The organism is Halomonas sp. HL-93, from assembly GCF_900086985.1.
GTDB lineage: Bacteria > Pseudomonadota > Gammaproteobacteria > Pseudomonadales > Halomonadaceae > Vreelandella.
The window spans coordinates 1,426,812-1,483,627 of record NZ_LT593974.1; the positions used below are offsets into that span (position 1 = coordinate 1,426,812).

Consider the following 56,816-nt stretch of genomic DNA (forward strand, 5'->3'; position numbering starts at 1 on the left):
ATAGTGAAGGCCGAACTTTCTCAACGAATACCGCGAATGAAGGCCGCTTTCACACCAATTGGCTGAATATGATGTACCCCCGCCTATATCTTGCTCGTAACTTGTTACGTGAAGATGGGGTGATCTTTATTTCCATTGATGACCATGAGGTGGAAAATCTGCGCCGGATGTGTGATGAGATTTTTGGAGAGGAGAATCGAATTGCGTGTTTAGTTTGGGAAAAAAGCAGAAAAAATGATGCTAAGCTATTTTCCGTTGGGCACGAATATATGCTTGTTTATGCTAAAAACAACAGTGTTCTTAAGGAAAAAAACATTATTTGGCGAGAAGAAAAGCCCGGTGCTAAAGAAATTTGGGATCAATATGTTTTGTTGCGAAAGCAATATGGCGAAAGTGATGCTGCGATAGAAACTGACTTGCAGTCATGGTTTTCCCAATTGCCGAGGTCGCATCCTTCTAGAAAGTGGAGTCGATATAAACGCATAGATAAGCACGGGCCTTGGCGTGACCGTGATATTTCATGGCCAGGAGGTGATGGCCCAAAATATGAAGTGATTCACCCTGTAACAAAACTGCCTTGTGCTATTCCTGAGAGAGGTTGGATATACTCTCATCCAGATGAAATGCAAAGGCAGATTAAAAAAGGGCTTGTTGAGTTTAGAAAAGATCACACTAAGCCTCCCTTCCGAAAAGCACACTTAAAGCCTATTGCTGAAGAGTTGGTTATTGCTGATTTTGATGAATACGAGTGTGAAGATGGTAACGATAACGAGCAGTTAGCAACACAAGTGAGAGGGAGTTACATCTACAAGCAAAGCCAAGTAGCAGTTAAGTATCTTCGAAACTTGATGGGGGTGAAATTATTTAACAATCCCAAAGATCACGTTGAGATTAAACGCCTTATTCAATATGCTTGTGGTTCAGAGGGCACTGTGTTGGACTTTTTTTCAGGTTCTGGCACAACCGGTGAGTCAGTGGCAGAACTTGCTTTGAAAGAAGATTTAAATATTAAATATATTTTAGTACAATTGCCAGAACCCAATTCCGAAAAAGAAAAGACGGGCAAAGAGGCCTTGAAGGCTGGGTACTCAACTATTGCAGATATATCCAAAAGTAGATTGTGCAAAATTTATTCTAAATTTGATATAGATTCCGTAAATAAAGGACATCAATCGAAGAGGGGATTTAAAGTTCTAAAGCTTGATAAAAGCAATTTCAAACTATGGCAAGCCCCTAGCAAAGATATTTCCGACGAAGAATTGCTCCACCAAATGGAGCTCATCGTTGATCATATAGACCCTAACGCTAGCCAGGAAGACCTGCTTTATGAGCTTTTGCTAAAGGCGGGCGTGATGCCGACGGAAAAGGTTGAGAAAATTGAACTTGCAAATCACACGCTGTTTTCAGTGGCTGATGACACTCTGTTAATTCATCTGGACGATGTTATCGACCAAGCGCTCATTGATGCCGTATTGGCGACAGCACCCAGCCAATTCATTTGTTTGGATAAAGCGTTCCATCGCAATGACCAGCTCAAAACGAACGCTGTTAAAACTTTTGCAGCGTTTAATCAAGGCAAAGAAAAAATCGATCAAATCGATTTTAAGACGGTATAAGGGGGCTGAGTATGAAACTGAGATTCAACCCCGATCTGGATTATCAGCGGGATGCCATCGAATCTACCTTGGCAGTTTTTGATAATCTCTCTGCGGCTGGTGAACCCTATCGCAAGCTGGGCATCGCCAACACGTTAACGCTTAACCAAGATATGCTGCTAGAAAACCTACATCGTGTGCAGGAACATAATTTTATCGAGAAATCGAATAGCCGTAAGCGCTCCACTAACCCCATCTATTCACGCGTCGCTTAGACCGGCAATGTCTCTTTCCACTGCCAGGGCAGCAGCGTGTGGAGCTCATCATCGTCGAGGGCGGGCAGTGTCGCAAAGACGTACTGCAAGTAGTCGTAAGGCGAGAGGCCATTGGCTTTGGCGGTTTCGATCAGGCTGTAGATCGCCGCGCTGGCGTGAGCACCGCTCGGGGTGTGGCTGAACAGCCAGTTTTTACGCCCCACCACGAACGGGCGGATAGCGTTCTCTGCCGGATTGTTGTCGAACGGGATCAGGCCATCGTCCAGGAACCGGGTCAGGCGAGGCCACTGGTTATCTAGATAGTGTAGGGCTTTCCCCAGCGCGCTTTTGGGCAACACCTGGGCCAGTGACTTGTCGAGCCAGGTGCGCAGTTGATCGATCAGTGGGCGGCTCTTCTGGTCACGCAGCGCGTGACGCGTCTCAGGCTCAAGGGCCTTCGCCTGTTTTTCCACGCCGTACAGCTTACGGATCTGGTTCAGCGCCCAGTCGGCTTTGCCAGTTTTGCCTTTGGGCTGCACCTTCTGGGCCTCGATGAACTTGCGCCGGGCATGCGCCCAGCAGCCCGCATGGGTGATCCCATTGCGACGCACGATCTCGGCGTAGCCTTCATAGCCATCGGTGATTAAGCGCCCCGCATAGTCGCCCAGCAGGTCAACGGGCACCCGTCCGGCGCGGCTGGCGGCGTAGTCGAACAGAACGACTTGTTGTCCCGGCGGACCACCGCGCTGCACCCACATATACGAGGTGGCACTGGCGGCACGATCCGCTTCTTGATTCACCTGGAGCGTCGTCTCATCCATGTGGATCAGCGGGGCGTTTAAGAGGTGATGGCGCAACGTGTCGATCAACGGGGTGATCCGTTCTCCCGCCTGCACCATCCAGCGTGCCAGGGTATTGCGGGGGATCTCGGCGCCATGGCGGGCAAAGATCTGGCTTTGCCGATAAAGCGGTAGCGCGTCCTGGTATTTAGCCGTCGCGATATAGGCGAGCAGCGTGGCGCTGGCATTACTCTTGGGCAACAGTTTGGCGGGTGCTGGGGCTGTGTTGACGCCCTCTTCGCACGTCGGGCAGGCATATTTGTGTCGCACATGGCGGATCACCTCGATCCGCGCGGGCACCACATGCAACTCCTCGCTGACCTCCTCACCGATCACCTTTAGCGCGGTGCCGTCATCGTGGCAGTGGCGAGCATCGTCGGGCAGTTCATGGACGATCTCGACACGCGGTAGCTCTGGCGGTAGCGCAATACGCCCGCCGCGTGTACGACGCTTAGCAGGCGTGGCAGTGTCGATCGTCGCGTCATCAGCGGTGGCGTCGCACTCCGGTGCAGCATCGTTGTCTTCCTCGTCAACCGACACTTCCGCTTCATTGATAAGCAGATCTTGCTGGTCGACACGGTACTTCTCGGTGGAAGGGCCGAACTGACGCTCCAGGGCAAGCCGGAACTGTTCAAATAGCGACTGTTTGGTGGCTTCCCACTGCGCTTCCTTTTTTTCCATCAACGCCAATAGCCGCGCATTTTCAGCGTCAGCAGCGGCCAGCTTGCGCTCAAGCTGGGTAACCGTCGTCGAGGAAGAGGCCGTGTTTTTCATACCGCGTAGTATACCAAAAGCGCCACCAAAATAGGAGGCGATTTTGTTAGCCAACTCGCTGAAAATACAGCGCTTTGTGAGGCTTCATGGCCTTCAGGTCGTAGCCATCCAGCAGCCAGTTAAGCTCTTGGCCGGTTAACGTCACGGTCTCGCCATTAAGGTGCGTTGGCCATTTAAACCGCTCACGCTCCAAGCGCTTGTACCACACCACAAAACCGTTACGTTCCCAGAACAGCAGTTTCACTTTATCCCGCTGGCGATTACCGAACACGAACAGCGCTTGATCGAACGGGTTCAAGGCCATGGCTTCCTGAACCAGCAGTGCCAAGCCATCGATTTGCTTACGCATATCCACGGGCTCTCGGCACAGGTAAACCTTTAGGTCAGTGCCTGGACGAATCATGCGACCACCTCCACCGCGACAAACCGGGCGGGACGACAACGCGGTGGCACGGGGAAGCCTTGCACGATTAACCGATTTTCCCACGCCATCAGGTCGGCTAACGTCACTGCCTGTGCGTTGGCATATTCACTTAACGGCATCTGCAACGCGGCAGCATAAGACAGATGCCCTAACCAAAACGCTTGAGTGGGATTGAGTTCGCGGCTCATGATGATCTCCAAAGCAAAAGAGACCATCAGTGTGATCAGACAACGTTAATGTGGGTAGATGGGGTTTATGGCGCGCTTACGAATAGCCTGCATGGAGCTGAAGATGATTATCCATTCCCGAATTTCTCAGTGGAAATGGAGACGGGTACGGGCAAAACGTATGTTTATCTGCGAAGCATTTTCGAGATGAACCAACAGCTGGGGCTGCGTAAGTTTATTATCGTGGTGCCATCGGTCGCTATACGTGAAGGGGTACTTTCCTCTCTAAAAATGATGAAAACGCATTTTCGTAGTTTGTATGACAATGTGCCTTTTGATCACTATGTATATAGCGCCAAAGACTTATCTAAAGTGCGGCAGTTTGCCACCGCTAATACGCTACAAATTATGGTGATTAACATCCAGGCTTTTCAGCGAGATGCTGGGGATGTGGAAAACTATGACAACTTGACACAGGGTCAGATCAAAAAGCTCTCGGTAATTCATCGGGAACAGGATCGTATGTCTGGAGCAAAGCCCATTGAGTTTATCCAAGATGTTAGACCAGTTCTTATTATTGATGAACCTCAATCGGTAGACAATACTGCTAAAGCGCGTCGTGCAGTCAATCACTTAAAGCCTCTTTTTGCACTACGCTACTCAGCGACCCACCGTAACCCCTACAACGTGATTTATCAGCTTGGCCCGGTTAAGGCTTATGAAATGAAGCTGGTAAAGCAAATTTCAGTGGCGTCAATCCAATCTCAAAGCAATGTTAATCAGATATACTTAAAGTTAAGTAAAATAGGTTATGTAGGCAAGGCCAAAACGCCTTCTGCCTCAGTAGTGATATTTGAAGACAAGCCTAATGGTACCAAAGATAAAACCGTCAAACTTAAGCAGGGTACGGATTTGTCTGACCATACTAATCGATCAGGCTATCAGGGATACGTAGTAGACGAAATCTATGCTGAGCCAGGCGCTGAGTACGTTCGTTTTGCCAATAACGTCATTCTAGAGCCAGAGCAGGAAAAGGACGGTATCCATGATGATGTCATTAAAGAGCAGATTCGTCAGACGGTAGAGGAGCACTTTAAGAAAGAGCGCAACCTGCAGAAGCAGGGTGTGAAAGTGAAGGTTCTTTCACTGTTTTTCATCGACAAGGTGGCAAACTATCGCTACTACGATGAACATGGCAATGTCCAGAAAGGTAAGATCGCCCGCTGGTTTGAAGAAGCCTACCAAGAGTTTGCCGCTAGTTCATTATTCAATGACCTGCCTAAGCGAGACGTAGAGCAAGTGCACAATGGCTATTTCGCAGAAGTCAAAAAGCGTGGCAAGGTGGTTGAGTTGAAGGATACCAGTGGTAACACCGCTAGCGATGCGGAAGTATACGAACTGATTATGAAAGATAAAGAGCGGTTATTGGATGATGCCGTGCCACTGCGGTTTATTTTTAGCCACTCCGCTCTTAAAGAGGGCTGGGATAACCCTAATGTATTCCAAATATGCTCTTTGCGGGAATTCGGCAGCGAAAAGGAGCGACGTCAAACGCTGGGCCGTGGCCTTCGCCTAGCCGTAAATGCCGGCGGTGACAGAGTTTATGATCCTCAGATAAATCGTCTTACGGTCATAGCCAGTGAATCTTTTGAAGAGTACGCTAAGAATCTCCAAACAGAGATGGAGAAAGATATTGGCGGTGGCTTCAAGTTTGGGCGGGTGCCTACAATTGCGTTTGCGGCTTTAACGATTAATGACTCTGAAACACTAGGTCAGGAAAAATCCCGACACCTGTGGCAGGCATTAAAAACAGAAGGCTATCTAGATGCCAAAGGAGACTTGACTGCTAAGTTTAAACCAGATGATCTTTATTTTGAACTGCAAGTGCCCAACGACTATAAATCGCTCGAAAACGAAATTATCGACCGTCTACGCAGCTTTATGTTCGCGGGGCGGGTGAAAGATGCACGAGGGCGTACGGCCGTAAAGTATAATAAGCGGGTAGAATTAAACCCTGATTTCAAGGCTCTGTGGGATAAAATCAGCCAAAAAACTCGCTATGCCATTCATTTTGATACCCAACAACTGATTAATCTAGCCAGTCACAAACTTAAAAATATGCCTGTGGTAAAGCCGGTTACGCTAACAATAGGACATACTCAGACTAAACTGACCAATGCTGGCTTCGGCAGTGATCGGCAAATATCAACCCCGAAAGAACGTTATATAAGCTCCCATGACGTGTTGCCGGATTTGATTGGTGTTTTGCAGGAGAGGACTTATCTAACACGGGATACGTTGCTAACTATTATTCGTAATTGCAAGCGGTTGGGGGAGTTTAAAACGAATCCTCAAGGTTTTATTACCGAGTCCGCTAAACAGATTAAGAAAGCGCTCGATGGGCTCCTGGTAGATGGAATACGCTATGAGAAGCTTGGCGGTGAACGCTACAAAATGGAGTTATTTGACGAGCCGGAGCTGGAAACATACTTGGATCGCTCTTACCAAGTGCTTCATGGTAATCAAGGCAGCCAAGTTCAAACACCGTATAACTATATTGAGTGTGACTCTCAAATCGAACGGAAGACTGCACATGCTTTAGACGGTGCCGAGAATGTCAAATTTTTCTGTAAATTGCCGCGTTGGTTCACAATTCCTACACCGGTTGGTGAATACAACCCCGATTGGGCTGTCGTATTAGAAGAGGATCGTAAAGTTTACTTGATTCGTGAAACGAAAACGACTCATGATAGTGATAAGCGCCGTTTAGAAGAAAATCTGAAAATTTTATGTGGGGAAGCCCACTTTAAAGCGTTAGATGATGTGGACTACCGGGTGGCTACGTCCGTAGATGAAGTTATTTCGATTTCATAATGCTGTTGGTAGGGTTCGCTTCCCCTGTAGTTAGGGGAAGCTTTTTACTTAAGTCTAGGCGTGGGTTCTGATCAAGAGTCATCTTGTTGCAACCTAGGCTTCATCATGATATGCGTTCTAGTTATCGGTAAGCCTTGTAATCGGTTAGGCTTATTGCCTTGCTATTATATGCCTCCGTCATGGTTAAAGAGTGAAGCTAACGGGTGCTTCAGGCTGCTTTTTTTGAATTGGGCCCCACGATTAACCATACTGAAAGTAAAACGATTAATGAACCAAGTAAAAATCCGCTAGAAATCGTTTCGTTGAGGACTAAAAAGCCCCATAACACAGCGAAAGGCGGCACCAAGAAGGTAACGGTAAGCGACCGTAACGGCCCGATGTCTTCGATCAATCTAAAATAAAGGATATAAGCAAGGGAAGTGCATAAAAAGCCGACGGCTAGCAGACTGATCCACACATCACCTTGCAGCCAATCAATGCTGGGGCCAGTTGAAAGGTTCCAAAGCAAAAAGGGGGTGAGAAAAATGGTTGCGCCTATTTGACTGCCAAACGCAACCAGCGTTGAATCCAGGCCGCCCTGCTGGGTAATCCATCTTCGGGTAAGAAACCCTGCAAAGCCGTAACCAATAGTGGCGATGATGCAAGCAGCAACGCCAATATAGATGTTACCAGCGATATTCGAATCACCCACCGTAGTAATGATCGTAATGCCGACAATCCCTAGCGCTATACCGACCAGTTTTCTTATAGATAAACTCTCGCTAAAAAAATAAAAGCCAATCATGGCCCCCATTAAAGGTGTCGTTGCATTTAAAATCGCTGAGTAGCCAGCCGGTAACAATGTGGCGGCTATGCTGTACATAAGAAAAGGGATGCCTGAATTGATAGCACCCAATATCAAAATCTTGCCTAATTTTCCTCTAAACTTCAGACTTTTACGTATGAAGAATATAATGACAGCTAAGCCAATAAATCCGAAAAAAACTCTAAAAAAGGCTGTGTTTATTGCTCCTATCGCCGGTCCCGCTATTCGCATAAAAAGAAAACTTGCTCCCCAGATAGCGGCTAGCGACAGTAGTCGTATATAGTCTATTGCTCTCATTCCTGAATTCATAGAATAACTGCAGCACTTTGGATCATACGGTAGAGGCAGGAGGGCCAGCAGCGGTACCCTCTCCGCCTTACCGACCAAAGTGAAGCAGAGTATGGGATACCGACAACTGACCCAGGCACAACGATATCAAATTTTTGCCCACAGGGATGTAGGGGTGAGCCAACGTCAGATTGCTCAACAGCTTGGCATTCACAGCAGTACCGTGAGCCGTGAGCTGAGACGTAATTCAGGTGCCAAGGGATATGAACCCGCAAAAGCGCAGCGTTACAGCGATCAGAGACGCCGCTCTGCTTGGAAGTGGACAAAGCGACTCCCTAGCCTGATCAATGCCGTAGCTGACAGGCTTAGGGAAGAATGGAGTCCAGAGCAGATTAGCGGTTTTATGGCGCCGTTGACGGGTATAGGGGTGAGTCATCAATGGGTCTATTCGTTGATCTGGGACGATAAGGCCAAGGGTGGCGATTTGTGGCGACACCTCCGCCAGCCCAAGCGTCGCAGTAAACATCGTGCCAATGCCAAAAGCGCAGGACTAGGCAAGATTCCTAAGCGTGTGGGGATAGAGCATCGGCCGCCTGCTATCGAAAGACGCCTCACCATCGGTCACTGGGAAGGCGACACGGTGCTTTATGGGCACAAGCAAGCGGGGATAGTGACGTTGGTAGAGCGACGAAGTGGCTACTTGTTGGCGGCACGTCTTCCAAAGGTAACGGCAGAACTAACGCAGAAAGCCATGGTTCGGTTACTTAAGCCTCGTCGGGGCGCGGTGAAGACGATCACGCTAGACAATGGCTCGGAGTTTGCAGACCACGAGACGGTCGCAAAAGCGGTTAGCGCCTCCGTGTATTTCTGTGATCCTTACTGCTCAGGCCAACGTGGGACAAACGAGAACACCAACGGCCTGATCAGGCAGTATTTTCCGAAAGGTACAGACTTCCGGAAGGTGACTAATGTAGAGCTGCGACGCGTTGTTCACAAGCTGAACGATAGACCCAGAAAGCGGCTGGGATACCGAACCCCAGCCCAGGTGTTCTTAGGAGAATATTCAGGAGCGCTAGAAACCGCGGGTGCTGCACTTATTAGTTGAATTCAGGATTGTATGCCCCTTTTTAAGGTTTTCTATTGGCCTATAGGCCCTCGGTTTATGCATATGGGACTCAGTATTGCCCTTCGTTAGTGTGGGGAGACACCCGTTTCTTGCTGTCTTTTTAATTTTTATAAATTGGCTTAGCTGGTGGGGAGAGGTAAGCGCGGAATGGGTTAGCTCTGTTGGGCCTGTCATTACGAACGCAGTGAAGTGATCAGGGGTTATGGGCTGGTGCACATTTTTTTGCAATGAGCGGGCTCGGCTTCGCCTAGCGGGCACAGAAAAGGTATTGTTATGGGTTAAGATCTGTTTGAAAACGACGAAATGAAGTTGATTAATCTGTTGCCGCGAGATGGGGAAGCCTATTACCACGGCAACATCCTGGAAACAGCTACTGCTGACCTGTATCTGGATCAATGCATCAGTGAATTAAGCTGGGAACATGATCGTGCGTTTATGTTTGGGAAGGAGATCGTGACCCAGAGGAAGATGGCCTGGTACGCGGATAAGCCAGTTTCCTATACGTACTCCGGGTATACCAAGACGGCGTTAATGTGGCCCGATTTTTTGCACAGGATTAAACAGCGGGTGGAGAGCAGCAGCGACGATATCTTCAATTCGTGCCTGTGTAATTTTTATAGCTCAGGCGATGAAGGTATGGGATGGCACAGCGATGGAGAGAAAGAACTGGTTGAAGACGGGGCGATAGGGTCGTTGACGTTAGGCAGCGCTAGAAAATTTTCCTTCAAGCATAAAATAACGGGCGAGCGTTTGTCGTTAAGTCTTGAACACGGCAGCTTATTGATCATGAAAGGCAGGACACAGAAAAACTGGCTACATAGCCTGCCTAAAACCAAGAAGTCGACGGACCCACGGGTTAATCTGACGTTTAGGCAGATGCGCTTCTGAGCTAGGGAATATAACCACAACGCTAGCTGCCCCGTTTGGGGCAGCCGCCGTACTACGCAACGTGGGTTTGCGCCATCGCTGTTTCAGTCACGTCTGGGAACCGGTGCCAATGGCGCGGGTGGGCGTAAAGCCGTTGGCCACGGCGTAATACCAGGCGGTTGAAGTCGGCATGGCGCACCGTGGCTAGCCACGGCTTGGCCAGCCAGTCGGCTTCGAGTTCCACGCGGACTTCAGCACCCACGGGGGAAATCGCGGTAATGGTCACCGGCAGGTGGCTATCGGCACTGGGCTGCTCGGCCAGGCGGATTTCGTGGGGGCGCAACAGCAGTTCTTCGTCGCCGTCCGGCAAGTCCACCGCCACATGGGCGTCACCACAGGTGAGCGTGCCGTTTTGCACCTTGCCTTCCAGATAGTTAACGTCGCCCAAAAATTCAAACACAAAGCGGTTTTTCGGCGCGCGATAGAGCGTTTCCGGGGTGTCAATTTGCTCGATACGCCCATTGCTCATCACCACCACGCGGTCGGATAGCTCAAGGGCTTCTTCCTGGTCGTGGGTCACAAACACGCTGGTGAAGTTGAACTCTTCGTGCAGATGACGCAGCCAGCGGCGTAGTTCCTGACGCACTTTGGCATCAAGCGCGCCAAATGGCTCATCAAGCAGCAGTACATCCGGCTCGACGGCTAGCGCACGAGCAAGTGAAACGCGCTGTTGCTGGCCGCCGGACAGCTGTGCCGGGTAACGGTTGGCAAAGGCTTCAAGTTTGACCATCTCAAGCAGGCGATATACCCGGGCGCGAATGTCCTGGGCAGAGGGTCGCTGCGCGCGCGGCATGACGGTCAAGCCAAACGCGACGTTGTCATAGACGCTCATATGACGGAATAACGCATAATGCTGAAACACAAACCCAATTCGGCGGTCGCGCACGTGAACGTGGGTGACGTCGCGCTCGCCAAATAAAATCTTACCGGGCGTCGGCGTGCGGTCGGCGGTTTCAAGGCCCGCGATAATGCGCAGCAGGGTGGTTTTACCCGAGCCGGAGGGGCCCAGTAAGCCGACCAATTCGCCTTCCTGGATATCCAGATTGATTGGCTCCAGCGCTTGAGTTGCACCAAAGTGCTTGGCGATATTCTGTAAGCGAATGCTCATGCAAATGCCTCCCGGCGCGACGCGCGCCATTCCAGCCCCGCCTTGGCGGCGAGCGTCAGTAGGGCGATCAATGCGAGTAGGGCCGCGCAGGCAAAAGCCCCCACGGCGTTGTAATCCTGATAAAGCTGCTCAAGGTGCAGGGGCAGCGTGTTGGTCTGGCCGCGAATGGCCCCTGAGACAACGGATACTGCGCCAAATTCGCCCACCGCGCGGGCGTTGGTCAGGATAATTCCGTAGAGTAGCGCCCAGCGGATATTAGGCAGCGTAACGCGTCGAAACGTCGTCCAGCCCGATGCGCCGAGCACAACGGCAGCCTCTTCTTCCCGCGATCCCTGGGCCTGCATCAGCGGTATCAGTTCTCGGGCCACAAAGGGGCAGGTGACGAAGATGGTCACCATCAAAATACCCGGCCAGGAAAACATCAGCTGAATGTCGTAGCTGTCCAGCCAGCCGCCGATCCAGCCATTGCGTCCGTAGAGCAACAGATAAATAAGACCGGCTACGACGGGAGACACCGCGAAGGGGATATCAATCAGCGTTTGTAGCAACCGCCGGCCAGGAAAGCTGAAACGCGTCACCAGCCAGGCAAGCGCAACGCCGAATACCAGGCAAACCGGTATCGTGAGCAGGGCAATGCCCAGCGTTAGGCCGATGGCGTGTAGCGTATAAAAGTCACTGACGTTGGACCAAAACACGCTGACACCTTGGGAAAACGCCTGGGCAAAGATAGCCACTAGCGGGAGCAGTAGAAAAAGCCCTGAAAGCCCCACGGCCATCGCAATCAACAGGCGGCGGACAAGCGGTGCGTCTCCAATCCGTTGCATTACGCTTTTCCTCCATGCAAGCGGCGCACGAAACGGCCTTGCCAGATATTGATCGCCAGTAGCAAGGCAAGCGAGACAAATAGCACCACTGACGCAATGGCCGATGCACCCACGTAGTCGTATTCCTGGAGCTTGATGAAGATCATCAGTGCCGTGATCTCGGTTTCGTAAGGCATGTTGCCTGCGATAAAAATAATTGCCCCGAATTCGCCGAGCGAGCGTACAAACGCAAGCCCCGTTCCGGTCACCAGGGCTGGCCATAGGTGGGGCATGATGACGCGACGAAAGGCGACACCGTCGGTGGCCCCCAGCGACATGGCGGCTTCGTCCACCTCAACGGGCATGTCCTCTAACACCGGCTGAACGGTGCGAACCACAAACGGGATACTGGTGAACGCCATGGCCAGGGCGATTCCGACCCAGGTCTGGGCAACGGGCAGGTCGAGCGCTTCTAGCCAGCTGCCCATCCAGCCATTGCTTGAATAAAGCGTTGCAAGCGTTATGCCCGCCACTGCGGTTGGCAGTGCGAAGGGCAGGTCCATCAGCGCATCCAGCAGTCGCTTGCCAGGGAAGGTGTAGCGCACCAATACCCAGGCCAGCAACAAACCAAACACAGCGTTGATCAACGCCGCGACCGCCGCCGCTCCGATGGTGACCATGTAGCTGGCAACCACACGGCCTTCGGTGATAATGGTCCAGTACTCAGCAAAGCTAAGCCCGGACAGTTGGCTGAAAAGCCCGGTAATGGGTAGCAGCAGTACCAGCGAAATAAACAGCACGCTGATGCCCATGGAAAGGCCAAACCCCGGCAGCACCCGCGCGCTGCCGGACTGGCGAAGAACGAAATGGCTCATAGCTCAATCCGGCGGATGAAACGCATTAGCGGCGCTGAAGCTGATCAAGCATGCCGCCGCCTTCGAAGTGGGTTTCCATAGCCTCTTCCCAGCTACCGAATACATCCTCGACCTTGAGCAGGTCGGTATCGGGGAATTCGTCGGCGTATTCTTCAACCACGTCTTCATGGTGAACGCGGTAATTGAAACCGGCCAGCAAGCGCTGGGTGTCCTCGCGGTAGAGGTATTCCAGATAGCTTTGCGCCAGGTCGCTGTTTTCATTGCGCTCGGCATTGGGGCCGACCACGGCGACCGGGAACTCGGCCAGAATACTGGTGGGGGGTACGATGACTTCGTAGTCGTCGCTGCCGTATTCCTTGCGAATGTTGTTGACCTCGGACTCGAAACTGATAAGCACATCGCCGATTTCGCGCTCGATAAAGCTGGTGGTGGCACCTCGGCCGCCGTTATCAAATACTTCAACGTTACCCAGGAAGGTGCGCATGAAATCCTGGATTTGCTCTTCATCACCGTCAAATTGTTCGTCGGCAAAGCCCCAGGCGGCGAGATAGGTATAACGGCCATTACCCGAGGTTTTCGGGTTGGGGAAGACCATCTCAATATCTTCTTCCACCAGATCGTCCCAGTTTTCGATGCCTTTGGGGTTGTCCTTACGCACCAGGAACGCCGTGGTGGAGTAGTAAGGCGAGGCATTGTTGGGTAGGGCGTCTTGCCAATCTTCAGCCACTAGGTCGGCATCAGCCAAGGCCTGGACGTCAGTCACTTGGTTATAGGTCACCACATCGGCGCGAAGCCCCTGCATGATGGCGCGTGCCTGGGCAGATGAACCACCGTGAGACTGGCTAACCTCGATTTCCTCGTCGTGTTCTTCTTCCCACCATGATTCAAATTTGGGATTAATTTCGGCAAACAGTTCACGTGCAATATCATACGAAGAGTTGAGTAGCTCACGTTCTTGAGCCACAGCAGGGCTTGAAAGCGTGGCGCCAATGGCGAGAGCCAACATGCTACGACGGAAAACAACAGGTAATGACATCACAAGCTCCTTGAAAGCTAAGCCAGCATTGGCAATTTAGTTAGCAAGCTTAAACCTGTGATTATGGAATTACAATCATGTTTTATATTCTTTTTTAGAATAATGATTAAGAAAAATGGGGCTAACTTATGCACGATACGTGTCTACTCTCACCGCCGCGCGAAGGTTCTGCTAACATGCCCGCCTTTAAAGGCGGCAATGGCCGTGGTTCCCTCTCTTTGGCAAAGCAGGAATGTTGATATGACCGCTGCGCATGATTATCTGATTGCTCCCTCGATTCTTTCCGCCAACTTCGCACGCCTGGGCGAAGAGGTGGACAATGTGCTCGCCGCCGGGGCCGATATCGTGCATTTCGATGTGATGGACAATCATTACGTGCCCAACCTCACCATTGGCCCGATGGTGTGCAAGGCGCTGCGCCAGCATGGCGTGACGGCGCCGATTGACGTACATCTGATGGTCAAGCCGGTGGATCGCATGATCAGTGATTTCATCGAGGCGGGCGCCAGCTACATTACGTTTCACCCGGAAGCCTCCGAACATATCGACCGCTCGCTGCAGCTGATCCGCGACGGGGGCTGCAAGGCCGGGCTGGTCTTCAACCCGGCCACGCCGCTGTCCTATCTGGACTACGTGATGGATAAAATCGACATGGTGCTGTTGATGAGCGTCAATCCGGGCTTCGGTGGGCAGTCGTTCATTCCCGCCACGCTTGACAAGCTGCGCGAGGCGCGGGCGCGCATCGACGCGTCAGGGCGGCCGATTCGTCTGGAGGTCGATGGCGGCGTGAAAGCCGACAACATCGGCGAGATTGCCGCGGCCGGGGCAGATACGTTCGTTGCCGGATCGGCGATCTTTAATGCCCATAACGCGAGCGACCCTCATGGCTACGATTCTGTTATTCGACAGTTACGCGCGGCAATGGCTAGCAGCTAAGCAGCGGCTAGTGCAGCTTCATACGTGGCTTTAAGTAGCGGTTGAGCTTATCCACCAGCCAGGCGAGCCCGGTTTTGGGCGCGCCATGAATGGTCAACTGGTGCATGCGATAAAGCGACGCGTAGGCCCGGCGTGCCAGCCAACCTTCAAGAAATAACCCGCGTGACGCAGAGCTGCGCATCAGGCTGCCCACTGCATCGTAATGGGCCAGTGAGATCAGCGAGCCGCGGTCCTGATAGTGAAAATCGGTGAGTGGCTTGCCTTCCAATTGATTCACCAGATTCTTGGCTAGGTGTTTGGCCTGCTGGTGGGCGGCTTGGGCCCGTGGCGGAACGGCGCTGTCTTCCCCCTGGGGGCAATGAGCGCAATCACCGAGGGCAAAAATCGCCGGATCATCGATGCACTGCAGGGTTTTCGCCACTTTTATCTGGTTCTTGTTATTGGTTGCAAGCCCCAACTCTGCGAGAAACGGTGGTGCTTTTATCCCTGCCGCCCAGACGTTGAGATCGGTTTCGATTACGTCGCCATCGTTGGTAACCAGGCAGTTGGCCTGCGCTTGTTTAATTGCGGTGCCAACATGGACGGTCACGCCCATTTTTTCCAGATCCTGCTGGACGGTTTGGCTGATACGTTCGGAGAGCCCAGGAAGCAGGCGGGGCGCTGCCTCTAATAGGTGCACGCTGATCTGTTGGTGATCGAGGGCCGTTACCCCGTAGGCATTGAGCATTCGCGAGGCGTCAAATAGCTCGGCAGCCAATTCCACGCCGGTGGCACCACCACCGACAATACCAATCGTCAACTGGGTATGCTGGCGCAGTGACGGGTCGGTGTAGCGCAAAAAAGTATTGATCATATCGCGCTGAAACGCCTTCGCCTGCTGGGGTGAATCAATAAAATGGCAGTGCTCGGCAACGCCGGGCGTGCCGAAGTCGTTGGATACGCTACCCAGTGCCATCACTAAGTAATCGTAGGCGAGTTGCCTGGCGGGCAGGACCTCCTCACCATCTTCATCGACAATGGGCGCTAGATGCAGTTGCTTGGCTTGGCGATCAATGCCGGATAGCGACCCACGCTGGTAGCGATAATGATGCGCCGAGGAATGACCGCGGTAATCCACCTCGTCCATGCTGGAATTCAGCACCCCCGTGGCTAATTCGTGCAATAGCGGCTTCCAAACGTGGGTGGTGTTGCGGTCAAGCAAGACGATATTGGCGCGTTCAGGTTTGCCAAGTGTACGTCCCAGTTGCGTCGCCAGCGCTAAGCCGCCAGCGCCGCCGCCAACGATCACGATGGTAGGAAGGCTCATGTCTTACTCCTTGACTAAATGATCCTCAGCATAGAGGTTTCTCGCGTTAGTGACGAATGTGAGGCGAGGTTAATATAGCTAAACTCTCTCTCAATCAGAACCCGCTGGCTTGAGCTTCAGAGCAAGTTAATCTTTACGCAGAAGGATACAATGTGCACCCACTACTTCGCGGTAAGCGTTTAATTGCCTTTGATCTCGATGGCACGTTGATTGATTCTGTGCCCGACTTAGCAGCTGCAGTGGCGCATGCGTTGGCGGACCAGCAATTGGCAGAGCCAACGGCGGATAAGGTACGCGATTGGGTGGGTAACGGCGCAGCGGTGCTGGTTGAACGCGCCTTAACGTGGGCTCAAGGTGAGCCCGCTGAGGCAGCGCTTTTTGAGCGCAGCTACGAGGCTTTTTTGCGCCATTACGCGGCCGCGTCCAACGAGTTGACGACGCTCTATCCTGGCGCGCACGAGGCGCTAGCCGACCTGTGCGAAGCAGGCTTTACGCTGGTGTTAATCACTAACAAACCACAGCGCTTTATTGCGCCAATTTTAGATCACTTCGGCTTAGGAGCGTGTTTTACGCTGTGCCTTGGGGGAGACTCGCTGGCTGAGAAGAAGCCTTCTCCGGTGCCGTTACTGCATGCGGCCAACGCCTGCGGCGTGCAACCTGCCGAGTGTGTGATGGTAGGTGATTCGCGCCATGATATTGCGGCGGGCAAAGCTGCGGGCTTTGCGACCCTGGCACTGCCGTATGGCTACAATCACGGTGAGCCGATTATCCACAGCGCACCCGATGCCATCTTGGGTTCATTAACCGAGTTGCTCGCGTGATCACGGGCCAAAACCGGCGCGGCAGAGGACTACTCGTCTTCCTCGCGCGCACCGCCTAAGGTGGCATGCAGCTGTTCGGCATTGTGGCGCAGCATATCGACATAGTGCGAGGCCGGCCCGTCGCTGCCGCTGAGTGCATCGGTGTAGAGCGGTCCCGCTAGGGGGAGGTCAGCATAGCGTGCCTGGGCGTCCATGTGGATTTTCGGTGTCGTACTCTCATAAAACAGCGCGGGTGGCCGCTTATCGGCGAGTTGCGCCTGCAGGCGGGCCATGGCGTCGGCCGTGCCGAACGTTTCGTGGTTAACGCCCCATAAAGCGGTGTAGTCGAAGTCATAGGCGTCGGCAAAGTAGGCCAACCCAGCTTCGCTGGTCACCAACGCCCGGTTGGTCTGGGGGATACCGCCCAAGCGCTCTTCAATGTCGGCGTCTAGCTGCTCAAGGGTTTGCTTGAGATCGTCGGCGCGTTGTTCAAATCCCTCGGCGTGATCTGGCGCATGCTCTGCCAGGGTCTCAGCGATCACGTCCACGTAGGCCGCAGCCCCTTTGGGAGCCATCCACATATGGGGGTCAGTATCGCCTTGATAACGGCCAGTATTAAGCGGAAGGGTGGGATAATCTGCCTGCTCGGCCAGTGCCACCATGGGTAAGTCATCTTCAACGATAGCCTGTACATCACGCAGCCACGGTTCTAATTCAAAGCCGTTGTAAAACACCAGGTCGGTTTCTTCTAATGCCAGGACATTGGGTGGGGTAAGATCCCACCGGTGGACATCTTCGTCGGCCGGGACGATGACATTAACCTCCACATCGTCGCCCGCCACACGCTTGACTAAATCGGCGATTACCGAGAACGAAGCCACTACCCGAAGCGGGGTTTGCGCGGTTGCGGGAGCGCTGGCGATTAACAGCGCCAGTAAGAGCGTGCTCCCTTTGATGACATTCTTGCGCATTCCACGCTCCTGGCTGTCTTAAAAAGCAACCGATGATAAAGATTGTAATGCCGCGTTACTAGTTCCCGTGTGCTGGAAGCGGTCTTCAAACGCTACGTTATCATCCTGCTAGGAAGATACAATTTAACAGCATAGTCTTTTCCCATCAGGTACCACGTCTTTATGCCGGTTTTAAACGCCACCATCCGACTTCAGCATCGGCCCTATGGCTTCTCAGTCAGCCGCCGGACAAGTTCGTGACGTACGAACCTGCATGGCGTTACAATCGAGTCATATTTAGCGGAAATGGCAAGTCACCACTGACCTGGGTGACTCTCCGGGTAACACGCGAGCCATTGCACTGAAATTTATCGGGGTTTCAATTTGTTATGGCTCAAAAAGTATTGATGCTCGACAACTATGATAGCTTCACGTTTAACATCGTCCAATACTTGGTGGAATTGGGTGCTGACGTCGTGACCTACCGTAATGACGAGATCACCATTGGGCAGATCGAAGCGCTTGGGCTGACACATTTGGTGATCTCGCCTGGCCCCTGTACGCCCAACGAGGCGGGCATTTCCCTGGCGGCCATTGAGCATTTTGCAGGCCAGTTGCCGATATTGGGGGTCTGCCTGGGGCATCAGGCGATTGGCCAGGTCTACGGCGGCCAGGTGGTGCGCGCACCGCAGGTAATGCACGGTAAAACGTCGGCGGTCCAGCATGATAACCACGGGGTATTTACAGGATTGGATAACCCGCTGGAAGTTACCCGTTACCACTCGCTGGTGGTGGATACACAGTGCTTGCCCGACTGCCTGGAAATCACCGCCTGGACCGATGATGATGACGTCACACCAGGGGTTATCATGGGCTTGCGCCACCGGGAATTGGATATTGAAGGCGTTCAGTTCCACCCTGAATCGATCCTTACCCGTCAAGGCCATGCGCTACTGGCCAACTTTTTACAACGCGGCTGATCGCCGGTTTCACATGCTTTAGGGGCTTTTCTGTTCATGCAAATGCGAGACGCAATTAACGCGGTGATGCGCCGCGAAGACCTCTCTTTCGATGCCATGCACGCACTGATGCGCCAAATCATGACCGGTGAAGCGTCTGATGCCCAAATTGGTGGTTTGCTGGTGGGACTTGCCATGAAAGGCGAAAGCGCCGTTGAGATTAGCGCTGCCGCCCAGGTGATGCGCGAGCTGATGAAGCGCGTTGAGCTTAATACCGACAACGTAGTGGACATCGTCGGCACCGGTGGCGATGGGGCTAACCTGTTCAACGTGTCGACGGCGGCCAGTTTTGTGGCGTCCGCCGCGGGTGCTCACGTGGCCAAGCATGGCAACCGCAGTGTTTCATCGTCCTCCGGCAGTGCCGATCTTTTTGATGTGGCGGATATCTACCTGGATCTTAAACCTGAGCAGGTAGCCCGCTGTATCGAACAGGTGGGCGTCGGCTTTATGTTTGCTCCCAACCATCACCCGGCAATGCGTTACGCCATCGGCCCGCGCCGTGAAATGGGCGTGCGCACGTTGTTTAACATCCTGGGCCCACTGACCAACCCGGCCAGCGCGCCGAATCAGGTGCTTGGTGTGTATGCACCGTCGCTGGTGCCGCTAATGGCCGAGGTGCTAAATAAGCTCGGCAGCCGCCATGTGCTGGTAGTGCATTCCGAGGATGGCCTGGACGAAATCTCCCTGGCGGCTCCGACCCAGGTGGCGGAACTCAAGGACGGTGAGATTACCCAGTACACCATTACTCCGGAAGACTTGGGTATTGAGCGCCAAAGCTTGGCCGCTCTTAAAGCAACCAGCGCCGAAGACAGCTTGCGGTTGGTGAAAGCCGCATTATGTGGCGAAGGTGCAGCGGCGGATATCGTCGCGCTGAATGCCGGTGCCGCGCTTTACTGCGCGGGCGTGGCCGATAACCTGAAAGAGGGCGTGATGCTGGCACAGGATGCCCAAGCCTCCAAATTACCGCTTGAAAAACTTAAAGAGCTGTCTCACTTCACCAGCGTTTTTAAGCAGTAGGCCCTTAAACACGGTAAGTTTTAAACAAGTAAGTTTTAAACAAGAAGAGATCACCATGACTCAACAGGCAACGCCCACGATTTTAACGCGCATCCTGGACCGCAAGGCCCAGGAAGTGGCCGAGCGCCGCCAAGCTGTTTCTGAAGCGGATTTACTGTCATTGGGTGAAAAACAGAGCGCCCCCCGGGGATTTATCGAGGCGCTGAACACGCGTATTGCGGCTGGTGACCCGGCGGTCATCGCCGAGGTCAAAAAAGCCTCACCCTCCAAGGGCGTAATTCGCGAGGAGTTTCACCCGGCGGATATCGCCAAAAGCTATACCCAGGGCGGGGCGGCGTGCCTATCGGTACTTACCGATGCGGATTTTTTCCAAGGTCATGAAGATTACTTGATCGCCGCGCGTGATGCCTGTCCGCTACCGGTGATTCGCAAAGATTTCATTACCCACGGCTACCAAGTGGCCGAGGCTCGGGCGATTGGGGCCGATTGCATCCTGTTGATTGTGGCTGCCCTGGATGACGCCCAACTCCACGACCTGAACCAACAAGCCATTGCCCTTGGCATGGACGTGCTGGTGGAAGTCCACAATACCGACGAAATGGCGCGTGCCCTGGCGCTGGATCTGAAGTTGGTGGGCATCAACAATCGCAATCTGCATACCTTTGAGACCAGCTTGAACACCACGCTTGAATTGCTGCCGCGTATTCCTGACGGCGTGACAGTAATAACCGAATCGGGTATCCACACCCGCGACGATGTGGAGTTGATGCGTGACCACGAGGTTAACGGCTTCCTGGTGGGCGAAGTCTTTATGCGCGAAAGCGACCCCGGAGAGGCGCTTAAGCGGCTTTTCTTTTAAACCGTTGGTCGTTTTATCCGCCAACTGAGCACGGCAACGGTCAGCGCTGGCAAAAAGGTAACGGTGACAATCGCGGTGCCGAGCAGTCCAAAAAGCACGATGGCGCCGACGCCGCGGTATAGCTCGGTGCCTTCACCGGGCAAAAACACCAGTGGCGATAGCCCACACAGCGTGGTGAGTGTGGTCATCGCAATGGGTCGCAAGCGACTTTCCACCGCATTAAAGACCGCGTCTCGAACGCCCATTGATGTTTCGCGCAGGTTCTCGCGGGCCTGGTGAACCACCAAAATTGGATTGTTGACCACGGTGCCCATAAGAATCAAAAAGCCCAGCATGGTGATCATGTCAAACGGCTGGCTGATGGCATTCAGGCCAAAGCGTGGCAGCACTGCCCCCACGGTATTCATCAGCCATAGCCCGACGATGCCACCGGCCGCGCCGAGGGGGATGGTCGCCAGAATCAGCAGCGGATAGCCCCAGTGGGCGAAAATCGCCACCAGCAATAAATACACAATTGCCAGCGCAATCAACCCGTTGCTGGTTAACGATTGGCGAGTGGCGTCGAGCTGGTCGCCCGCGCCGCTTACCGTGACATCGATACTGCCCGGTAGCTCACCTTCGTCGCGCATTGGCTCGATAACGTCACGCTGCATTCGCTCGATACCTGCCTCAAGTGCCACGCTGCGCGGGGGAATCACGTCGAGGGTAACGCTGCGCCGACCATCGACCCGGCGGATGGTGGCGGTGCCCACTGTTTCTTCAATATCGGCTACATCATTGAGCGGCACATTGAACCCAGCAGGTGTATGAAGGGGTAGGCTAGCCAATTGGTCGAGGTCGATATCGCCTGCTTCTGGACCGTAGCCATATAGGTCAATTTTTTCATCGTCGAGATAAAAATCATCCAGGTACGACCCATTGGTCAGCACCGCAATTGCCGTGCCCAGGGCGTCGGTATCAAATCCCAGCTCAGCCGCTCGCTCCCAGTCGGGGTAAACTTCAATCAGCGGCTGGCCGAGGTCCAGCGCAGAGGGGCGCGATTGAATGCGCGGGTTGTCGAAGGTGTCTTCTGCGCGTTCGTAAATTTGATTGGCGGTGGCATAGAGCGCTTCCAGGTCATTGCCTGCAATATCCAGCGTGATGCTGCGCGTGCCGCCGTCGTTACTCGAGATGATCGAGCCGCGCGCGGCAAAGGCGCGCATGTCCGGGTAGGCCTCAAAACGCTCGGTGAGGGCGTCCATCAGCGCTTCAATGTGGTTGGGGTCGATGGTTTCGGCAATGATGCGCAGGCTCTGCGCTTCTGCTTGAATGCCCATGGTACGGATCGGTGGAACATCGGTGTCGCCACCCTCAAAGTCCTCCGGGGCGGCTTCCACATGGGGGCCCAGTTCACGCTGCAGCGCCTGGGCTATCTCGTCCATGGTGGCGAGGTTGTAGCTGGCGGGTGCATTCATGCTGACAAACGTTTTGGCTTCTTCGCCTTCGGGCAGGTACTCGGCGGGTGGTGTCAGCCAAACAAAAATTGCCACGCCGCCGACGATGCCGAGTACGATCGCGGCCAGGCGTCGTCCGGCGCTTTTAATCATGCCATTAACTACCCACAAACACGCGCTCATCCAGCGCGGGCGCTTGGCATTGCCATTATCACGGCCGCGAAAATCGATATGTGCGCCAAGGGTGGGGATGACGGTAATCGCCACGACCATCGAGATCAGGATCGAGGTGGAGATTGCCACGGCAATATCGGAGTAGAGCTGCCCGGCTTCCTGCTCGATAAAGAAAATCGGCACAAACACCAGAACGGTGGTCAGCGTTGAGGCGAGCACCGCCGGCCAGACCTGCTTGACGCCTTCAAGCGCGGCTTGAAAGCGGGCCAGCCCGCGGCGCCGCTGGGTTTCAATACTCTCGAGCACGACAATGGTGTTGTCGATGGTCATGCCGATAGCAAAGGCTACCCCTGCCAGGGAAATCACGTTTAGCGTGCGCCCGGCCAGCATTAGCCCGAGAAACGCGGCAATGGTGCAAATGGGGATACCGATAACGCCGGCGAAGGTGGCCCGAGCTGAGCGTAGAAAGGCATACATGACCAGCGTGGCGAACAGCGCCCCCAGACCGAGGTTTACCCAGACGTTGGCGATCGATGATTCTACGTAGCGCACGTCGTCGTTTGACAGGGTGATCTGCATGCCTTGTTCGGCTAGCAGGCCACCGTTCAAAGCCTCAACTTCTTCAAGCATGTCACGCTTGATGTCGATCACGTTGGCCCCCGGCTCCCGGCGAACTTGAACGCTGAGCACCGGCTCGCCAGCGGCGTTATACGATCGCGAGGTGAGCTCGGCGTAGGACTGCTGCACCTCAGCGACATCACCGAGTCGAATGACTTCGTCACCCTGGCGCCTGAGGATTAATGCTTCCAGGCTTTCTACGTCTTCAAAGCGCCCCACGGTGCGCAGCAAATAGCGCCGCTTGCCGCTTTCCAAGTCACCGCTTGAGACGTCTTGATTACGTTCCTGTAGGGCAGCTTGAATGTCGCTGATACTGAGGTCGCGGGCGGCCAGCGCGTCGGGGTTGATCAGCAACTGCATTTGCCGTTCGGCCCCGCCAGAGACGGTCACTTCCGACACCCCGGTGACACTTTCCATGCGCGGGCGCACATTATCTTCCAGGTAATCGCGCATGGCCGGCATGTCGAGCTGGCGAGGGTTGCCCTCGCGTGGGCCGACGTTGAAATACATGAACGCGTTGGCCGAAAACGAGTTGGCGACAATGCGCGGCTGATCAACATTGGTAGGGTAGGAGGGTACCTGGCTCAGGGCGTTATTGACCCGAATCAGCGTTTCGGTGAGGTCGACGCCAAAAGGAAACTCGAGCTCGATTTCAGCGCTGCCGCTGCTGGCGGTGGACTCCATGCGCTGTAGATTGGGCACGTTGCGTAGATATTCTTCCTGCTCGATAAGGATATCTTTTTCAATATCCTGCGGGTTAGCACCGGCCCACTGGGTCTCGACGCCAATCACCCGGGTTTCCAGGTCGGGAATCATCTGCACGGGAATTCGCCAGATGGCGGCAATGCCCACAATCATTAAAATCAGAGTGACCACGCTGACTAAAATGCCGTGACGGATAATGGCGGCAAACATGCGCGAGGGCGCTCCTTTTAATCGTCAGTTAGGGACAAGGATTGCCCCTCCTCAAGGCGCTCGTTGCCCACCACAACGACGCGATCACCCTCCGCAATGCCATCATGGACGGCAACATTGCCCTCATGGCTGTCGCCGATCTCGACGCGTTGCTCGTAAGCCCGCCATTCGCCGTCTTCCTCACGGGCAAGCCAAACACTCACGCTGCCATCCGGGCGACGGATAAGTGCATCGCGGGGAACGCTGGGGCCTGATTCGCCCTCGATACGCAAACGCCCCTCAACCGCCATGCCAGGGAGCAAACTGAGCGACTCGCGGGGTTCGGCACGTAGCAGGAATTGGCGGCTATTGGTGTCTTGCGGTACCTGCGCCTGGGGACGGGCTTTATGCCACTGGTTGTCGCCTTCCTGGCGTATCTCAAGGATGGCGTCATCCATTTGCGAGTAGGCGGAGAAGGGTACTGAGAAATCAACCGTTAACGAGTCAATATCGACCAGCGTCATTAACGTGTCGCCGGGTGTGACCCATTCGCCGACGTCGCTTTCCCGTTGGGTGATCAGAGCGTTGAAGGGAGCGGTGATGTCGTGACGTGATACGCGCAGCTCCCAAAGACCCTGTTCCGCCTTCTGAGCATTCAGGGTGGCTTCAGCGGCGGCCAGGGTATTTTGCCGCTGGCGCTGTTCGCTGGCGGCAATATTTTGCTGTGCGGATAACTGGTTGGCTTCGTTGAGCCGCTGACGGGCGTCATCGCGATCGGCACGGGCCTGTTCAACATTGGCCTCGGCACGCTGGCGTTCCAGTTCAGCTTCTCGGCTATCCAGCGCCATCAGGCGTTCGCCTTGGCTTACCCGGTCGCCAAGTGCGACGTCAAGCGTCGTGACTTGGCCCGCCTCGGCGCTGGAGACCTGGGACGTGCGCGGTGCACTGACGCTGCCGTTCAAGCGCAACATCTCAACACGCGGGGTTTCTTCAACCAGCAGGGTTTCTACCCGTGTTTCCTGGGCGGTGGCCGTACCCGCTGTCACCATCAGCAAGGTCAGCGCCACTGTGCACGCCCTGAAAGTGCGGCCGATAGACCGGAAACGTCGCAAGTTAACTCATCCTTCACCTCAAGCAATGCCTCAGCATGCCATAATAGAACGGTCGATTGGCGTTGGTGAGATCAACGTTGTCCGCGCTTGAGTGCGCCTAGTAGCGCTTGCAGCGGGTGTTCAAGGGTTTGCGCGGAGTAGCGCTTGACCTGACTGCGGCACGAATAACCGGTGGCTAATAATTTGCCCGCGTTTTCGTCGGCGTCCACCTGCGGCTGCCAGGATTGAGCGTAAATGGTTCTGGAGGTGGCGGTATTACGGGTTTCATGGCCGTAAGTGCCGGACATGCCGCAGCAGCCGGTGCTGACCAGCTCAAGCTCCAGCCCGAAGGCCGCGAACACCTGTTGCCACGCCTTGGGGCTGCCCGGCGCGTTAGTGCTTTCGGTGCAGTGGGAAAGCAGCTTGAAGCCGGGGTCGTTCACCTTCAGCGGACGGGTGGCGAGGGTGTTAAGGCGAGTCGTCAGCCATTCCTGCAGCATCAGCACCTCTGGCACCGCCTCATTGCCCAGCGCTTTGACGTACTCCTGGCGGTAAGTCAGCGTCATCGCCGGGTCGATACCCACCAGAGGGATCTCAAAGTGTGCCAGCGTGCGCAGCCGTTCGGCCTGTTTCTGCGCCGTGCGTTCAAACGCCCCCAGGAAGCCCTGTACGTGCAGTGGCTTGCCGTTGGCGGAAAAAGGCATCACGAACACCCGCAGGTTGAGCCGCGACAGCAGCTCGACGATATCCATCACCAGTTTGGCTTCAAAGTGGCTGGTAAACGCATCTTGGACGATGATCACGCTGTTGGCGCGCTGCTGCTCGGTAAGCAGCGCAAGTGAGGTCGGCGTAGCCTCCGCCACACCCCAGGCGCGCAGCTTTTTCTTTAGGTTGGCGCGGGAAAGCGCTGGCGAGTCGCTAATGCCAATGCCTTTGCGCATCAGCTGTTCGACCCAGCGCTGGCCCATGACAGCGTTATACAGTGGGGCCAATCTGGCAAAGGTCGGCAGCATGAACTCGGTGCCACCGATCAGGTAATCACGCAGCGGGCGCAGGTAGCGGCCGTGGTAGAGCTCCAGAAACTGCGAGCGGAACTGCGGCACGTTGACCTTAACCGGGCACTGCCCCGCGCAGGACTTGCACGCCAGACAGCCCGCCATGGCATCGTAAACCTCGTGGGAGTAGTCGTGGTGCTGCTTGCGACTCAGCGAATTCGCCACCCGCAGCGGCAAGCTTTTGATAAAGCCCCAGCCGCCCTCGGCTTTTTTCTTGCGTGACTCCTCGACCACGTCGATCCCCGCTTGGGACTGCAGGCGCAGCCACTCGCGGATCAGGCTGGCGCGGCCTTTGGGGGAGTGGCGGCGATCGCGGGTGGCCTTCCATGATGGACACATGGGGTCGTCCACATCGTAGTTATAGCAGGCGCCATTACCGTTGCAGTACACCGCCGCGTCGTAGGCCTGCCAGGCCCGTTCGTCGATGGTGCGGTCAAGCTGGCCGCGCATCGGCACTTCGTCGATAGCCAGCAGCTCCGGGTCGTGCTCCCGGGCAATCAGCTCGCCCTTGTCTGATGGCGAGGCTATCTTGCCGGGGTTGAGCTGATTATAGGGGTCAAAGGCGGCTTTTACCCGTTGCAGACTTGGGTAGAGCTTGCCGAAAAATTTGGGGCCATACTCGGAGCGAACCCCCTTGCCGTGCTCGCCCCACAGCAGCCCCCCGTATTTCTGGGTGAGGGCGACTACCTCGTCGGAAATCTCCCGAATCAGCGCTTCCTGGGCGGGGTCTTTCATATCCAGCGCCGGGCGCACGTGGAGTACCCCTGCGTCCACGTGGCCGAACATACCGTAGGAGAGCCCGCGAGTATCCAGCGCGGCGCGAAACTCGGCAATATAATCGGCCAGGTGCTCGGGAGGCACGGCGGTATCTTCGACAAACGGCAGCGGGCGCTTTTCGCCCTGCACGTTGCCGAGCAACCCCACCGAGCGCTTACGCATGCCGTAGACTTTCTGAATCTGCGGGCGGCCTTCCGCCAGGGTATAGCCAAGCCGCTCGACCGTGGCGTCATGGCCTAGATGCTCGGTAAACACCCGAACGCGCTCGGCGAGGGCATCCGGGTCATCGTCGTTAAACTCTACCAGGTTGATGCCGCTGATCGGCGTATCGCCGGCCGGGAAAAATTCCGCCACGCTGTCCCAAACGAAGTCATCCATCGCCAGCTGCAGCACGGTGTCGTCGATGGTCTCGATGGACGTGGGGCGCGCACTGGAGGCCATTAGCGCTTTGGCATCGCGCAGGGCCTCCATAAAGCCTGGGTAGCGAACGTTCACCAAGGTTGAATGCTTGGGGATCGGCAGGACGTTGAGTACCGCTTCATTAAGGAATCCAAGCGAGCCTTCCGAGCCGCATAGCAAACTGTTCAGATTGAGCTGGCCGTCCTGTTCGCGCAGGTGGGCCAGGTCAAAGCCGGTCAGGCAGCGGTTGAGCGGTGGAAACGTCGCCTCAATCAGTTCGCGCTGCTGGTCGATAATTTCAGCAGCGGTGGTGTGCACGCGGCCAAGGATGCCGTCTTTCGCGCATTCAGCGGTTTCTTCTTCCGAGGACAGCGAGCGGCTGTGTAAGTGCTTGCCGCCCAGCAAAATCGTATCCAGTTCCAGCACGTGGTCACGGGTTTTGCCATACTCGCAGCTGCCCTGACCGCTGGCGTCGGTGGCAATCATGCCGCCAATGGTGGCGCGGTTGGAGGTGGAAAGCTCCGGGGCAAAAAACAGGCCGTGGGGTTTGAGCGCCGCGTTGAGCTGGTCTTTGACCACGCCCGCCTGAACGCGCACCCGGCGATGCTCGACGTCGATCTCGATAATCCGGTTCATGTGGCGTGAGACATCCACCACAATGCCGTCGGTCAGCGACTGGCCGTTGGTGCCGGTGCCGCCGCCCCGCGGGGTGAGCACGATATCGCGATGGGGGACTTCACCGGCCAGTTTGGCCAGCCGCTCCAGGTCCTCGGCGTGCCGGGGAAAGACCGCGGCCTGGGGTAGGCGCTGGTAAATCGAGTTATCCGTGGCCAGCACCGTGCGGTTGGCGTAGTCAGGGGCAATCTCGCCTTCGAAGCCGCGCGTTTTCAGCGCCTCAAGAAAGCGCACGTAATGGAAGCCCAGACGTTCAAATGGCGCGGTACGCGAATCCAGAGATGCAATCATAATTGAGCAAGCCGTCACTGCCGAAAGCGGAAGAAAATAAGACAGCTACTTTACCGCAGTGACTGACGACCTGCACCTGGATGGCGGCGTTATGCCTCGCCCAGCGCTTCCTTCACCAGCGCGGCAGATGATGCCGACATGGGCAGCGTTAACGCCAGTTCGTGGGCACGCGGAGACATTTTACGCCAGGTCATTTGCACAATGCGCACCATATGGTCGTGTTCGACCTTGCGCGAAAAATCGGCGAAGTAGTTTTCTAAAAACACCAGGCAGGCGCAGTCTTCCAACGCCTGTACTTCGGGGTCGCGCCCCAGGCCTTTCTTGCCGATCACCGCCGCGACGCGCTTGGCCTCCTCAATGCTGTAGCCTGCTTCCTGCATCAACTGGGCGGTGGTCTCGCCCGCACGCTTGCCCTGGTCGCGCCGCCAGGTTAAATAGCCCACCCGGCCTTTATCGTATTCCTCGCGGGGCACCTGCCAGCGCTGTAAATGCTGGGCACGCACCGCCAGTTGCAACAGCTCGCCGGGGGAGTCGTAAACGTGCGCCAGCCACTTGCTCATGCGCTGGGCGTAGGCCAGCTCCTGAGGAATGGCGGTGCCATCGTCAAGCGAGGTGGAACGCGGGTCTTGTGCGTGCAGCGCGTCAATGGCGTCTAGGGTTTGTTCAAAAGCGGAGGTCATGGCTGAGGTGCTCGGCTAAAGAGGGTGGTTAAACTGATATGGTCCTAGGTTGCCGAGAAACACTGAGAATCACAACTTCTGTAGGTAGGGAGATTATGGGGAACGTGGCTAGAGCAGACTAAGGATTGTTAAAAATCAGTCGCTTGGAAATTTCTGCTTTTGGTGAAGTACTCGCATGATATGAATTGAGGAATGATCGACCCAGTAGGCAATAATCATCGAAATCTCCGGGATGATAAGCAATCTGCCTGGAATGGCATCCCGCTGCACACCCATCAATGGCTGATCAAGTAGGCTTTCAGCTTTCGCCTCAATGATTTCGTCGGTTTTCTCAGCGGCGGCAGGATTGACCTCGTAAAGAAACTCGAAGATTTTTTCGCGGTCATTCAGAGCCTCTTCTTCCCATAAAATCATTGATTAGCTCGGCCTCGAATTTTGGCTTTGCGTTCAGCCATTTGTGATTTTGCGTTTTCGTGGTTGATGAAAGAAGCCTTTCCATCATCAAGCTTCTCAAAGGCTTGATTAATTTGATTGGTTAGCCATGCATCATGAGATAGCACCTTGCGTTGTTGCTCAGCTAATTGTTCGGTGAATTCGCGGCAGGCATCACTTAGCGTACGGCCTTGGCTCTCAGCCATTTGCTGGCTCAAGCGTTTTGTCTCTTCATCAATACGAAACTGTATTCTAGTATCCATGGTTAATCCCTATACTAATTTGCGTGCGTACAAATGTTAGCACAAAACAACTGACATGACGCGGGCTATTCCCTTTCCAAGTTCCCCTCGTAGGCACCCATAGCCCCTCACCGCGCTTTTGCCTACAATAGACGCCTTTGTCATCGGCGTTGTACGCCATGTTTTTACTGAATTCAGGCCAAGGGATACCTCATGCTCGATCCGAAACTGCTGCGCGGTGATCTTGATGCACTGGCGCAACAACTGGCCCGCCGAGGCTTTGTGTTGGATAAACAAGGGCTGCAGGCGCTAGAGTCGCGCCGCCGCGAACTGCAAACCCAAACCGAACAGCTACAGAGCGAGCGTAATACTCGCTCCAAGGCGATTGGTAAGGCAAAAGCCAACGGTGAGGATATCCAGCCGCTGCTGGATGAGGTCAGTGATTTGGGCGAGCGGCTGGATGCCGCGAAGCAGCAGCTGGCCGAGGTGCAGGAGGATTGGGATGATACGGTGAGCGGGATTCCCAACGTTCCCCATAAGAGCGTGCCAGAAGGTAAAAGTGAAGACGATAACGTTGAGCTACATCGCTGGGGCACGCCTCGCGCGTTTGATTTCGAGGTGCTGGATCACGTCGATCTGGGCAAGAAGTCGGGCTATCTCGATTTTGACCTGGCCTCGAAGCTGACCGGCGCTCGTTTTGCGGTGATGCGCGGGCCGATTGCTCGGCTGCACCGGGCACTGGCGCAGTTCATGCTGGATACCCAAACCCAGCAGCACGGCTATGAAGAGTGCTACGTGCCGTACATGGTCAACCGCGATTCGCTAATGGGCACCGGCCAGCTACCCAAGTTTGGCGAAGACTTGTTCAAGCTGGATGATGAACGTGAGTACCACCTGATTCCCACCTCGGAAGTGCCGCTGACTAATTTTGTGCGCGATGAGATTGTCGAGCAGGCGGCGCTGCCAATGAAGCTTACTGCCCATACGCCGTGTTTCCGCTCCGAGGCAGGCTCCCACGGGCGCGATACCCGCGGCATGATTCGCCAGCACCAGTTCGACAAGGTTGAGATGGTGCAGATCGTCGAGCCAGAACACAGCTACCAGGCGCTGGAGGACATGCGCGGCCATGCCGAGGCGATCCTGCAGGCGCTTGAGCTGCCGTATCGGGCAGTAACGCTATGCACTGGTGACATGGGCTTTGGCGCGGCCAAAACCTATGATTTGGAAGTCTGGCTGCCTAGTCAGGAAACCTACCGCGAGATTTCATCGATCTCCAACTGCGAGGACTTTCAAGCGCGGCGTATGCAGGCGCGCTACCGCCATCCTGACGCAAAAAAGCCCCAGCTGTTGCATACCTTGAACGGCTCGGGGCTGGCGGTAGGTCGCTGCCTGCTGGCGGTGCTGGAAAATCACCAGCAGGCGGATGGCTCGGTGGTTATTCCTGAGCCGCTGCGTCCGTATCTTGGTGGTCTGACTCAGTTGGCCCTTTAAGCGTCCACTCTACGTTAACGCCCGCTTCAATGCGGATGGTCCCAGGGCGGTATTCGCTGCTGGGGCCTTTGGCATCGGCGCTGTCGCTGCTTTCCGCACGCATCGACATCATGCGGGGCTGGAAGATGGGCGACTGGGTTTCTTCGATGCGCTGGACATGGCCCAGGTCGGCATCCAGCGTGTCAGCCATTAACTCGGCTTTATGCCGGGCTTTTTCAAGCGCTTTGACCATTGCTTCGTCGGTGGCGGCGTCACGGTCTTGCAGGTCGAACTGCACGCCGTCAAGGGCGTTCACGCCTGCGCCCATCAATGCGTCTAGTACGTCACCAAGCTGGTCCAGGTCCGTCAATTCAACAGTGACAGGGCGCTCCAGTCGCGTGCGTTGCAGCGTTTCACCGTCGCCGTTGTCGGAGCGGGGGGCTTGTACTTGCTCTGGGTAAATGTTCAAGGAACCGGCACTAATCGCATCACGCTCAAGGCCGCTGTCTTCCATGCTGTTAATCAGCTCGCTGGCCCGGCGTTCTAGACGCTCCCTTGCAGCGGTTAATTCGTCACTATCGGTGTCTTCGAGGTTGGACAGTGCAGGTGTCTTTTCCCATAGGCGGGCACTGAGAGTCGCTTTGTCGGGTGCCACCTCAACCGATGATTGGGCTTGTACATGCAGGCTCGGTGGGGAAGGTGCGGCTTGAGCCAGCGGAATGCTAATCAGGGTGAATAGAGCGCCGGCGGCGAGGCTATGGCGTAGTCGTGCTTTAGAAAGAAAGTGTGGTTTCATTGGTAAACATCCCTTTATAGCCTCGTGCTAAGGCACATGGCGGAGTAGGTCTAGTAAGGCTAGACTCTGCTTGGAATGTAGCCTGCTTAACAAAGTTCAGCCGTATCATTGTGGTACGCAACAATTGCTAAATGTTTGCACGCTTGGTGCTACATCACCGTTGTCGCTTAAATGAGGCGATAACATCGCTTAGGGATGGAGGGGTATGTCGAAGTTATCGGAAGAGGATTATCGTAGCATTCCATTGCATGCCACTCTGGCGCTGGCCGCCCTGGTGGTTATTATGGCGGGCATGAAACTGGGGGCTGATCTGTTGGTGCCGCTTCTGCTTGCCATCTTCATCGCTGTGGTGTGTACGTCGCCGGTGCACTGGCTACACCGTTGCGGGCTGAGCTTACGGATGTCGGTATTTCTCACCTTGATTTTCATGTTGGTGTTTTTGTCGCTTATTGGCCTGCTGGTAGTGAACAGCTTCAGTACCTTTATCCAGGCCCTCCCCGATATTGAAACGCGCCTCTACGAGCATTATTGGGACGTATTGAACGCACTTGCCTCGCGCGGCCTGGCGATTGACCCCGACCGACTGAGCTCAATGCTGGACATGGATGAAGAGGGCTCTTGGGTACCTCCGTTGTTGGGTGAGCTTGGTAACTTATTTATGCAGAGCGCAATTGTGGCGTTGCTAGTCATCTTTTTGTTGTTCGAAACGCTCAATTTTCGCGATAAAGTATCGCTTGCGTTGGAAAATCCCGCGCCGAGCTTGATGCGTTTTAGTGAGTTTAGCCTGACGTTGAAGCGCTATCTCGCTGTTAAGACGGTGATTAGCTTAGCCACCGGTATTTTGGTTTGGCTTTCATGCTTGATTGTGGGTGTTGAGTTCCCCTTGCTTTGGGGGGTGTTGGCTTTCGCGCTCAACTTTATTCCCAATATTGGTTCCGCTATTGCCGCGGTTCCGCCGGTGTTATTGCTGCTGGTCGCCCAGGATGGCGGTGCCTGGCAGGCGTTACTGCTGGCAACGGCTTACCTGGTCATTAACTTTGTGCTTGGGAATCTGATCGAGCCGCGTGTGATGGGGCAGGCACTGGGGCTTTCCACCTTTGTGGCGTTTTTATCGCTGATAGTATGGGGGTGGATTTTCGGTGCGGCGGGAATGCTGCTTTCGGTTGTGCTGACCATGACGCTTAAGATTGCTCTGGATAGCCATCCGCAAACTCGCTGGATTGCTCATTTGCTAGGCCCTGGGCGGCGGCGTGGGGGAGTTACGGAGGGCAGGGATGCACGACGTCCACCGTGGCTAAGACGTCACTGAATTGAAACGTAATAACCGCCGACTGATGTCGGCGGTTTTTGCTGCTTTACGCGTTCTGGTCAATAAACTGGGTTAGCTGCGATTTGGACTGTGCACCCACTAGCGAAGCTACCTTAGTGCCCGCTTTAAACAGCATGACGGTAGGCACGCCGCGGACGCCTTGCTCCGCCGCAATTTCAGGCGCGTCGTCAACGTTTACACTGACCACTTTAAGATTGTCACCGCGATCGGCAGCGACTTCATCGACCACCGGGGCCATGACTTTGCAGGGGCCACACCAGGGGGCCCAGAATTTCAGCAGGACTGGCTGTTCGGCGTTGAGGACTTCCTGCTCAAAATTGGCGTTAGTGACATCAACATTAGTAGCCATTTGTTTCTCCCGTTTGCGTTGCTCTTGCTGTTTCGTTGCCTCAAATGGAGCAACGGTCATTACGCGATTGCGTAGCGCATTTCACCGCGTCAAGTCGGCAAATGTTAGCGGGCGAAGCGGGGCGTGGCAAATACGATCTTCACCAAATCGATAAAATAGTAAAAAGTAATAGGTGCTGATAAAGCTGTTTTTTTATACTATAAAGGCATTATAGCACTTTTTTTTATTCTAATAATGCCGTGCGGCTGTGTGAGCTAGGTGCCAAAGCCAGCGCAGTGGCGTTCCCACGCAATCATCCGCGCATTGACCGGTTAGGTGACATTATGAAACTGCAGCAGCTTCGCTACATTTGGGAAGTTAATCGGCACAACTTGAACGTTTCGGCCACCGCGCAAAGCCTGTTTACTTCGCAACCTGGTATCTCCAAACAAATCCGCTTATTGGAAGATGAGCTGGGCGTCGAAATTTTTGCCCGTAGTGGTAAGCATCTCACTCGAGTGACGCCTGCAGGCCAATCGATTATTGATCTGGCCGGCCAAGTGTTGCGGTTAACCGAGAACATCAAGCACGTTGCTCAAGAGCATAGCGACGAGCGGCGGGGGAGTCTGGCGATTGCGACCACTCACACCCAGGCGCGCTACGCGCTACCGCCGATTATCAGCGCTTTTACTCAGAAGTATCCCGATGTGGCGTTGCACATGCAGCAGGGCACGCCCAAGCAAATCGCCCAAATGGTCAGCGAAGGACAGGCAGATTTTGCCATTGCCACTGAATCGCTTGAGCTGTTTACCGACCTGATTTTGCTGCCTTGCTATCGCTGGAACCGCTGTGTATTGGTGCCCAAAGACCACCCGCTGGCCAAGCTTGACGCCCCCTTAACCCTGGAGGCGCTGGCGGAGCATCCGATAGTCACTTACGTATTTGGTTTTACCGGACGCTCTCAGTTGGACGATGCCTTCAAAGCAAAAGGGCTAACACCCAATGTGGTGTTAACCGCGGCAGACGCCGATGTGATCAAAACCTATGTGCGGCTGGGTATGGGCGTGGGCATTGTGGCGCATATGGCCGTCGACCCTACCTTGGATGATGATCTGGTCGCTCTGGATGCCCGGCATTTGTTCGCAAGCTCAACGACCAAAATCGGCATACGCCGAGGTACCTTCATGCGCGGCTATATGTACGATTTTCTAACCCGCTTTGCGCCCCATCTCACCCGGGAACGGGTGGAAGAGGCGCTAACCGCAGGCCCGCGCCATGAACAAATGCTATTTGATGAAGTGGACCTACCGGACTACTAAGCGCTAAAAAGCGGGTCTAGTGCTGTAAATGCAGCCCGCACTCGCGTTTTTCCTCGACCTTGGTGGGGTCAAAGTAGTCGAAGTTGTTGGGCAGGTCGTGGGCTTGAAGATATTGATACATGTCCTTGGCGCTCCACTGCAGCAGCGGGGCGACTTTCAGTAGCCCGTCACTGTTACGGCTTACCGGCTGCATCCTAGCGCGTTCTGGGGTGTCTTCTGCGCGTAGAGCAGTGAACCACACGTCCGGCTGCATTTCCCGCAGGGCGCGCTCGAAGGGTTCGATTTTTACCTCCTGGGTAAAGGCATCGTGGCGCGGATCATCAATCCCCGGCATAGGGCCTTCCAGCGCTTCGCGATGAGCGCGCGTTCGTTTGGGCAAGAAGCTTACGATGTTGAGATTAAGTCGCTTGATGACCTCATCGGCAAACTGGTAAGTGGCCTCGGTGTTGTAGCCGCTGTCCATCCATACAATGGGGATGTCGGGGCGTACCTGGGTCACCATATGTAGAATCACCGCTTCAAACGGGCGGAAGTTGGTGGTGCAAATCGGCCGTTCGCCCTGACGTAGCGCCCACTCGATTAATCCTTGGGGATCGTTAGCGAAGTCGCGGTTGATGGTATCTAGCGCTGAGGACATGCTGCCTCCTTAATCATTAAAGAAATGTTTTGACTAGGCTATCAAAAGGCAGGCGGTTAGCCCCAATACCGTTTGGTTTGGGTTTTATATTCCTTTTTGATTTAAATATTGCCCTTTCTTATTCCAATGCGCCTATCAGATGGCGGATTTTATCCTGTGTTTCGGTGTATTCCTCGTCGACTTGGGAGTCGGCTACAAGGCCTCCTCCTCCCCACACGTGAAGCTTGCCCGCATCCGCTACCATGGTGCGGATAGCGATAGAGGTGTCCATGCTTCCCCGCACGTCGACATAGCCAAGGCTGCCGCAGTAAACACTGCGCTGGCAGGGTTCTAACTCATCGATGATCTGCATGGCGCGAATTTTGGGTGCGCCGGTAATCGAACCGCCAGGAAACGCAGCAGCCAGCAGCGCGAGTGCTGCACGTGGGTCGGGAAGCTTGCCCTGGATGACGCTCACCAAGTGGTGAACATTAGGGTAGCTTTCTAAATGACATAGCTGGGGGACCTGTATGGTGCCGGGCAGACAGATACGGCCGAGGTCATTGCGTAACAGATCCACAATCATGACGTTTTCAGCGCGGTCTTTGCGACTGTTAAGCAACTCTTCGGCGAGCGCGCGGTCCGCCTCGGGAGTTTTCCCGCGGGGGCGGGTTCCTTTAATAGGTCGGGTTTCTACTTGCCCTTCATGGCAGCGGATAAAGCGTTCGGGCGAGAGTGATAGCACGGCTTTGTCATGCCACGCCATAAACCCTGAAAAGGGCGTTGGCGTTGCATGGCGCAAACGCAGGTAGGCTTGCCACTCATCTCCTTGATACGGTGCCGAGAAGCGTTGGGCCAGGTTGATCTGGTAACAGTCGCCCGCGCGGATATAGTCTTGCACGGCATGAAAACGTCGGTGGTAATCAGCGCGACTGAGTTCCGCCTGAAAAGAGGCAGTCAGGCAAAAGGGCGTAGCGACTGGCACCGAGTGGCCAAGCCAACGCATGACCTGAGCACGGCGCTCATCGCTTGCGACCAGCCACGCCTGTTGGGTGTGATGATCGAAGGTAATGCACCAGTCGTACAGGCCAATTCGGGCTTGTGGCAGGGTAGTGACGCAAGGTTGTTGGCTGGCAATGGATTGCTGTTCACGGCCCAGGTCGTAACTCCAGTAACCGATCAACCCGCCTGCAAAGGGAAGCTCTCCCATTTCCTGTGAAGGAATAGGAAGTTGTTCAAGAAGCCACTGCTGGGGAGCAAATGCATCTGGCCAGTCGCTGGGTACATCGAATTGATCAGACGTGACCCGTGAGTGACCGTTGACATCAATCTCAAGCATCGCCAGTGGGTCACTGCTCATGATATCGAACCGGCCGTTGGCCACCGGACGCCCGCTATCAAGCAACACCGCCCCAGGGCGTTGGCGTAGTGCTGCGAACGTCGTCAATGGATCGGGTAGATAGGGCAGTGCCGTCAGTGTTATCGCCGATGTCATGAAGCAAACGCCTAGCCAAGTGGGGCAAGGTATTTTAGAGGGCGTTAAACAAGGACACCAGTTTATCTTCTAGACGGCTTTTTCACGTTATTAGCATGATTTAAAAAAATGCCATTGGTGGTTTTGCGCTTTTCGATAGATTGTTGACATTGAAAGGCGTTATTGGCCTAAGTCGTACGACAAAAGACTTACTTGCTCGAACGATAAGCAAGGTTGACGGTGGTTTTGTGGAGGGCTAAAGTTGGCCTACCATTTAATTGTCGACAATTTGCCATGACGTTATCAGCTGTGACTACAAACAAAGATTCATCTGGTCATGAGGTGACTTCTTCGGAAGTGCGCACGCTTGCGGAGCGGGTTTTCCAGCAACTCCAGGATGCCATTGTTCGCGGTGAGCTCGCCCCAGGCAGCAAAATTACCGAGCCAGGTTTATCAAAAACTTACGGTATTTCACGCGGGCCGTTGCGTGAAGCGATGCGCCGCTTGGAAGCCCACCGCTTAATCGAGCGGGTCCCCCATGTCGGGGCGCGGGTTGTCAAACTCTCAATGAAAGAGCTGATTGAGCTGTTTGACGTGCGTGAGGCGCTGGAAAGTATGGCGGCCCGTCTTGCTGCCGAGCATATGTCGCCGGAAGAGGTGCAAGGCTTGCGGGATGTACTGGCGCTGCATGAAGGTCAGGCGGATTTAAAGCGTGGCGAAGCCTATTATCAGCGCGAAGGCGATCTCGACTTTCACTACTGTATCGTGCAGGGCAGCCATAACAAGATGCTGATGAACCTGCTGTGCGACGATCTTTACTACCTCGTGCGTCTTTATCGCACCCAGTTTAGCGCCAGTGGCACGCGCCCCCAGCGGGCCTTTGTGGAACATCACCGCATTGTCGATGCCATTGAAGCCGGCGACGCTGAGCTTGCCGAATTGTTAATGCGCCGCCATGTGAGCGCTTCCCGCGCCAATGTCGCTGACCGTTATGCCGCCATTCTTGAACAACAATCATCGACACCCGCGGATTAAAACGCCGCTTGCCCGTGTCGGATTAAACAGGAGTCTACGCCCATGTCTCATGCAACCTTGTCAGGTTTAACACCCGGTGCACGCTTTCGGGCGGCGCTGGAGGCGAATCGGCCGTTGCCAATCCTTGGCACTATTAATGCCTATACCGCGATGATGGCCGAGCGGGTAGGCCACCAGGCAATTTACTTGTCTGGTGGCGGTGTGGCTAACGCCTCTTTTGGGCTGCCGGACCTTGGCATGACTACCATGAACGACGTGGTGGAAGACGCCCATCGTATTTGCGGCTCTACCGATGTGCCACTGCTGGTAGATATCGACACCGGCTGGGGCGGCGCCTTTAACATCGCTCGCACCGTCAAGGAAATGCAGCGTGCAGGCGTGGCGGCGGTGCATCTGGAAGATCAGATCGCCCAGAAGCGCTGCGGACATCGCCCCAATAAGGCCATTGTCTCCCAGCAGGAAATGGTCGATCGCATCAAAGCCGCCGCCGATGCCAAGCTCGACCCGGATTTTTATCTGATTGCGCGTACCGATGCTTTCCAGAAAGAGGGGCTGGACGCCGCGATTGAACGTGCCAATGCCTGCGTGGACGCGGGTGCCGATGCCATCTTCGCCGAAGCGGTGCATACGCTGGATGACTACCGGGCGTTTTGCGAGCGTGTCAATGCACCGATTCTTGCCAATATTACCGAGTTTGGCGCCACGCCGCTGTTCACCCAGCAGGAACTGGGTGAGGTGGGCTGCCGGATGGTGCTATATCCGCTATCCGCCTTCCGGGCCATGAACGCTGCCGCGCTTCACGTCTATCAAAGCATTATGGATAACGGCCACCAGAAAGACGTTGTGGGCACTATGCAGACCCGTGATGAGCTTTACGACTTTTTGAATTACCACGACTTCGAACAAAAGCTCGATGCGCTATTTGCCGAGCAGAAAGACACTTAATAATTTACAACCTATAAAAGACACGCTAGCAGGAGACACAATATGGCTGATAAACCGCAAAATAGTGCAGGACTCCGTGGCCAGAGCGCGGGTTCCACTGCGCTGTGTACCGTAGGAAAAACCGGCTCAGGGCTAACCTACCGTGGCTTTGATATCAAAGAGCTGGCCGAGAAAGCCAAGTTTGAAGAAGTGGCCTACCTGCTGTTGAAGGGCAAACTGCCCAACCAAGCCGAGCTGGATGACTACATCGCCAAGCTGAAAAGCCTGCGCGGTTTGCCCAGCGCCTTGAAAACCGTGCTGGAAGAGATTCCCAAAGACGCCCATCCCATGGATGTGATGCGGACCGGCACCTCGATGCTGGGCAATCTGGAAACCGAGGAAAGCTTTGGTGAGCAGGATGACGTTGCCGATCGACTACTCGCCGTACTGCCGTCGATTATCTGCTACTGGTACCGTTTCACCCACGATGGCGTGCGTATCAAGACCGAGACTGACGATGCCTCGGTGGGCGGTCATTTTCTGCATATGCTGCGCGATAAACCAGCGTCTGAATTGCATGCCCGGGTGATGAACGTATCGCTGATTCTTTACGCTGAGCACGAGTTTAACGCTTCTACGTTTACCGCCCGTGTCTGTGCCTCGACCCTTTCCGACATGCATTCCTGCGTGACCGGAGCGATTGGCACGCTGCGTGGACCGCTGCACGGCGGCGCCAATGAAGCGGCGATGGCGATGATTGAAAACTGGTCGTCACCGGAAGAAGCCGAGCGTGAAATGCTCGGCATGCTCGAGCGCAAAGAGAAAATCATGGGCTTCGGTCACGCTATCTATCGTGAGTCTGACCCGCGTAACGCGATCATCAAGCATTGGTCGAAAAAACTCGCCGACGATGTAGGCGATACGGTGTTGTATCCCGTATCGGAGCGCTGTGAAGAGGTCATGTGGCGCGAGAAGAAGCTGTTCTGCAACGCTGACTTCTTCCATGCCAGCGCCTACCACTTCATGGATATCCCCACCAAGCTGTTTACGCCGATTTTCGTGATGTCGCGTTTGACGGGCTGGGCCGCGCACGTGTTTGAGCAGCGTGCCAATAACCGCATTATTCGTCCCAGTGCCGATTACACCGGCCCTGAAAAGAGCGAATGGGTGCCCATTGAAGCGCGCGACTGAGTGAGAGTGACCATGAATACTGATTATCGCAAGCCGCTACCGGGTGTGACGGTCGATGGTGGCGCCATCGATTATTTTGATACCTACCAGGCTGTCGAGGATATCCAGCCCGGCGCTCACGCTACGCTGCCCTTTACGTCGCGGGTATTGGCGGAGCAACTGGTGCGCCGCTGCGCCCCGGCGCAACTGACCGACGCGCTCAAGCAACTGATTGAGCGCAAGCGCGACCTGGACTTTCCTTGGTATCCGGCGCGGGTGGTCTGCCACGATATTCTGGGCCAAACCGCGCTGGTTGACTTAGCGGGCCTGCGCGATGCGATTGCCGATAAAGGCGGCGACCCGGCGAAGGTCAACCCGGTGGTGCCCACCCAACTGATTGTCGATCACTCTTTGGCGGTCGAGCACGCAGGGTCAGAAGAGGGCGCCTTTGAGAAAAACCGCGTCATTGAAGATCGTCGTAATGATGATCGCTTTCACTTCATCAACTGGACGAAAGTGGCCTTCGAGAACGTCGATGTAATCCCGCCGGGCAACGGCATCATGCACCAGATCAATCTGGAAAAGATGTCCCCCGTGGTACAAGTCCAGCAGGGCGTGGCGTTTCCCGATACCTGTGTAGGCACCGACAGTCACACGCCGATGACCGATGCCCTGGGGGTAATTTCGGTGGGCGTGGGCGGCCTAGAGGCGGAGAGCGTGATGCTGGGTCGAGCTTCGATGATGCGCCTGCCGGATATCGTCGGCGTGGAACTTACCGGCAAACTACAGCCGGGCATTACCGGTACCGATATGGTGCTGGCGATTACCGAGTTTTTACGCAAGGAGCGTGTGGTCGGCGCCTACCTGGAGTTTTACGGTGAAGGTGCCGATGCGCTAACCGTGGGCGACCGCGCAACGATCTCCAACATGACGCCAGAGTACGGCGCCACGGCAGCGATGTTTTATATCGATAGCCAAACCATCGACTATCTCAAGCTCACCGGTCGCGAAGACGAGCAGGTGGCGTTGGTTGAAGCCTATGCCAAGCATACTGGCTTGTGGGCCGATAGCCTGACCACGGCCGAGTACGAGCGGGTGCTGACGTTTGATCTGTCAAGCGTAACGCGCACCCTGGCCGGGCCATCCAACCCCCACGCCCACTTACCCACTTCAGAGCTTGCCAAAAACGGTATCGCGGGGGATATGGATAAAGCCCGAGCAGAAGAGAAAGCTGGCCGGATGCCCGACGGCGCGGTGATTATCGCCGCCATCACCAGCTGCACCAATACCTCCAACCCGCGCAATATGGTGGCGGCGGGGTTGATTGCCCGTAACGCCAACAGGCTGGGTTTAACCCGCAAACCTTGGGTCAAGTCCTCGCTGGCGCCTGGCTCAAAAACCGTCAAGATGTATCTGGAAGAAGCTGGCTTGATGGGCGAGCTGGAAGACCTGGGCTTTGGCGTGGTGGCCTACGCGTGCACCACCTGCAATGGCATGTCCGGTGCGCTGGAGCCGAAGATTCAGGAAGAGATAATCGAGCGCGATTTATACGCTACGGCGGTGTTGTCGGGTAACCGCAACTTCGACGGGCGTATTCACCCCCACGCCAAGCAGGCGTTTCTGGCCTCGCCACCGCTGGTGGTGGCTTACGCCATTGCCGGTACGATCCGCTTTGATATCGAAAAGGATATTTTAGGGCACGATGCCCAGGGCAACCCGGTCACTTTGAAAGATATATGGCCTGACGACAGCGAGATCGACGCGATTGTGAAATCGTCGGTAAAACCCGAGCAGTTTCGCGATACCTATATCCCGATGTTCGACCTGCAGAAGGCGGCGCGAACCCTGGTTAGCCCACTGTATGAGTGGCGCCCCCAGAGCACCTATATTCGTCGCCCGCCCTACTGGGAAGGCAATATGGCTAAAGAGCGCGGTTTGAAGGGTATGCGCCCGCTGGCGATTCTGCCGGACAACATCACCACTGATCACCTTTCGCCTTCTAACGCGATTCAGTTGAATAGCGCGGCGGGAGAATATCTGGACAAGATGGGCCTGCCCGAGGAGGACTTTAACTCCTACGCCACCCACCGGGGCGACCATTTAACCGCCCAGCGCGCTACGTTGGCCAATCCTAAGTTGTTTAACGAAATGGTCCACGACGAGCAGGGCAAGGTGGTGCAAGGGTCGCTGGCCCGCGTTGAGCCCGAGGGTAAGGTCACGCGGATGTGGGAGGCAATCGAAACCTACATGGCCCGCAAGCAGCCGTTGATCATTATCGCCGGTGCCGACTACGGTCAAGGGTCCTCTCGTGACTGGGCGGCCAAAGGCGTTGCGCTGGCCGGGGTCGAAACCATTGTGGCCGAAGGCTTCGAGCGTATTCACCGCACCAATTTGATCGGCATGGGCGTGATGCCGCTGCAGTTCGAAGAGGGTACAACGCGGCACACATTGGCGTTGGACGGCACCGAAATTTACGATGTAGAGGGGGCGCCGCAGCCGGGGGCCAAGCTCACGCTGGTAATCCATCGCCAAAGTGGTAGTGCCGAGCGTGTGCCGGTGATTTGTCGTCTGGATACCGCCGAGGAGGTGTCGATTTACACCGCCGGCGGTGTGTTGCAGCGGTTCGCCCAGGACTTTCTTGAATCCACCGCTGCCTAGCTGGAGATAACATCAAATGCCTTATGGCCCCCAACTCAAAATCCCCGCCACCTATATGCGTGGCGGCACCAGTAAGGGTGTGTTTTTTAAACTCAGTGATTTGCCCGATGCCGCCCAGCGGCCCGGCAAAGCGCGAGATCAGCTGCTGCTGCGGGTGATTGGCAGCCCCGACCCTTACGAAAAGCAAATCGACGGCATGGGCGCGGCAACGTCCAGCACCAGTAAAACGGTGATTCTGTCGAAAAGTGAATCGTCGGAACACGACGTTGATTATTTATTTGGCCAGGTCTCCATCGATAAGCCCTTTGTGGATTGGAGCGGCAACTGCGGCAATCTTTCCGCGGCGGTGGGTCCCTTTGCGATTACCAACGGCCTCGTTGATCCTGGGCGCATCCCGGAAAACGGTGTGGTCGAGGTGCGCATCTGGCAGGTCAATATCCAGAAAACCATTGTGTCACGGGTGCCAATTAGCAACGGGGAGGTGCAGGAGACCGGTGACTTTGAGCTCGACGGCGTGACGTTCCCCGCTGCAGAAATCCCGGTGGCCTTTATGGACCCGGCCGATGGCGAAGGGGCCATCTTCCCCACCGGCAACCTGGTGGATGACCTGGATGTCCCGGGCGTGGGCGTTTTGAAAGCCACGCTGATCAACGCGGGTATTCCTACGGTGTTTATCAACGCTGCCGACATTGGTTATACCGGTACCGAGCTTCAGGATGCTATCAATGGCGACAGCAAGGCGCTTGCCATGTTTGAAACTATCCGTGCCCATGGCGCCGTGCGCATGGGGCTGATTAAGCACGTAGATGAGGCGGCCAGTCGCCAGCATACGCCGAAAGTAGCGTTTGTCGCACCGTCGGCCAGCTATACTGCTTCTAGTGGAAAAGCAGTAAGCAGCAAAGCTATCGATCTGGTAGTAAGGGCGCTTTCAATGGGCAAGCTACACCACGCGATGATGGGAACAGCGGCCGTGGCGATTGCCGCGGCAGCGTCAATTAACGGTACGTTGGTCAATGAGGCAGCGGGTGGCGGGGAGCGCGACGCGGTAACGTTTGGTCATCCTTCAGGCAGTTTGCGTGTGGGCGCGCAGGCAAGCTTGATTGAAGGGCGCTGGCAAATTGATAAAGCCGTAATGAGCCGCAGTGCGCGGGTGTTGATGGAAGGAGCCGTGCGCGTCCCGGGCGATACGCTAAACCATTAGGGGGCAATGCCATGCAGACCGCCGACGTCAACGAGCGTCCTGACTACGATGCAGAGCTTCAGACTCTGGCGGATTACGTTCTCAACTTTGGCGCGCCTTCAGAGGAAGCACTGGCAACGGCGCGCTACTGTTTGATGGATACGCTGGGCTGTGGGTTGCTGGCACTGCGTTTCCCGGAATGTACCAAGCACCTTGGCCCGCTAGTTGAGGGCACGGTGGTACCGCATGGCGCCCGCGTACCGGGTACCTCGCTGCGGCTAGATCCGGTAAAAGCAGCCTGGGATATCGGTACCATCGTGCGCTGGCTTGATTACAACGATACCTGGCTTGCTGCGGAGTGGGGGCACCCCTCTGACAATCTGGGCGCGATTCTTGCCGTTGCGGACCATCTCTCCCAAAAGCGAGTGGCCAAAGGTGCTGCGCCTCTGGTGATGGGCGACGTTCTGCATGCCATGATCATGGCCCATGAGATTCAGGGCGTTTTAGCGCTGGATAACAGTTTCAACCGCGTGGGCCTTGACCACGTGGTGCTGGTGAAAGTGGCCTCCACCGCCGTTGTCGCCAAGCTGATGGGCGCTGACCGTGAGCAGTTGCTCTCGGCACTCTCACACGCCTGGGTAGATGGCCAAAGCCTGCGCACCTATCGTCATGCGCCCAATGCAGGCTCCCGGAAGAGCTGGGCAGCGGGGGATGCCACCTCCCGCGCTGTGCGTCTGGCGGACATCGCCATGCGCGGCGAAATGGGCATTCCCAGTGCTTTGACAGCGCCTCAATGGGGGTTTTACGACGTCTCCTTTAGCCATAGCAATAAAGACCTCAGTCTCAAGCCCGAGGGCGAGCGTAAGCTCCACTTCCAGCGTGAGCTGGGCTGCTACGTGATGGAAAATATTTTATTCAAAGTGGCTTTCCCCGCTGAATTTCACGCCCAGACCGCCTGTGAAGCGGCGGTGGCGTTGCACCCTCTGGTTAAAGATCGCCTAGCATCTATCGAGCGTATTGTGATCACCACCCATGAAGCGGCTATTCGCATCATTTCCAAGACCGGGCAGCTTGCTAACCCTGCTGACCGTGATCACTGCCTGCAGTACATGGTGGCGGTGCCCTTGATGCAGGGAGAATTAACCGCTGACCACTACGAAGATGACTTTCACGCGCGACACCCGCTGATTGATCAGCTTCGCGCAAAAATGGTTGTGGAAGAAGATTCTGATTATTCAAGCGCTTATCATGATCCTGATAAACGTTCGATTGCCAATGCTGTGCAGGTGTTTTTTGATGATGGTACGGCCACCGAGAAGAGAGTAGTGGAGTATCCGCTGGGCCATCGCCGCCGCCGCGACGAAGGCATGCACCTGCTAATGGAGAAATTTCAGCGCCATCTTGCCACCCGTTTTCCCGCGCGCCGCTGTGAGGCGATTAGGCTCGCGTGCAATGACCATGCTGCACTTTCATCAATGCCGGTCGATAATTTTATGGCGCTATGGGAAATGACCCCTTAAATAGCGAACCGCCCGATACGCTAGCGCGATCAGGCGGTGTTTGCACTCGTGCGCTTAGTCCTCAACAGTAATTTGGTCGCGCATACGGTCAACGGTGGCTGGCCCAATGCCACTGACGCGGGTCAGGTCTTCGGCGTTTTCGAAGTCGCCGTTCGCTTCGCGATCCTCAATAATTGCCTCAGCGCGGCTTGGGCCGATGCCCGGCAGCTCATCAAGCAGTTCGGTATCGGCGCTATTGATATTAATCGGGGCAATGTCTTGGGCCAGGCCGTTGCTGGCAACCCCAATGCCGATGCTCAAGAGTAATGCGGCAAATAATCCTTTCAGTGATAGCTTCATTCCAAGCCCCTTATGTTGGTTATCCGTCCTGTGGTTAACGGGAAATCCCCCGCTCTTTCACCTTAACTGGATTTCTGAGCGATGCTGTCGGAGATTAGCGATTCATCATGTAAGCCTTTTGCCATGTGTGTATGGCAAAAGGCTTACATAGCGAGCCGGGGCGACTGATATAATGCGCCGAAACACTTGGGGAGCTTGGCATGGCTGTTACTGAATCACCGCTGATTATCGCACTTGATTACCCTTCGCTGGATGCGGCGCTGTGTATGGCCGATCAGTTGGATCCGTCTCGCTGCCGGCTTAAAGTTGGCAAAGAGTTATTCACCCGCAGCGGGCCGGCCGTGCTGGAAGCATTGCACGGGAGGGGCTTTGAGGTATTTCTGGACCTTAAATTCCATGATATCCCCAATACCGTGGCCAGCGCGGTCGAAGCGGCGGCGGAGCAGGGGGTGTGGATGGTCAACGTGCATGCCAGCGGTGGCCGGGCGATGATGGAGGCGGCGGCTAAACGGTTAGAGCAGCAGCGCCTTGAGACTCGCTTGATAGCCGTCACGGTGCTAACCAGCATGCAGGCCGACGATCTGACGGAGATCGGGGTATCTTCAACGCTTGGCGAACATGTAACGCGGCTGGCTCAATTAGCCCAGCAAAGTGGTTTGCATGGCGTGGTGTGTTCCGCCCAGGAATCGGCTCAGCTTGCGTCACTGTGTGGCGACGCGTTCTTGAAAGTGACCCCAGGCATCCGGCCTGCGTTCGCCGCCGCTAATGATCAGCAGCGCATTATGAGCCCCAGTGAGGCGATACAGGCAGGCAGTACGCACTTAGTGGTGGGACGCCCAGTCACCCAGGCAGAAAGCCCGATGGACGCGTTGATGGCTATCGAGAAAGAACTGGGGGTACGGCTATAAGTTACCCATTCGGTGCTGCGATCACTACTCGCCTTCTACGCCGATAATCGGTTTGATGGTGCCCCAATAGCGACAGGTAGGGCACTGCCATTGCAGGGCGTCGCTGGTAAAGCCGCAGCGTAGGCAGCGATGTCGAGGACGGTCCTTCAATAATGCTTCGGTGTGGTATTTGAGCAGCACCAGGCGCGTATCCGGCGAGTCCCTGCCCTGCAGGCGCTGGCTTTCAATATACAGATCAACCAGATAGTTGAGCCCTCGTAAACTGGGGGCGCGGCTAAGTAGTTCGCCAGTGACGCTAATGGCAGGGTCGACTCCATCCCGATGATGAACCAGCTCACCTAGCTCGATGATTAAGCTGGTGTAGGGAGCGACCTCAATCAGTTGATTTAGATGTGTTTCAAGCCCGACGACATCGTCGTTGCGCTGATAGGCGCGCTTTAACGCTGGCAGCATGGTCGGTAGATGAGCGATATCTTGGTCCAGAATACGCGTTAAGCGACTGATTGCCTGGGGATAACTGCCGTTATCCATATCGAGATCGGCGAGTATTAAGTTGGCGCGCACGCACTGTGGGTCGAGCTGTAAGGCTTTTTTCAAATGGCGTTTGGCCAACGCCCGGCTGGCATTGGCGGTCTCAATCTCAGCCAGCTCACACTGCCAATGGGCCGCCGCCCGGCGTATGTTGGGGTACTGTTTAAATAGCGGAGCGGCGGTGTCAAAGGCGCTTTGCCAGTCCTTTTCGCGCTCTAATAAATCGATCAGCAGTCGTTTAGCGGGGTAGCGCAGTTCGCTATCGTGGTCCTGGTCGAGCAGCGTTCTTAGCAGTCGCTGAGCACGGTCATGAACCCCCAGCGCCACAAAATCGCGCGCAAGCTCCAGTTGTACCTTCGCGTTGGTAGCATCGGAGAGCGCCGGGCGTGCCAGCAGATTCTGATGAATGCTGACGGCTTTGTCGGCTTCACCCCGCGAACGAAATAGCCTACCCAGGGTGATGTGGGTCTCGACGGTATCGCTATTGACGTCCAGCGCATTGATAAACGTATTGATGGCTTCGTCGGGTTGCTCGTTGAGCAGATAGTTCAGCCCGACGAAGTAGTCTCGGGAGAGGCCGCTATTGGTAGGCGTCGTTTCGGGTGAGCGCCGAGACGCTTGACGAAAGCCAAGCCCGTAGCCTATCGCAATGGCGACAAATAAAACGCCCAGCAGCGCGATATCCAGCATTTAAGCCAGTTCCTTAAACTCCTGCGTGCGCAGCTGGTCAAGTTCCTTGCGTTGTTGTTTGCTGTGACGTTCGCTGCGCGCCAACTTGGCTTTGAGGCGAATATACACCCCCATCATGGCGAGCATGCCGACCAACACACCCAAGGTTAATGTCGCCAGCAGCCAGACGGATAGCGAAATGGCAGGTAGTTCTAGCCAAATTAGATTGAGCGCAATGGTTTGCTGGTTGTTGACCGCAAACAAAATGCCCACAAGCAGTACCACCAGCAAAATAATGGCCAGAATCAGCCCTTTAATCCAACGCATGAGAGGTTCCTAGTCAGTAGCTTTCACGGTAGTACCATTGTGTACGAGTCGTTGCCCGGCGTCATCCAAAGAAGGCATGAAAACCGGTTAAAGATTCGCATACGGTATTAACGCCTTTTTGAGTGTTAATACCCTAATGCGCGGCTGGCATCGACCTGCTCGCGTAATTCTTTACCCGGTTTGAAATGAGGGACGTATTTGCCTTCAAGCTCGACGGGTTCGCCGGTTTTCGGATTGCGCCCGGTACGTGGCTCACGGTAATGAAGCGAAAAACTTCCAAAACCACGAATTTCGACTCGCCCTCCACTGGCCAGTGCGTCGGTCATATCGTCGAGAATGATGCGAACCGCTGTCTCAACTTCTTTTGCCGAAAGTTCGGGTTGGTGCATGGCAATTTGTTCGATTAATTCAGATTTTGTCATCGGTTAGCTCCCTGCGGACGTTAAAGGCCGATCAATACGACCTATCTGCCACCTGTCTCAGCATACTGCGCAATAGGGGATAAAACAATTTAGCTAAAACAAGGTACTACAATCGGTAATAGCATAGGACAAGCTTGGCGCTGGCGCGACCCTGTGGCTTAGGTATACTGACCTCTCATTCCATTTACTCACCTAAGAGAGGCCAACGTTGAGCGATGACACATCCCCAGCCGCTATTGCCCGTAAGCGGCTTTATTGGCACTCACGTCGAGGTATGTGGGAGCTGGATTTACTGTTGATTCCCTTTTTAGAACAGCGCTACGACCATTTGGATGAAAATGATCAACATGCGTTTCATCAATTAATTGATGAAGAAGACCAGGATTTATTTGTTTGGCTGATGCGTCGTGAATGGCCTGAAGACCCAGCGTTACATCGCGTCGTTAAAATGATCGTTGAACATGCCGAAAACACCGATAATTCTGCCTATCGTACGCTCTAAGCTTTGGTGGGCGTTGCAAAGCGGTCTACTGCTTGGACTTGCTTTGATGTGCTTGATCGTCATGGGGTGGCTGGCGGGTGCGCTAGTGGTCTTAGTCGGGGGGATATATTTGTGGCGTAGTTTTAAGCAGCTTCCTAGCGGCATGCTTTATCTATTACCCCAGGCTGAGGGGCCGCTGGGTCGTTGGTTGTTACCGCAAGGTGACCTCGATGACGCATTGGTAGTGCACTGTGATTATCTAATGCCGTGGCTGATAGGCTTGCAAGTAGGTCAGCAGCGTGTGTGGCTTTGGCCAGACAGCGTGCCACCTGAGGAGCACCGTGCGGTACGTCGGTTATTTCACTCGCCAGGCCGTTAACGTTTATTCTCACATCTATCAACGCGCTAGTGCTTGCTCAGATCATTGAGTGTTAGCCGTGAAGGCTGGCTGTTTTCAGCGTGACCAGGCCAGTCCGTCGTGTAGTGTAATCCCCTTGACTCATGGCGCTGCTGGGCCGCCACTACCGTTAACCGGGCGAGATTAATTAGCTGCTGTAAACGCTGAGCCTCGGCGGTCATCTGCTGTTCGCTCAGTTCAGCAAGCGTGTCGGCTATCTGGGTGAGTAGGTCACTTGCAGTAGCGAGCCCAGCGGCACTTCTCACAATGGCCACATGCTGGCTCATAATGGCGCGTGTCTGCTGGCGCAGCGCACCGACCTGCGTGTCGATGATGCCATGTGCTGCGGGTAATGCGGGTAACTTGATGTCATATTGCGCTGTGTCGGGCGCGGTACGTTGAATCGCCTGTGCGCAGCTACGCGCAAATACCAGGCACTCCAGAAGCGAGTTGCTGGCCATGCGGTTGGCACCGTGTAGCCCTGTGCAGGCCGTTTCGCCAATCGCGAAAAGTCTGGGCACCCCCGTTGCTCCCGTGAGATCAGTCGCGACGCCGCCACAGCTATAGTGGGCGGCGGGCACGACTGGAATGGGTTGCTGGGTAATATCGATACCGCGCGAGGCGCAGTGTGCCTGAATGGTCGGGAAGTGGTGGTGAATGGCCTCGTCACCTAAATGGCGGACGTCAAGCCATACATGCGGCAGCGTCTGTGCCTGTATTTCGGCATCGATGGCGCGCGCTACCACATCGCGCGGAGCGAGCTCCGCTCTTGTGTCCAGCGCTGGCATAAAGCGCTCGCCTGCCGCGTTGAGCAAGTAACCGCCTTCGCCGCGCACGGCTTCACTAATCAGGAACGCCGGGCCATCGGGGTCGTAAAGGCAGGTGGGATGAAACTGCTGAAACTCTAGGTTCATCAAGGTGGCACCTAATTCCGCCGCCATGATCATACCTTCGCCACTGCTGGGCGCGGGAGTGGTGGTGTGCTGGTAGAGGCCGCTAGCGCCCCCTGTTGCGAGCACCGTGTGATGGGCAGTTAGGGCATGCCACTGCTGTTGCTCGTCAAGCGCATAAGCGCCTATACATGCCCCTTGCTCATCTTGCATTAAGCCTACCACGCTAAGGTGGTGGTACTGGCTGATATTAGGGTGTGCCAAAACACGCTGTAACAGCGTATCAACCACGGCGCGCCCGGTAGCGTCGTCGGCGTGAATGATACGCCGTGCGTTGTGACCGCCTTCGCGTGTTAGATGGAAAGGGTAACGTGCATTCGCCGTATGGTCGGGGGTGAAGGGCACGCCGCTACCAATCAGCCAGGCAATAGCCTCAGGGCCGTGTTCGACGGTAAAGCGGACTGCTTGCTCATCGCATAAGCCGTCACCGGCAATTAGGGTGTCGTTGACGTGGTCATCCACATGATCGTCGGGCGAAAGAACGGCGGCAATCCCACCTTGTGCCCAGCGGCTAGCGCCTTTGTCGTCTTGAGCCGGACGAATCAGTGCCACGCTGTGCGTGTCGGCGACCGTTAAAGCAAGAGTTAAACCGGCAACGCCGCCACCGATGATCAAAATATCCGAGGTGGGCGTTGTCATGGGGTGCTCCTTAGCAAGCGAAACCTAAACATCCAATCAACGTGATGAGCGGTGGCTGATCACTAATTGGGTAACGGCAGGCATGATAGCGCGGTGTCAGGCAGATGGCGATGAACAGAGGCTGAATTATCTAAGGATGCTAATAATGGCTGGGATATAGTCAATATTGGAGGGGTGTTGCAGGAAGTGGTGCCCGGAGCCGGACTTGAACCGGCACGGGGTTGCCCCCGAGAGATTTTAAGTCTCTTGCGTCTACCAATTTCGCCATCCGGGCAGCGCAGCGATGGGAATCGGTGCACTTAAAAATGGAGGCTGGAGTCGGAATCGAACCGGCGTACACGGAGTTGCAGTCCGCTGCATAACCACTCTGCCATCCAGCCTCATTGAGTCGTTGGTGCGGGGAAGTAGATTCGACCGGGCTGGCGTTCCAGCTCCCGACCCTCACCTGATTTTCCACACAATCCAAAATGGAGCGGGAAAGGAGATTCGAACTCCCGACCCTCGCCTTGGCAAGGCGATGCTCTACCACTGAGCTATTCCCGCTCGACTCGAGGGCGAATTATACGCAACGCATTTCGCTTGTCAATCAAACATTTCCGGCACTGAGGCGCGTTTAAGAATCAGCGACTTACATGGAGCGACTTAAATGCGGCCAAGCGGATTTGAGGTATTGAATCATCGACCAGAGCGTTAAGATAGCCGCTGCATAAAGTATCACCACACCTAGGTGTGCTAGGGGGTTGTCGGGGGGGAAGGCGAGCAGAACCAGCAAGGCGACCATTTGTAGGGTCGTTTTTAGCTTACCTATCCAGGATACCGCCACCATGCCTCGCTTGCCCATTTCCGCCATCCATTCGCGTAGCGCTGAAATGACGATTTCGCGTCCGATAATAACCAGCGCGGGAAGCGTTAACAGTAGCGTATCAAAGCGCTCTATTAGCAGCGCTAGCGCGACGACCACCATCAGTTTGTCGGCGACCGGGTCTAGGAAGGCCCCGAACGGCGTGGATTGATTCCAGCGGCGTGCCAAATAGCCATCGAGCCAGTCTGTCACTGACGCAAGGCCAAACAAGCCAGCGGCGATGGGCATGCTCCAACTGAAGGGCAAATAAAATAGCACCACCAGCAGTGGAATAAACGCGATTCTAGCGAGCGTTAAGAGGTTGGGTATATTCATCGCGAACTGCGATCCTTGCCGTGGGGTCATGGAAACAAAATGGTTGGTGTCATTCTATCTGCCTTGGCCGATGGCATCTATGTTAACGATGCGTTTTATCCATGAAGAGCGCTATAAATACTTTCAGCCAGTGCTTCGCTTATGCCTGGAACGCGGGCTAGCTCGGCGCGGCTGGCTTTTTGTACGCCTTGTAATCCACCAAAAAAGCGCAGTAGTTCACGCCGCCGCTTGGGACCGACATTGGGGATATCCTGCAGCGTCGACGTACGTCGTGCTTTATCACGCTGGGCACGGTGGCCCGCGATGGCAAAACGGTGGGACTCGTCGCGAATATGCTGAATAAGATGCAGTGCCGGCGAGGCAGGGTCGAGCGGCAATGGATGATCTGGCGTATCGATAAAAACGCTTTCCAGGCCGGCTTTACGGGTGGTGCCTTTAGCCACACCGAGCAGCGTGATCGTGTCGATAGCCAGCGTGCTCAATACTTCACGGGCCATATTCAATTGCCCTTTCCCGCCGTCGACAATCAAAATATCAGGCGCTATGGCTTCGCCATTTTTAATCCGCTTGAGGCGGCGCGTTAGCGCTTGCTGCATGGCGGCGTAGTCGTCACCTGCTGCGACCCCTTCTATACGGAAGTGGCGGTAATCGCTTTTGCGAGGACCCTGCTGATCGAACACAACGCACGAGGCAACCGTTGCCTCGCCGTGACTGTGGCTGATATCAAAGCACTCCAGTCGCTGGGGTGTTTTCTCTAGCCCCAGTGCCTGTTGCAAGGCGCTGAAGCGCTCGCTCAGTTGGCTCTGATTAGCAAGCTGCGAGGCTAGCTGTTGTTCTGCATTGGTCATGGCCAAGTGCTGCCATTGGGCGCGGTGGCCACGTACCTGACTGGTGACCCGGATGCGTTTGCCGGCGTGATGCGAGAGGGCGTCCGCCAGCAGGGCAGTATCTTCGAGCGGGTGGCTGGTGATCACTTCGCTTGGAATGTTGTGCGGCTGGCCGAGATAGTACTGGCTGACGACCTCGGTGAGTAGCAGTTCCGGCGTCAGGTCGAGGTCGTTCTTGGGCATGTGGTGGCGTGCGCCGAGTAACCGACCGTCGCGCACGCTCAGCACCGAAATGCCCAGTGCACCTGGGCGCTGGGCCAGCGCAAAGATGTCCGCATCACCGCTTTCGGTGTCGACAAACTGGCGCTGCTGGAGCTGGCGCAGCTGCTGTATCTGGTCGCGAAAGCGTCCGGCTTCTTCAAAATCCAACGCCTGGCTTGCCGCCTCCATCGATGCGGTCAGCTCCTGGGTGACGTGCTCGCTTTTGCCTTCCAAACACATCACGGCATGCTCAACGTCGCGACGGTAATCTTCGGCGGAGATGTAATCGACGCAGGGCGCGCTACAACGTTGAATCTGATACTGCAGACAGGGGCGCGAGCGGTGAGCGAAAACGCTGTCTTCGCAGTTGCGGATGCGAAAGATCTTTTGCATCAGGGCAAGGCTTTCGCGTACCGCGCCGCTGCTGGGGTAGGGGCCGAGGTAACGTCCATCGCCACGTCGTTGACGGGCGCGTTTGTATTCGAGAGCGGGGTAGGGGTGCCGGTCGCTGACAAACACGAAAGGGTATGATTTGTCGTCGCGCAGCAGGATGTTGTACGGAGGCCGCAGTTCCTTGATCAGGGTCTGTTCGAGCAGCAGTGCTTCCGTTTCACTGCGCGTGACAGTAACTTGAACGTCCGCGATGCGCCCGACCATGGCCTGGGTTTTGGTGTTGAGTTGGCCACGGAAGTAACTGGCTAAGCGAGCTTTTAAACGCTTCGCCTTGCCGACATAGAGGGTGTTTCCTGAGCTGTCTAGCATGCGATAGACGCCAGGAGATGTACTAACCGTGCTTAAAAACTTTTTGGCATCAAAGGTCATAGTCAAGCGTTACTGCCTTTATTGCGGCTCAATGGCTAACGGGAAATTAACCTTCCGCTCGATCAAACCCTTCTACCAAGCCATGGCGTAATGCAAGGTGCGTTAGCTCCACGTCGGTGGCTACTTGGAGCTTTTCAAACAGGCGGTAACGATAGGTATTGACTGTTTTAGGGCTTAGATGCAATCGGTCGGAAATATCCTGAACCCGCTGGCAGTTAACAATCATTAGCGCTATTTGCAGCTCGCGGTGCGACAGTTGGGTGAAAGGGCTGTCTTCGGTGTGAAAGTGTAGCATGGCAAGACGCTGGGCAATCTCTTGGCTGATGTAGCGTCGGCCATGAAACACCTCGCGAATAGCGTTGACCATTTCAGTGGCGTCGGTGCCTTTGCTCAAGAACCCGGAAGCGCCCGCTTCCAACATGCGTCTGGCAACGTTATCTTCTAGATGGCCGGTTAGGATCAACACTTTGATATCTTCCATACCGCGATGAATGCGGCGGGTGGCTTCCAGGCCGCCAATCCCCGGCATGCGGATATCCATCAATACTATATCGGGTCTCAATTGGCGACACTTGGATACGGCACCTTCACCGTCGTCCACCTCACCTACAATATGAATATCACACTCATCATTCAGTAGGTGGGCAATACTTGTTCTCACCAGGTGGTGGTCATCGGCAATTAAAACGTTGATCAAGGGACTAGCTCCTGCATTGAAACGTCACAATACGTAAGCGGTGGGTTCAGAAGCCGGGTCGGTGTCGCGTACACCCCATCGTCCGCCAAACAAGCAGGCTAAATGTGACTATATGACCCTGTTAGTCCTATAGAGTGCCACAGCTATCGCCAAAGGAGAATTAGTAACCTGAGAAATACGTAAAACCTTGACCCGTAGCATATGGCATCGTAGTATGCGCCTCGCTGTTGCAACGACAGCATGTGGGGCCTTAGCTCAGCTGGGAGAGCGCAACACTGGCAGTGTTGAGGTCAGCGGTTCGATCCCGCTAGGCTCCACCAAGAATATTATAAAAAACGCCTGGCCGAATTTATCGGCCAGGCGTTTTTTTATGGCGGTTTGTCAAGGTGTTATAAACAAACAATGCGTCTGTTGTTAATCACTTACTTTGCCCAGCAGCAGGAATTCGATAAGCGCTTTTTGAGCATGAAGGCGATTGCCGGCTTCTTGCCATACGACGGCACGTGGGTCGTCTAAAAGGGTGTGGCTAATCTCTTCACCGCGATGGGCGGGCAGACAGTGCAAAAACAGCGCGTCTGGCTTGGCACTATCAAGTAAAGCCTCGGTGACCTGAAAGCTGGCAAAGTCAGCTTCACGTTTGGCCTGTTCTTCCTCTTGCCCCATGGACGCCCAAACATCGGTGGTGATTAGATCGGCACCGTCGGCAGCCGCTTGCGGGTCGTGGAGTAACGTTACGTGGTCGCCAGCCGCTGCCATGATGTCAGCGCGAGGCTCATAGCCCTTGGGGCAGCAAACTTTTAGATGAAAACCGAATTGGCGCGCTGCATTGATCCAGGAGTGGCACATGTTGTTGCCATCGCCAATCCATACCGCAGTGCGGCCTTTGACGCTACCGCGCAGCTCGGTCCAGGTCATGACGTCGGCGAGCAACTGGCAGGGATGGTAGTCGTCGCTCAGCGCATTGATCACGGGAACGTCGCTGGCCTTGGCGAAGGTTTCCAGCCCGGCGTGGGAGAAGGTGCGGATCATTACCGCATCGACCATCTCGGCCAGCACACGGGCGGTGTCTTCGATGGGCTCGCCGCGGCCCAACTGCGTATCACGGGGAGATAGAAACAGCGCATGGCCACCAAATTGTGCCATGGCAGTCTCGAACGACACGCGCGTTCGCGTAGACGATTTCTCGAAAATCATCGCCAGTGTGCGGTTAGGCAACGGCGTGTAGCGCGGCCCTTGCGCCTTTAGGTTGCTCTTAATGGTGATGGCACGCTGGATTAAGTAGTGTAACTCGTCGGGCGTTAAGTCCAGTAATGTCAGGAAATGGCGTGTCGCCATGAAGGTAGTCTCCGCGCAAAAACCCTATCCTAGCGATGCCCTGGGGGATGCGCAACGTGGTTGGCACGCGTAGAATGACAAACACCGAATAAGGTTGAGCAGTACACTCGGGCATTTCATTATATCGCCGAATGCATGCTGCACGACGAATCAATCGCCTTGATCAAGACTAGGAGACTGTATGAGCACAACAGCCGAAAACATCCAGCGTCAAATCAGTGAAAACCCGATCCTGATTTATATGAAAGGCACGCCTCAGCTGCCGCAGTGCGGCTTCTCAGCCCAGACCGTTCAGGCACTGATGAGCTGCGGCGAGCGGTTTGCGTTCGTCAATGTGCTGGATAATCCGGATATTCGTGCCGAATTGCCGAAAATTGCCAACTGGCCTACCTTCCCGCAGCTGTGGGTTGAAGGCGAGCTAGTGGGTGGCTGCGATATCGTTATCGAGATGCATCAGAATGGCGAGCTGGAAACGCTGGTAAAAGAGGCGGGGCAGCGTGCCGCCGCCAATGAAAGCGGTGATAATGCCTAGCCAGCTTGTTAAGCCCGTTGGATAGACAAACCACTCCGCCTAAGGATGTCATGCTCAATGAGCTATCAGGTTCTGGCCCGTAAATGGCGGCCGCGTACATTCCACGAACTTGTGGGCCAGGCCCATGTTCAGCGCGCCC

Annotated in this window: 53 protein-coding genes and 4 tRNA genes (2 of these 57 cut by a window edge); 25 read left to right on the forward strand and 32 right to left on the reverse strand. The window is 55.2% G+C overall.

Translation table 11 applies throughout. The features are described 5' to 3' along the window. A protein-coding gene (locus GA0071314_RS06460) for a site-specific DNA-methyltransferase (protein WP_074395885.1) crosses the window boundary here: on the forward strand, window positions 1-1,616 show its 3' portion. 487 nt of this gene lie to the left of the window's left edge; only the last 1,616 of its 2,103 coding nucleotides appear in the window; its start codon lies off the left edge, out of view; the stop codon is at window positions 1,614-1,616. A gap of 11 nt (window positions 1,617-1,627) precedes the next feature. After that, window positions 1,628-1,870, forward strand: a complete 243-nt coding sequence (locus GA0071314_RS06465; RefSeq protein ID WP_074395886.1) for a hypothetical protein — start codon at window positions 1,628-1,630, stop codon at window positions 1,868-1,870. On the opposite strand, the gene tnpC is transcribed toward GA0071314_RS06465, so the two are convergent. From tnpC to GA0071314_RS06480, 3 genes are read right to left on the reverse strand one after another with little or no spacing between them, the layout of a single operon-like run. Further along, the gene (tnpC, locus tag GA0071314_RS06470) at window positions 1,867-3,462 is read right to left on the reverse strand and encodes an IS66 family transposase (RefSeq protein ID WP_074398367.1); all 1,596 of its coding nucleotides are present in this window, start codon (window positions 3,460-3,462) and stop codon (window positions 1,867-1,869) included. The two genes, GA0071314_RS06465 and tnpC, sit on opposite strands and share 4 nt — an antisense overlap. A 46-nt stretch (window positions 3,463-3,508) precedes the next feature. Then, window positions 3,509-3,865 (reverse strand): IS66 family insertion sequence element accessory protein TnpB, encoded by a 357-nt coding sequence (gene tnpB / locus GA0071314_RS06475; protein ID WP_074394877.1) that lies wholly within the window; start codon window positions 3,863-3,865, stop codon window positions 3,509-3,511. Further along, window positions 3,862-4,074 (reverse strand): hypothetical protein, encoded by a 213-nt coding sequence (locus tag GA0071314_RS06480; protein WP_074394876.1) that lies wholly within the window; start codon window positions 4,072-4,074, stop codon window positions 3,862-3,864. Before GA0071314_RS06480 ends, tnpB begins: the two co-directional genes overlap by 4 nt. A 48-nt stretch (window positions 4,075-4,122) precedes the next feature. Here GA0071314_RS06480 and GA0071314_RS06485 point away from each other — a divergent pair, with 48 nt between their 5' ends. Next, the gene (locus tag GA0071314_RS06485; protein ID WP_082934210.1) at window positions 4,123-6,927 is read left to right on the forward strand and encodes a restriction endonuclease; all 2,805 of its coding nucleotides are present in this window, start codon (window positions 4,123-4,125) and stop codon (window positions 6,925-6,927) included. A 208-nt stretch (window positions 6,928-7,135) separates the two neighbouring features. Here the strand turns inward: GA0071314_RS06485 and GA0071314_RS06490 are convergent, their stop codons facing one another. Continuing rightward, window positions 7,136-8,041 carry a DMT family transporter gene (locus GA0071314_RS06490; protein WP_231896522.1) on the reverse strand — a complete coding sequence of 302 codons (906 nt, stop codon included), beginning with the start codon at window positions 8,039-8,041 and terminating at the stop codon, window positions 7,136-7,138. Between the two features lie 91 nt (window positions 8,042-8,132). On the opposite strand from GA0071314_RS06490, the gene GA0071314_RS06495 reads away from it, so the two are divergent. Continuing rightward, window positions 8,133-9,125, forward strand: a complete 993-nt coding sequence (locus GA0071314_RS06495) for an IS30 family transposase (protein ID WP_074394883.1) — start codon at window positions 8,133-8,135, stop codon at window positions 9,123-9,125. 324 nt (window positions 9,126-9,449) lie between these two features. Then, window positions 9,450-10,034 carry an alpha-ketoglutarate-dependent dioxygenase AlkB family protein gene (locus tag GA0071314_RS06500; protein WP_074395888.1) on the forward strand — a complete coding sequence of 195 codons (585 nt, stop codon included), beginning with the start codon at window positions 9,450-9,452 and terminating at the stop codon, window positions 10,032-10,034. Between the two features lie 52 nt (window positions 10,035-10,086). On the opposite strand, the gene GA0071314_RS06505 is transcribed toward GA0071314_RS06500, so the two are convergent. The 4 genes from GA0071314_RS06505 to cysP are packed head-to-tail and all read right to left on the reverse strand — an operon-like array spanning window position 10,087 to window position 13,895. After that, the gene (locus GA0071314_RS06505) at window positions 10,087-11,181 is read right to left on the reverse strand and encodes a sulfate/molybdate ABC transporter ATP-binding protein (RefSeq protein ID WP_074398454.1); all 1,095 of its coding nucleotides are present in this window, start codon (window positions 11,179-11,181) and stop codon (window positions 10,087-10,089) included. Continuing rightward, entirely contained in the window at window positions 11,178-12,005 is an 828-nt protein-coding gene (gene cysW / locus GA0071314_RS06510) for a sulfate ABC transporter permease subunit CysW (RefSeq protein ID WP_027336211.1), read from the reverse strand. Before cysW ends, GA0071314_RS06505 begins: the two co-directional genes overlap by 4 nt. Then, window positions 12,005-12,859: a sulfate ABC transporter permease subunit CysT gene (gene cysT, locus GA0071314_RS06515; protein ID WP_074395889.1), complete on the reverse strand. Its 855-nt coding sequence runs from the start codon at window positions 12,857-12,859 to the stop codon at window positions 12,005-12,007. The genes cysW and cysT overlap by 1 nt, the downstream gene beginning before the upstream one ends. A 25-nt stretch (window positions 12,860-12,884) precedes the next feature. Beyond that, entirely contained in the window at window positions 12,885-13,895 is a 1,011-nt protein-coding gene (cysP, locus tag GA0071314_RS06520; RefSeq protein ID WP_074395890.1) for a thiosulfate ABC transporter substrate-binding protein CysP, read from the reverse strand. A gap of 240 nt (window positions 13,896-14,135) precedes the next feature. Between cysP and rpe the strand changes: the two genes are divergently transcribed. Continuing rightward, entirely contained in the window at window positions 14,136-14,831 is a 696-nt protein-coding gene (rpe, locus tag GA0071314_RS06525; protein WP_074395891.1) for a ribulose-phosphate 3-epimerase, read from the forward strand. Window positions 14,832-14,838: 7 nt separating this feature from the next. Here rpe and GA0071314_RS06530 read toward each other — a convergent pair whose 3' ends face one another. Continuing rightward, window positions 14,839-16,137 carry an NAD(P)/FAD-dependent oxidoreductase gene (locus tag GA0071314_RS06530; protein WP_074395892.1) on the reverse strand — a complete coding sequence of 433 codons (1,299 nt, stop codon included), beginning with the start codon at window positions 16,135-16,137 and terminating at the stop codon, window positions 14,839-14,841. Window positions 16,138-16,289: 152 nt separating this feature from the next. On the opposite strand from GA0071314_RS06530, the gene GA0071314_RS06535 reads away from it, so the two are divergent. Then, entirely contained in the window at window positions 16,290-16,958 is a 669-nt protein-coding gene (locus GA0071314_RS06535; RefSeq protein ID WP_074395893.1) for a phosphoglycolate phosphatase, read from the forward strand. Window positions 16,959-16,987: 29 nt separating this feature from the next. On the opposite strand, the gene GA0071314_RS06540 is transcribed toward GA0071314_RS06535, so the two are convergent. Further along, window positions 16,988-17,908: a metal ABC transporter solute-binding protein, Zn/Mn family gene (locus GA0071314_RS06540; RefSeq protein ID WP_074395894.1), complete on the reverse strand. Its 921-nt coding sequence runs from the start codon at window positions 17,906-17,908 to the stop codon at window positions 16,988-16,990. Between the two features lie 368 nt (window positions 17,909-18,276). Here GA0071314_RS06540 and GA0071314_RS06545 point away from each other — a divergent pair, with 368 nt between their 5' ends. Genes GA0071314_RS06545 through trpC form a run of 3 tightly spaced genes read left to right on the forward strand, consistent with a single transcriptional unit; the run spans window position 18,277 to window position 20,782 of the window. After that, window positions 18,277-18,867 carry an anthranilate synthase component II gene (locus tag GA0071314_RS06545; protein ID WP_074395895.1) on the forward strand — a complete coding sequence of 197 codons (591 nt, stop codon included), beginning with the start codon at window positions 18,277-18,279 and terminating at the stop codon, window positions 18,865-18,867. 36 nt (window positions 18,868-18,903) lie between these two features. Further along, window positions 18,904-19,923: an anthranilate phosphoribosyltransferase gene (gene trpD / locus GA0071314_RS06550; protein ID WP_074395896.1), complete on the forward strand. Its 1,020-nt coding sequence runs from the start codon at window positions 18,904-18,906 to the stop codon at window positions 19,921-19,923. A gap of 55 nt (window positions 19,924-19,978) precedes the next feature. Next, entirely contained in the window at window positions 19,979-20,782 is an 804-nt protein-coding gene (gene trpC, locus GA0071314_RS06555) for an indole-3-glycerol phosphate synthase TrpC (protein ID WP_074395897.1), read from the forward strand. Here trpC and GA0071314_RS06560 read toward each other — a convergent pair. The 6 genes from GA0071314_RS06560 to GA0071314_RS06585 all read right to left on the reverse strand — a co-directional run bounded on the left by GA0071314_RS06560 (window position 20,779) and on the right by GA0071314_RS06585 (window position 29,564). After that, window positions 20,779-23,922, reverse strand: coding sequence for an efflux RND transporter permease subunit (locus GA0071314_RS06560; protein WP_074395898.1), 3,144 nt, complete (start codon window positions 23,920-23,922; stop codon window positions 20,779-20,781). The genes trpC and GA0071314_RS06560 overlap by 4 nt on opposite strands. Window positions 23,923-23,939: 17 nt before the next feature. Then, window positions 23,940-24,968, reverse strand: a complete 1,029-nt coding sequence (locus tag GA0071314_RS06565) for an efflux RND transporter periplasmic adaptor subunit (protein ID WP_231896523.1) — start codon at window positions 24,966-24,968, stop codon at window positions 23,940-23,942. 116 nt (window positions 24,969-25,084) lie between these two features. Next, window positions 25,085-28,189 carry a D-2-hydroxyglutarate dehydrogenase YdiJ gene (ydiJ, locus tag GA0071314_RS06570; RefSeq protein ID WP_074395899.1) on the reverse strand — a complete coding sequence of 1,035 codons (3,105 nt, stop codon included), beginning with the start codon at window positions 28,187-28,189 and terminating at the stop codon, window positions 25,085-25,087. Between the two features lie 89 nt (window positions 28,190-28,278). Beyond that, entirely contained in the window at window positions 28,279-28,869 is a 591-nt protein-coding gene (locus tag GA0071314_RS06575; RefSeq protein ID WP_074395900.1) for a DUF4202 domain-containing protein, read from the reverse strand. Between the two features lie 135 nt (window positions 28,870-29,004). Next, window positions 29,005-29,283, reverse strand: coding sequence for a type II toxin-antitoxin system RelE/ParE family toxin (locus GA0071314_RS06580; protein WP_074395901.1), 279 nt, complete (start codon window positions 29,281-29,283; stop codon window positions 29,005-29,007). After that, window positions 29,280-29,564 carry a type II toxin-antitoxin system RelB/DinJ family antitoxin gene (locus tag GA0071314_RS06585; RefSeq protein WP_074395902.1) on the reverse strand — a complete coding sequence of 95 codons (285 nt, stop codon included), beginning with the start codon at window positions 29,562-29,564 and terminating at the stop codon, window positions 29,280-29,282. The genes GA0071314_RS06580 and GA0071314_RS06585 overlap by 4 nt, the downstream gene beginning before the upstream one ends. A gap of 192 nt (window positions 29,565-29,756) precedes the next feature. Between GA0071314_RS06585 and serS the strand changes: the two genes are divergently transcribed. Next, window positions 29,757-31,034 (forward strand): serine--tRNA ligase, encoded by a 1,278-nt coding sequence (gene serS / locus GA0071314_RS06590; protein ID WP_074395903.1) that lies wholly within the window; start codon window positions 29,757-29,759, stop codon window positions 31,032-31,034. Here the strand turns inward: serS and GA0071314_RS06595 are convergent. Next, on the reverse strand, window positions 30,979-31,809 hold the full coding sequence (locus tag GA0071314_RS06595) for an SIMPL domain-containing protein (RefSeq protein WP_074395904.1): 831 nt from the start codon (window positions 31,807-31,809) through the stop codon (window positions 30,979-30,981). The genes serS and GA0071314_RS06595 overlap by 56 nt on opposite strands. 205 nt (window positions 31,810-32,014) lie before the next feature. Between GA0071314_RS06595 and GA0071314_RS06600 the strand changes: the two genes are divergently transcribed. Continuing rightward, window positions 32,015-33,118: an AI-2E family transporter gene (locus GA0071314_RS06600; protein ID WP_074395905.1), complete on the forward strand. Its 1,104-nt coding sequence runs from the start codon at window positions 32,015-32,017 to the stop codon at window positions 33,116-33,118. Between the two features lie 46 nt (window positions 33,119-33,164). Here the strand turns inward: GA0071314_RS06600 and trxA are convergent, their stop codons facing one another. Next, window positions 33,165-33,488 (reverse strand): thioredoxin, encoded by a 324-nt coding sequence (trxA, locus tag GA0071314_RS06605; RefSeq protein ID WP_074395906.1) that lies wholly within the window; start codon window positions 33,486-33,488, stop codon window positions 33,165-33,167. Window positions 33,489-33,811: 323 nt separating this feature from the next. Between trxA and cysB the strand changes: the two genes are divergently transcribed. Next, on the forward strand, window positions 33,812-34,786 hold the full coding sequence (gene cysB, locus GA0071314_RS06610) for an HTH-type transcriptional regulator CysB (protein ID WP_074398456.1): 975 nt from the start codon (window positions 33,812-33,814) through the stop codon (window positions 34,784-34,786). Between the two features lie 16 nt (window positions 34,787-34,802). Here the strand turns inward: cysB and GA0071314_RS06615 are convergent, their stop codons facing one another. After that, the gene (locus GA0071314_RS06615; RefSeq protein WP_074395907.1) at window positions 34,803-35,423 is read right to left on the reverse strand and encodes a phosphoadenosine phosphosulfate reductase domain-containing protein; all 621 of its coding nucleotides are present in this window, start codon (window positions 35,421-35,423) and stop codon (window positions 34,803-34,805) included. Window positions 35,424-35,541: 118 nt separating this feature from the next. Beyond that, window positions 35,542-36,897 (reverse strand): aminodeoxychorismate synthase component I, encoded by a 1,356-nt coding sequence (gene pabB / locus GA0071314_RS06620; protein ID WP_074395908.1) that lies wholly within the window; start codon window positions 36,895-36,897, stop codon window positions 35,542-35,544. 273 nt (window positions 36,898-37,170) lie between these two features. On the opposite strand from pabB, the gene GA0071314_RS06625 reads away from it, so the two are divergent. From GA0071314_RS06625 to GA0071314_RS06650, 6 genes are read left to right on the forward strand one after another with little or no spacing between them, the layout of a single operon-like run. Next, complete coding sequence (locus GA0071314_RS06625) at window positions 37,171-37,911, forward strand: GntR family transcriptional regulator (protein ID WP_074395909.1); 741 nt, start codon at window positions 37,171-37,173, stop codon at window positions 37,909-37,911. Window positions 37,912-37,968: 57 nt separating this feature from the next. Next, window positions 37,969-38,856: a methylisocitrate lyase gene (prpB, locus tag GA0071314_RS06630; protein WP_172822130.1), complete on the forward strand. Its 888-nt coding sequence runs from the start codon at window positions 37,969-37,971 to the stop codon at window positions 38,854-38,856. A 42-nt stretch (window positions 38,857-38,898) separates the two neighbouring features. After that, a complete protein-coding gene (gene prpC / locus GA0071314_RS06635; protein WP_074395911.1) occupies window positions 38,899-40,026 on the forward strand; it encodes a bifunctional 2-methylcitrate synthase/citrate synthase in 1,128 nt (375 codons plus the stop codon). A 12-nt stretch (window positions 40,027-40,038) separates the two neighbouring features. Continuing rightward, window positions 40,039-42,663 (forward strand): Fe/S-dependent 2-methylisocitrate dehydratase AcnD, encoded by a 2,625-nt coding sequence (acnD, locus tag GA0071314_RS06640; protein WP_074395912.1) that lies wholly within the window; start codon window positions 40,039-40,041, stop codon window positions 42,661-42,663. Between the two features lie 16 nt (window positions 42,664-42,679). Next, complete coding sequence (prpF, locus tag GA0071314_RS06645) at window positions 42,680-43,864, forward strand: 2-methylaconitate cis-trans isomerase PrpF (RefSeq protein WP_074395913.1); 1,185 nt, start codon at window positions 42,680-42,682, stop codon at window positions 43,862-43,864. A gap of 11 nt (window positions 43,865-43,875) precedes the next feature. Then, window positions 43,876-45,363 (forward strand): bifunctional 2-methylcitrate dehydratase/aconitate hydratase, encoded by a 1,488-nt coding sequence (locus GA0071314_RS06650; RefSeq protein ID WP_074395914.1) that lies wholly within the window; start codon window positions 43,876-43,878, stop codon window positions 45,361-45,363. Window positions 45,364-45,417: 54 nt separating this feature from the next. On the opposite strand, the gene GA0071314_RS06655 is transcribed toward GA0071314_RS06650, so the two are convergent. After that, window positions 45,418-45,702 (reverse strand): ComEA family DNA-binding protein, encoded by a 285-nt coding sequence (locus GA0071314_RS06655; protein WP_074395915.1) that lies wholly within the window; start codon window positions 45,700-45,702, stop codon window positions 45,418-45,420. Window positions 45,703-45,902: 200 nt separating this feature from the next. On the opposite strand from GA0071314_RS06655, the gene pyrF reads away from it, so the two are divergent. Beyond that, complete coding sequence (gene pyrF, locus GA0071314_RS06660) at window positions 45,903-46,610, forward strand: orotidine-5'-phosphate decarboxylase (protein ID WP_074395916.1); 708 nt, start codon at window positions 45,903-45,905, stop codon at window positions 46,608-46,610. 24 nt (window positions 46,611-46,634) lie between these two features. On the opposite strand, the gene lapB is transcribed toward pyrF, so the two are convergent. The 3 genes from lapB to GA0071314_RS06675 form a co-directional block, all read right to left on the reverse strand. Then, window positions 46,635-47,831: a lipopolysaccharide assembly protein LapB gene (lapB, locus tag GA0071314_RS06665; RefSeq protein WP_074395917.1), complete on the reverse strand. Its 1,197-nt coding sequence runs from the start codon at window positions 47,829-47,831 to the stop codon at window positions 46,635-46,637. Beyond that, window positions 47,832-48,137, reverse strand: a complete 306-nt coding sequence (locus GA0071314_RS06670) for a lipopolysaccharide assembly protein LapA domain-containing protein (RefSeq protein ID WP_074395918.1) — start codon at window positions 48,135-48,137, stop codon at window positions 47,832-47,834. It abuts the gene before it with no gap. A gap of 125 nt (window positions 48,138-48,262) precedes the next feature. Continuing rightward, window positions 48,263-48,559: an integration host factor subunit beta gene (locus tag GA0071314_RS06675; protein ID WP_074395919.1), complete on the reverse strand. Its 297-nt coding sequence runs from the start codon at window positions 48,557-48,559 to the stop codon at window positions 48,263-48,265. Between the two features lie 208 nt (window positions 48,560-48,767). On the opposite strand from GA0071314_RS06675, the gene GA0071314_RS06680 reads away from it, so the two are divergent. Both GA0071314_RS06680 and GA0071314_RS06685 read left to right on the forward strand, forming a co-directional pair. Continuing rightward, window positions 48,768-49,061, forward strand: coding sequence for an FAD assembly factor SdhE (locus tag GA0071314_RS06680; protein WP_074395920.1), 294 nt, complete (start codon window positions 48,768-48,770; stop codon window positions 49,059-49,061). Continuing rightward, window positions 49,021-49,419, forward strand: a complete 399-nt coding sequence (locus GA0071314_RS06685; protein WP_231896524.1) for a hypothetical protein — start codon at window positions 49,021-49,023, stop codon at window positions 49,417-49,419. Before GA0071314_RS06680 ends, GA0071314_RS06685 begins: the two co-directional genes overlap by 41 nt. A 26-nt stretch (window positions 49,420-49,445) precedes the next feature. Here GA0071314_RS06685 and nadB read toward each other — a convergent pair whose 3' ends face one another. The 7 genes from nadB to uvrY form a co-directional block, all read right to left on the reverse strand. Next, window positions 49,446-51,026, reverse strand: a complete 1,581-nt coding sequence (nadB, locus tag GA0071314_RS06690; protein ID WP_074395921.1) for an L-aspartate oxidase — start codon at window positions 51,024-51,026, stop codon at window positions 49,446-49,448. Window positions 51,027-51,213: 187 nt separating this feature from the next. Further along, window positions 51,214-51,300, reverse strand: a tRNA-Leu gene (locus GA0071314_RS06695). 32 nt (window positions 51,301-51,332) lie between these two features. Then, window positions 51,333-51,406 (reverse strand) — tRNA-Cys (locus GA0071314_RS06700). 88 nt (window positions 51,407-51,494) lie between these two features. Next, a tRNA-Gly gene (locus tag GA0071314_RS06705) sits at window positions 51,495-51,569 on the reverse strand. Between the two features lie 85 nt (window positions 51,570-51,654). After that, a complete protein-coding gene (gene pgsA, locus GA0071314_RS06710) occupies window positions 51,655-52,203 on the reverse strand; it encodes a CDP-diacylglycerol--glycerol-3-phosphate 3-phosphatidyltransferase (protein ID WP_074395922.1) in 549 nt (182 codons plus the stop codon). A 95-nt stretch (window positions 52,204-52,298) separates the two neighbouring features. Continuing rightward, a complete protein-coding gene (gene uvrC, locus GA0071314_RS06715) occupies window positions 52,299-54,113 on the reverse strand; it encodes an excinuclease ABC subunit UvrC (RefSeq protein ID WP_074395923.1) in 1,815 nt (604 codons plus the stop codon). 46 nt (window positions 54,114-54,159) lie between these two features. Further along, a complete protein-coding gene (gene uvrY, locus GA0071314_RS06720; RefSeq protein WP_074395924.1) occupies window positions 54,160-54,810 on the reverse strand; it encodes a UvrY/SirA/GacA family response regulator transcription factor in 651 nt (216 codons plus the stop codon). Between the two features lie 244 nt (window positions 54,811-55,054). Between uvrY and GA0071314_RS06725 the strand changes: the two genes are divergently transcribed. Further along, a tRNA-Ala gene (locus GA0071314_RS06725) sits at window positions 55,055-55,130 on the forward strand. Between the two features lie 94 nt (window positions 55,131-55,224). Here GA0071314_RS06725 and argF read toward each other — a convergent pair. After that, a complete protein-coding gene (argF, locus tag GA0071314_RS06730) occupies window positions 55,225-56,145 on the reverse strand; it encodes an ornithine carbamoyltransferase (RefSeq protein ID WP_074395925.1) in 921 nt (306 codons plus the stop codon). Between the two features lie 181 nt (window positions 56,146-56,326). Between argF and grxD the strand changes: the two genes are divergently transcribed. Continuing rightward, a complete protein-coding gene (grxD, locus tag GA0071314_RS06735) occupies window positions 56,327-56,677 on the forward strand; it encodes a Grx4 family monothiol glutaredoxin (protein WP_074395926.1) in 351 nt (116 codons plus the stop codon). A gap of 57 nt (window positions 56,678-56,734) precedes the next feature. After that, a protein-coding gene (gene dnaX, locus GA0071314_RS06740) for a DNA polymerase III subunit gamma/tau (RefSeq protein ID WP_074395927.1) crosses the window boundary here: on the forward strand, window positions 56,735-56,816 show its beginning. 1,871 nt of this gene lie beyond the right edge of the window; only the first 82 of its 1,953 coding nucleotides appear in the window; the start codon lies at window positions 56,735-56,737; the stop codon falls past the right edge of the window.

Coding starts and splice junctions, on each gene's coding strand:
- GA0071314_RS06465 (WP_074395886.1), top strand. CDS start 1,628: ATGAAACTGAGATTCAACCCCGATCTGGATTATCAGCGGGATGCCATC.
- tnpC (WP_074398367.1), bottom strand. CDS start 3,462: ATGAAAAACACGGCCTCTTCCTCGACGACGGTTACCCAGCTTGAGCGC.
- tnpB (WP_074394877.1), bottom strand. CDS start 3,865: ATGATTCGTCCAGGCACTGACCTAAAGGTTTACCTGTGCCGAGAGCCC.
- GA0071314_RS06480 (WP_074394876.1), bottom strand. CDS start 4,074: ATGAGCCGCGAACTCAATCCCACTCAAGCGTTTTGGTTAGGGCATCTG.
- GA0071314_RS06485 (WP_082934210.1), top strand. CDS start 4,123: ATGTGGGTAGATGGGGTTTATGGCGCGCTTACGAATAGCCTGCATGGA.
- GA0071314_RS06490 (WP_231896522.1), bottom strand. CDS start 8,041: ATGAATTCAGGAATGAGAGCAATAGACTATATACGACTACTGTCGCTA.
- GA0071314_RS06495 (WP_074394883.1), top strand. CDS start 8,133: ATGGGATACCGACAACTGACCCAGGCACAACGATATCAAATTTTTGCC.
- GA0071314_RS06500 (WP_074395888.1), top strand. CDS start 9,450: ATGAAGTTGATTAATCTGTTGCCGCGAGATGGGGAAGCCTATTACCAC.
- GA0071314_RS06505 (WP_074398454.1), bottom strand. CDS start 11,181: ATGAGCATTCGCTTACAGAATATCGCCAAGCACTTTGGTGCAACTCAA.
- cysW (WP_027336211.1), bottom strand. CDS start 12,005: ATGCAACGGATTGGAGACGCACCGCTTGTCCGCCGCCTGTTGATTGCG.
- cysT (WP_074395889.1), bottom strand. CDS start 12,859: ATGAGCCATTTCGTTCTTCGCCAGTCCGGCAGCGCGCGGGTGCTGCCG.
- cysP (WP_074395890.1), bottom strand. CDS start 13,895: ATGTCATTACCTGTTGTTTTCCGTCGTAGCATGTTGGCTCTCGCCATT.
- rpe (WP_074395891.1), top strand. CDS start 14,136: ATGACCGCTGCGCATGATTATCTGATTGCTCCCTCGATTCTTTCCGCC.
- GA0071314_RS06530 (WP_074395892.1), bottom strand. CDS start 16,137: ATGAGCCTTCCTACCATCGTGATCGTTGGCGGCGGCGCTGGCGGCTTA.
- GA0071314_RS06540 (WP_074395894.1), bottom strand. CDS start 17,908: ATGCGCAAGAATGTCATCAAAGGGAGCACGCTCTTACTGGCGCTGTTA.
- GA0071314_RS06545 (WP_074395895.1), top strand. CDS start 18,277: ATGGCTCAAAAAGTATTGATGCTCGACAACTATGATAGCTTCACGTTT.
- trpD (WP_074395896.1), top strand. CDS start 18,904: ATGCAAATGCGAGACGCAATTAACGCGGTGATGCGCCGCGAAGACCTC.
- trpC (WP_074395897.1), top strand. CDS start 19,979: ATGACTCAACAGGCAACGCCCACGATTTTAACGCGCATCCTGGACCGC.
- GA0071314_RS06560 (WP_074395898.1), bottom strand. CDS start 23,922: ATGTTTGCCGCCATTATCCGTCACGGCATTTTAGTCAGCGTGGTCACT.
- ydiJ (WP_074395899.1), bottom strand. CDS start 28,189: ATGATTGCATCTCTGGATTCGCGTACCGCGCCATTTGAACGTCTGGGC.
- GA0071314_RS06575 (WP_074395900.1), bottom strand. CDS start 28,869: ATGACCTCCGCTTTTGAACAAACCCTAGACGCCATTGACGCGCTGCAC.
- GA0071314_RS06580 (WP_074395901.1), bottom strand. CDS start 29,283: ATGATTTTATGGGAAGAAGAGGCTCTGAATGACCGCGAAAAAATCTTC.
- GA0071314_RS06585 (WP_074395902.1), bottom strand. CDS start 29,564: ATGGATACTAGAATACAGTTTCGTATTGATGAAGAGACAAAACGCTTG.
- serS (WP_074395903.1), top strand. CDS start 29,757: ATGCTCGATCCGAAACTGCTGCGCGGTGATCTTGATGCACTGGCGCAA.
- GA0071314_RS06595 (WP_074395904.1), bottom strand. CDS start 31,809: ATGAAACCACACTTTCTTTCTAAAGCACGACTACGCCATAGCCTCGCC.
- GA0071314_RS06600 (WP_074395905.1), top strand. CDS start 32,015: ATGTCGAAGTTATCGGAAGAGGATTATCGTAGCATTCCATTGCATGCC.
- trxA (WP_074395906.1), bottom strand. CDS start 33,488: ATGGCTACTAATGTTGATGTCACTAACGCCAATTTTGAGCAGGAAGTC.
- cysB (WP_074398456.1), top strand. CDS start 33,812: ATGAAACTGCAGCAGCTTCGCTACATTTGGGAAGTTAATCGGCACAAC.
- GA0071314_RS06615 (WP_074395907.1), bottom strand. CDS start 35,423: ATGTCCTCAGCGCTAGATACCATCAACCGCGACTTCGCTAACGATCCC.
- pabB (WP_074395908.1), bottom strand. CDS start 36,897: ATGACATCGGCGATAACACTGACGGCACTGCCCTATCTACCCGATCCA.
- GA0071314_RS06625 (WP_074395909.1), top strand. CDS start 37,171: ATGACGTTATCAGCTGTGACTACAAACAAAGATTCATCTGGTCATGAG.
- prpC (WP_074395911.1), top strand. CDS start 38,899: ATGGCTGATAAACCGCAAAATAGTGCAGGACTCCGTGGCCAGAGCGCG.
- acnD (WP_074395912.1), top strand. CDS start 40,039: ATGAATACTGATTATCGCAAGCCGCTACCGGGTGTGACGGTCGATGGT.
- prpF (WP_074395913.1), top strand. CDS start 42,680: ATGCCTTATGGCCCCCAACTCAAAATCCCCGCCACCTATATGCGTGGC.
- GA0071314_RS06650 (WP_074395914.1), top strand. CDS start 43,876: ATGCAGACCGCCGACGTCAACGAGCGTCCTGACTACGATGCAGAGCTT.
- GA0071314_RS06655 (WP_074395915.1), bottom strand. CDS start 45,702: ATGAAGCTATCACTGAAAGGATTATTTGCCGCATTACTCTTGAGCATC.
- pyrF (WP_074395916.1), top strand. CDS start 45,903: ATGGCTGTTACTGAATCACCGCTGATTATCGCACTTGATTACCCTTCG.
- lapB (WP_074395917.1), bottom strand. CDS start 47,831: ATGCTGGATATCGCGCTGCTGGGCGTTTTATTTGTCGCCATTGCGATA.
- GA0071314_RS06670 (WP_074395918.1), bottom strand. CDS start 48,137: ATGCGTTGGATTAAAGGGCTGATTCTGGCCATTATTTTGCTGGTGGTA.
- GA0071314_RS06675 (WP_074395919.1), bottom strand. CDS start 48,559: ATGACAAAATCTGAATTAATCGAACAAATTGCCATGCACCAACCCGAA.
- GA0071314_RS06685 (WP_231896524.1), top strand. CDS start 49,021: ATGCCGAAAACACCGATAATTCTGCCTATCGTACGCTCTAAGCTTTGG.
- nadB (WP_074395921.1), bottom strand. CDS start 51,026: ATGACAACGCCCACCTCGGATATTTTGATCATCGGTGGCGGCGTTGCC.
- pgsA (WP_074395922.1), bottom strand. CDS start 52,203: ATGAATATACCCAACCTCTTAACGCTCGCTAGAATCGCGTTTATTCCA.
- uvrC (WP_074395923.1), bottom strand. CDS start 54,113: ATGACCTTTGATGCCAAAAAGTTTTTAAGCACGGTTAGTACATCTCCT.
- argF (WP_074395925.1), bottom strand. CDS start 56,145: ATGGCGACACGCCATTTCCTGACATTACTGGACTTAACGCCCGACGAG.
- grxD (WP_074395926.1), top strand. CDS start 56,327: ATGAGCACAACAGCCGAAAACATCCAGCGTCAAATCAGTGAAAACCCG.